Here is a 55076-nt window from a genome sequence, read left to right as displayed (position 1 = left end):
CACTCCTTGTTTGAGCGACTGCTTAAATCGCGCGATAGGCCGATTTGGGCAGTCGTTCAAGGATCGAGCTGGTGTGCGGGGGTGGGGAGTGAGGGCCGTTACAGGCTGGCGATGAAGCGTTCGGCTGCCTGGGCGTCCATGCCGGTTTCGCCGCGGACCAGGAAGGTCGCTTGTTCTGTACGGCCGGCCTGGAGGAGTTCGCGTACGCGGGTGGCCAGGTCGGGTTGCATGGGTGGCCTGGTGGGCGGGTGGCCGGGCAGGTCGCGTCCGGCGACCATGGCGTCGACGATGTTCTTGGCGGTTCTGAGGTCAAGGCCGGTGTGGTCGCGCAGGATCTTGATGGCGTGGATGGGCTGGCGTTGGGCGATGAGCTGGCGTAGGTGGTGTTCGAGTTCGGATGGCAGCTGGATGGGTTGGCTGGGTGGTGCGGGTTTGCGCCGGGTGGCGAGGTAAACGGTGATGGTGATCACTGCGGCGAGGGCGATGAGCGCGAACGCGATGGCGATGATCTCGGTGAGGCCGAGGCCGATGCTTGCGCTCTCTGCTGCGACAGCCATGCGTGGGATGTTACAGCTCGCGTTGTGGATCTATCTGCGCATTCTTGGGCATCTCCAGTTGCTTGATAATGGACATTATGTCAAGTAGACCGGCCGGAGAGGGGCAAGGCTTTACCCCCCGACCACTGAGAGACCCTGCGGGACCCGATGACTTTGACGGCCCGGCCGAGCTAGCGGTCGCGAGATGGCCGCGACCGGCGTCGAGCTGGTGTGGGTGAGAACGGAAGTTGCCCCCCAAGGCGCCGGTGAGGTGACCAGGGAACGCATCGTGGTGGCCCGATCGAGATCGCCGACACCTCGAGGCGCTCGGTCGGGCTGCGTTGCGGTCGCGCCGGATCCCGGGTCTTGCCTGGCGCCGGGTCGGCGGGATGTGGCGCGGCGGTCGTCGGCGCTCTTGTACGGCGGGCGCCACGGCATCCGGCGCCGCCGAGTCGTCTCCGAAGGGATGCGCACCAGGTCGGGTGTGGACATGCGACACGAGTACCGCAACGTGCGAGGCAGGCAACGCGGCAGGGAGCTCCCGGATCGGCAGCTCTCCCCCGCTGACGGCATGATCGTCTCCCGGCTATCCGCATGACCGCGGCGTGCCCACGCTGGTCGGCGCCGTGGTACGGAGACGCGCGGATGTCGTAGCTGGTCGCAGGCATGATCGCTGGGCTGGGGCTCCAGGTGGGTGTCAATGAGGGCCGGAAGCGGGTATGGCAGGGCGGGCTACTCCCCCGGGCTCTGTGTGGCTCGCCGTACCGGGAGTTTAGTGGTTGAGGTTGGTGAGGAGGTCGGAGGTGGTGGCGCGCTGGCCGATGCGGGGGAAGACGCGTTCGACGGTGTGATGGTGGGCGTCGAGGTCGAGGTCGGTCATGGCGTCGGTGGCGAGGGTGACGTGGTAGCCGTGTTCGTGGGCGGCGCGGGCGGTGGATTCGACGCCGGCGCTGGTGGCGACGCCGGCCAGGACGATCTGGGTGATGCCGCGTTCGTGTAGTCGCTGGTGGAGGGCGGTGTCGTGGAAGGCGCCCCAGGTTCGTTTGGTGATGACGAGGTCGTCGGGGTGGCCTGTGAGGTCGTCGACGATGGTGTCCCAGCCGTCGGGCATGGCGGTGGTTCTGGGTGGGGTTTCTGTGCGGCCGGGGGCGGCGCCGTTGACGCGGACGAGGACGACGGGGGCGTTGCGGGCGCGGAAGGCGTCGGCCAGGGCTTCCTTCAGTCCAGGCTGTGCAACTCAGATTGTTCAGTTTGGACTGTCTGTTTGAGGTGTTTTCCCAGGTACGGCGGGCCGGCGCCACCCCGGGCGCGGCGGGCTGCGGGGGCCCGTGTACCGTGCTAGGGCCGGATCGTGGTGCGGGGGGCACGGCGTTTGACGGGTGTTTTGACGCCCTGTTGATTCCGTGACCGCGGCGCGATGTGGGGATTTAGGGTGGGATTCTGCTGTACCACCGCGAGAGGAGCGGGACGTGGGGAACCAGTCGGTGTTATGTCCGGTGTGCCAGGGGGTCCTGCCGGGCTCCGGGCGTGACGCGTACACGCCCTTGCGGGGGCGGCTGATCGTGACGAACGGCTACTGCAGGTGCGCGGCACCGGTGGAGCGCGTGCAGCAGGTGCAGCAGGTGGCCACTCCCCCTGTTTCGGCGCCTCAGCCTGTTCAGCAGGCGTCGCAGTTGCCGGTGCGGGTGCCCTCCAGCCGCTAGTTGTGGCGGGTCAAGTCTGGTCGGTGTGCCAGTAGTCGCGGGTTTCCAGGGCTTGGCCGTCGATGTCGAAGCGGACGAAGACGCAGCCGGCCAGGGTGCCGGTGGCGGTGGTGACGCGGAATTCGATGGCGGCGCGGTCGCCGTCGACGAGCGGTGTGGCGAAGGTGACCGTGGGGGCGGTCTCGTCGTCGAAGGACCAGCGGATGTAGTCGGCGATGGCCTGTTTGCCGCGGTGGGGTGGCCGGAAGGGCATGGAGGTGTGGACGGCGTCGTCGGCGTAGAGGGTGAGGATGGCGTCGACGTCGTGGTGGGTCCAGCCGTGTTGCCAGGTGTCGGCGAAGCGGCGGGCGGCTGAGCGCGGGTCCATGACCGCCATTTAATCGGTTGCCAGAGTGTCGGTGGCGTTGGTTATGGTCTGACGTCGTGTCTGGTGAGCAACCTCTTATCTATGCGCGCGGGTTGGTGAAGCGTTTCGGCGACTTCACCGCGGTCGACGGGATCGACCTGGAGGTGGCTCCAGGCGAGGCGTTCGGCTTTCTGGGGCCCAACGGGGCGGGCAAGTCCTCCACGATGCGGATGGTGGCGTGTGTGTCGCTGCCGTCGGCGGGTGAGCTGCGGATCCTGGGGTTGGATCCGGTCAAGGACGGGCCGCGGATCCGGGCGCGGCTGGGGGTGTGCCCGCAGCTGGACAATCTGGATCCCGATCTGACGGTGCGGGAGAACCTCACCACGTATGCGCGGTATTTCGGGATCTCCCGGGCGGATGCGCGGGACAAGGCGCAGGAGATGCTGGAGTTCGCGCAGCTGAGCGACAAGGCCTCCAGCAAGGTCGAGCCGCTGTCGGGCGGGATGAAGCGGCGGCTGACGATCGCGCGGGCGATGATCAACGACCCTGATCTGGTGCTGCTGGACGAGCCGACGACGGGGCTGGATCCGCAGGCGCGTCACCTGTTGTGGGAGCGGTTGTTCCGGCTCAAGCAGCGGGGCAAGACGCTGGTGCTGACCACGCACTACATGGACGAGGCCGAGCAGCTGTGTGATCGGCTGGTGGTGATGGACGGCGGGCGGATCGTGGCCGAGGGCTCGCCGCGCGATCTGATCACCCATTACTCCTCCCCCGAGGTGGTGGAGTTGCGTTTCGGTGATGAGGCGCTGGAGGGGTTCGTCGACAAGCTGGCCGGGGCCGGCGATCGGGTGGACGTGCTGCCGGATCGGATCCTGCTGTATGCCAAGGACGGCGACGCGGCGGTGTCGGAGGTGCATCGGCGGGAGCTGGCGCCTTCGAGTGTGCTGGTGCGCCGTTCGTCGCTGGAGGATGTGTTCCTGCACCTGACCGGGCGGACGTTGGTGGACTGATGGCGCATCCGACTGTCGCGGTGCTGGAGCGGCACCTGACGCTGTACAAGCGGCTGTGGCGGGCTTCGCTGTTCTCCTCGTTCGTGCTGCCGGTGTTGTTTCTGGCCAGCATCGGGCTGGGGCTGGGCGGTTATGTGGGCACGGTGCAGGGCGTGCCGTACGTGGCCTGGATCGTGCCGGGGGTGCTGGCCTCGACGGCGTTCCAGATGGCGGTGGGTGAGTGCACCTACAGCGTGCTGGGCGAGTTCAAGTGGACGCGGGGGGCGCACGCGATGTTCGCCACGCGGGTGTCGGTGCGGGACATGATCGGCGGCTGGTTGCTGTACATCGTGTTCCGCATCGAGGTGGCGGTGGTGGTGTTCCTGGCGATCGTGGCGGCCTTCGGGGTGCTGGGTTCGCCGTGGGCGCTGGTGACGCCGCTGGTGGCGGGGTTGCTGGCGCTGGCGGTGGCGGCTCCGGTGACGGCGTTCTCGGCGACGATCGACCATGACAGCTATTTCGCGCTGCTGTTTCGGTTCGTGATGATCCCCTCGGCGTTGTTCGCGGGGGTGTTCTTCCCGGTGGAGCAGTTGCCGGCGTTGGTGCGGCCGCTGGCGTACGCCTCGCCGTTGTGGCATGGGGTGGCGTTGTGCCGGGCGGCGACGATGGGGGCGGCTCCGCCGTGGCCGTGGTGGGTGCACGTGGGGTATCTGGTGGTGTTCGCGCTGGCCGGGATGTGGTGGGCCGGGTGGGCGTTCCGTAGGCGACTTCAGGACTAGGCGATGGTGACTGCTCTGGTGGTGCGGCACGTTTCGGCGGGCCGGGTGGGTGCGGTGGTGGGCCGCAATCTGGGGGCGTTGCGTTCGGGGGCGTCCTACTGGCTGGTGCTGGTGTCGGGGTTCTTCGAGCCGCTGCTGTACCTGCTGTCGATCGGGGTGGGGGTGGGTGCTCTGGTGGGGCGCATCCCGCTGGGCGATGGGCGGGTGGTGTCGTATGCGGTGTTCGTGGCGCCGGCGATGCTGGCGGCCTCGGCGATGAACGGGGCGCTGGCCGAGACGACGTTCAACTTCTTCTTCAAGATGAAGTACGCCAAGACGTTCGAGGCGATCCTGGCCACGCCGGTGCGGCCGGTGGAGGTGGCGCTGGGTGAGCTGAGCTGGGCGATGATCCGCAGTTCGTTCTACACCGCGGCGTTCCTGGTGGTGATGGTGGTGCTGGGGCTGGCCGAGCCGCTGTGGGCGGTGGCGGCCTTTCCCGCGACGATGCTGGTGGGGTTGGCCTTCGGTGCGGCGGGGATGGCGATGTCGACGCTGCTGCGCGGCTGGCAGGATTTCGATCTGATGAACGCGGCGCAGTTTTCGCTGTTTCTGTTCTCCGGTACGTTCGCGCCGGTGCGTGACTATCCGCCGGTGCTGGAGGCGGTGGTGGTGGCCACGCCGCTGTATCACGCGGTGGAGTTGGTGCGGGGGCTGGCGTTGGGGCAGCCGTCGTGGGCGCTGGTGGGTCACGTGGTGTATCTGGCGGTGATGATGGTGGCCGGGTTGTGGTTCGCGGCGGGCCGGATTCAGCGGGTGCTGTGCGCGTAGGGGTGCACGGCGGTGACAGCGGTGATGGGTAGCGGGCCGTACAGGTGGGGGAAGCCGTCTTCGATGCGGACGTCGAGCCCGGTGGGGTCGATCTCCAGGATCAGTAGGGGGTCGTGTACGTGGGCGTAGAAGGTGGCGGCGACCTGGTCGAGCTGGGCGCGGTCGCGGCTGCAGTGGATGAAGCCGACCTGTTGCAGGGTGTGGCCGAGGGTGGAGATGCGGTATTCGCCCGTGGGCCGGGCCGCCTGCCAGTCGGCGGCCAGGGCCAGGTGCAGGATGCTCATGTGATGGCGTCCCATTCGCTGCGCAGGATGGCGTAGTCGAGTTCGGAGGCCCACTCTCCCTTGATGAACTCGTTGTCCACGAGGTGGGCTTCGCGGCGCATGCCGAGTTTTTCCAGCACGCGGGCCGAGGCGGCGTTGCGGGCGTCCAGGCGGCCGATGATGCGGTGCAGGTCCAGGCCTTCGAAGCCGAGGCGGAGCATCTCGCGGGCGGCTTCGGCGGCGTAGCCGTGGCCGTGGTGGTCGGGGTGCAGGATGTAGCCGACCTCGCCCTGGCGGTTTTGTTTGCTGGTCCAGATGAGCAGGGTGTTGCCGATGAGGTGGCCGGTGTCGCGCAGGGTGATGGCCAGGTCGATGGCGTCGAACTCGTTGAGCAGCGCGACGCGGGTGATCTTCTTGTCCAGGTGGGTGCGGACGGTGTCGAGGTCGCGGGGTTCCCAGTACAGGTAGCGGGTGACGTCGGGGCGGGATTCGTAGGCGTGCAGGGGGTGCAGATCGTCGGGGGTGAACGGGCGCAGGACGAGCCGCTCGGTGATGATCGGGAAGGTGGGTTTGAGCACGTCCGCAGTGTAGTGAGTGGCTATTGGGGGTGTGAACACATTTTCACGGCGGCCTCCAGCAGTGTCTGGGATTCGTGCAGGGGGCGTTGTTCGACGACGTGTTCCAGCCACAGGGCGCTGATGGTGGTGTAGAGCAGGCGGGTGCGTGTGTCGTCGGGGGGCAGGCCGAGGGCGTCGGCGACGGTGGCCACGCAGCCGTCGGTCCAGCGGCGGGCGATCTGCTGCAGGGCGGGGTCGCGGCCGGCGTGTACGTACAGCTCCCACAGGCCGAGCTGGCGGTTGCGGTCGGCGGCGATGTGGGTGGCCAGGTGGGTCAGGCCGTGGCGGGCGATCGCGGCGCGGGTTTCGGCCAGTTCGTCGTCGACCAGCTGGGCGAAGGCCTCGGTGAGTAGTTGGTCGCGGGAGGCGAAGTAGTAGGTGGTGGCCGCCAGTGGCAGGTCGGCGCGCTGGGCGACGGCGCGGTGGCTGACGGCGGCGAATCCGCCTTCGGTCAGCAGGTGCACGGCCGCCTGCAGCAGCGCGGCGCGGCGTCTCCTGCCTCGTTCCTGTGCTGGGCGTTCCTGTGGTGGCGTGGGCGCGTTGTCGGGAGGCGTGGGCGTCGGGTGGGTCAATGGGCACCTGCCAGGTTCAGGACGATGACGCCGCCGATGATGAGCAGGATGCCGCCGATTTTGAGCGGGGTCAGGCTCTCCCCCATGAACAGGAAGCCGATCAGGGCGATGGCGGCGGTGCCGACGCCTGACCAGACGGCGTAGGCGGTGCCCATGTCGAGCTGGAGTTTCAGTGCGCGGGCCAGCAGTACGAAGGAGGCGATGTAGCCGGCGCTGGTCACGATGGTCCAGGTGAGGTTGGTCAGGCCGTCGCTGAGCTTGAGTGCGGAGGTCGCCAGGATTTCGGTGGCGATGGCGAAGGCGAGCAGGATCCAGGCCATGGGTGGAGCACTCCAAAACTGGTACGGGCGTACCAGTCTAGCGGGATTCGCTTGAAAACGGAGTCGAATACGTGTTCCCTTTGGAGGTGTGGGTTGGGACGCGCTTCCTCTTGTCGAGACCGCCGACGATCGTCCGCTGATCGAGCGGCGGGCGATCGAGCGCGGCGGGTTCTACGAGATGCAGGCCAAGACGGTGATCGAGCGGGTGCCGCAGACCGTGGGCATCGCGCAGCGGTGGGCGATCTCCCCCTACCGCGGCTGCGCCCATGCCTGCCGCGGTTGCGGTGCCCGCGCCGGCCACCTGCGGCTGGGGCTGGACGCCGGGCGCGACTTCGACGAGCGCATCGTGGTCAAACCCAACACCGTGACCCGGCTGCGCGCCGAGCTGGCCCGCTGGGGCGGCGAGCCGGTCGCCATCGGCGTCGGCGGCGACTGCTACCAGGCCGCCGAGGAGACCTACCGGCTGATGCCGGGCGTGATCGACGCGCTGGCCGGGGCGGCCGTGCCGTTCACCGTCTACACCAAGAGCCCGCTGATCCTGCGCGATGCCGGTCTGCTGGCCGCGGCCGGCGCGCAGGTGGCGGTGTCGATCGCGTTCGTCGACGAGCGCATCCGCCGCGCCGTGGAGCCCGGCGCGCTCAACGGGCGGGCCCGGCTGGAGCTGGTCTCGGCGCTGGTGGAGGCCGGGGTGGACTGCCGGGTGCTGATGGCGCCGGTGCTGCCGCTGCTCAGCGACGCGGCCGACCAGCTGGATGCCACCGTGCGCCGCATCGCCGCGGCCGGCGCGAGCGGGGTGGAGGCGATCGTGCTGCGCCTGCCGCCCGGCACCCGTGAGTGGTATCTGGCCTGGCTGGCCGAGGCCCATCCGCAGCTGCTCGAGCGCTACGACGAGCTCTACGACGCCGGGCTGCCCTCCCCCACCTACGAGGGCCGCATCACCGGGCAGATCGCCCAGCTGTGCCGGATGTACGGCCTGCGTTACGGTCCCGCCGCGCCCTTCCGGCACGAGCCGCGCTACCCGCAGCTGGCCCTGGTCTGACCCGCCCGGGAGCCGGGGCCCACATCACGTGTGCAGGTCGATCGCCATGGGCTGGTGCGGGAGGTTGGCGTAGGTCTCCACGTCGCCGTCGCAGTGCCAGCCCAGCCGCTGAAAGTAGCCGACGTTGCGGAGCTGGATGTGGGCGACCATCACCTGGCCGCCGTGTTCGGTCGCGGTCTTGACCGCGTATCGCACCAGGGGGGCTCCGAGGCCGCGTGCGCGGTGCTCGGGCAGGACGGCCAGGCGGTCGCCCTGCCACAGCCGGCCGGCCTGGTCCAGGGGGTAGAGCCGGACGGCGCCGCCGATCGCCTGGCCCGCGTATGCGATCACGTGGATGGTCAGCGGGTCGTCGTCGCGGGCGTCGCGGTCGCAGCCGTCGAAGATGTGCTGCTCCTGGACGAAGACGCGGTGCCGTACCGCGTAGTGGGCCGCGAGCTCGTCCGGGGTGGCGGCCGGGTGGCAGTCTGTTCCGAGCGTTTGACGCATGGCCGCCTCAGGCTTTCGGACGTGAGCCGATCTGGAGCAGCACAGGTTCCATCGAGCTCAGGCCGGAGCAGGCCTGGCAGCGGGCGCAGCCTGCCTTGGTGGTGGCGGAGGTCATGCCGCGCTGGAGCATGTAGGCCAGGACCTTGGCGTAGATCGGCCTGGTGTAGGTGCTCGGCGGCGGTTTCCAGTCGGCCATGGGGGTGCCGATGACCGGGCGCAGCGGTACCAGGAAGGGGTAGACGCCGGCGTCGACGGCCCGTTTGCAGCCGTCGATCGTCATCTGGGGGTCCTCCCCCATGCCGAGGATCACGTAGGTCGAGACCTGGCCGGCGCCGAAGACGGACACCGCCCGTTGCCAGGCCGTGAAGTAGCCCTCGATGCCGGTGCGTGCTTTGGCGGGTGCGACGCGGGCCAGGACGGCGGGGTCGAAGGTCTCGATGTGGATGCCGACCGAGTCGACGCCCATGGCGCCCACCTGGTCGATCACGTCCAGATCGGCGGGGGGTTCGAACTGTGCTTCGACGGGCAGTCCGCTGGCCTGCTTGACGGCCTGACCGCAGCGCCCCACGTACAGGGCGCCGCGGTCGATGCCGCGGGTGCTGCCGGTGGTCAGGGTGGCGTCGACGGCGCCGTCGAGATCGCGGGCCGCCACCGCGACTTCGGCCAGTTGCTCGGGCGTCTTGCGCGCGACGGTACGGCCGGCCGACAGCGAAAGGCCGATCCCGCAGAAGCGGCACTGGTCGTGGTTGCCCCAGTAGGCGCAGTGCTGCACGACGGTGCTGGCCACCGAGTCCAGGTGCAGCAGGGCGATCTGCCAGTACGGCACGCCGTCGGCGGTGGTCAGGTCGTAGAAGCGCGGCCGGCGTTGGGCGGATGCGTCGGCCAGCCGTACTCCGTCGCGGTAGATGCCGTAACCGTCGTCTTCGGCGCGCAGCGCGTACGGCGAGTCCTTGGCGATCCCCTCGGTGGGCGCCGTGACGGGATGGCCCGCCACCCAGAGCATCCCGCAGTCGGTGGGTCCGGCGCCGCCCGTGCGCCGCTCCATCGGCGCCTCCAGCCGCAGACCCCGGGCCTGCAGGTCGAGGATGAGCTCGCTGATCTGGGTAGCCGTCACGACAGACACCTCCCGTGACCAGCAATTCTACCAAGATGGGATGGCTATTGACTTTCCGACGTGAGCGCCTGCCGTACCTGCGCGATCGCCTCGAGCCATGCCTGCCGCGAGGTGAACTCCTCCACGCGGACCGCGTCGCCGGTGACCTCCAGCCGGTAGGTGATGACCGGCTCGGCGACCACCGAGCGGACCATGATGGTGCCGGTCGGGATGTGCAGCTCCACCCACCGCGCCGCTCCGCCGCGCCAGGCCGCGTCGTCGGGCTCCTCCAGGACCGCCCATTCCAGGCCGGCGGCCCGGGTGCGTTCGACCGTCTGCGCGCCGAGCGAGGTGAGCAACTCGCGGAACCGGTGCGACATCGCGGCCTCGATCACCAGGCGGGTGTCGAGCCCGTCCAGCGGGATGTCCAGGTCGTCGAGCCAGCCGCTCATCTCGGCTTCCACTGCGGCCAGGGCGGCGAAGTCGCCGATGTCGGACAGGCGCCGGGCCAGCGCGCCCACCAGTTGCAGCGCCCGCTGGTAGCGCTCGGTGTCGACCATCGCCAGCGGGAAGAGCCTGTCTTCGGCAGCTCGCAACCGCCGGGCCAGCTCGGCGTACTCCGGAGGGATCGGACTGCTTGGCAACGCTTCACTCGTTCACTATCGTCAGTAAGACAAGTCGGATCCTAGACGGCATTCGGGTGATTCGCCACAACGGCGAAGGGTGATCCCGTGAACAGGATGGACAGGGGTCGGTCGGGGGGCGGCGTGAAAACGGCCGTGCGCGTGCTGCGCGACACCTACCTGGACTCCGTACGGCAGCTGCTCGGCGCCCGGGCGATGCTCAAGGCGGAGGGCGTGGAATGGGCGACGGCGGTGATGGCGACCCCGGCCAACCTCGAAGCCCTGCGGCAGGAAGGTTTCGAGGCTCCGCAGGCCTCGCCGTACGATCTGGTCCTGGCGGTGCGAGCCGACGACCCGGTGGAGGCGTTCGCGCAGGGTGAGCGGGCGATGTTCGGCGCCCACGAGGCCGGGCCGGTCGATGGGCCGGTCGAGCAGCATCCGCGCTGTCTGGAAGAGGCGCTGGCGCGTCAGCCGGGCAGCACCATCGCCGCGATCTCCGTCCCGGGCGAGTATGCCGCCCTGGAAGCGCACAAGGCGCTCAGCCACGACCTTGACGTGCTGCTGTTCAGCGACAACGTCTCCGTTGCCGACGAGATCGCGCTCAAGGAGCACGCCGTACGGCGGGGCCGCCTGCTGATGGGCCCGGGTGCGGGCACGGCGGTGCTCGCGGGTGTCGGGCTGGGATTCGCCAACGTGGTGCGCGGCGGCCCGGTGGGGGTCGTCGCGGCGGCGGGCACCGGGGCTCAGGAGGTCATGTGCCTGCTGGAGCGCTGCGGCGTCGGCGTGTCGCAGGTCATCGGCGTGGGCGGCCGCGACCTGACGCGCGCGGTCGGCGGGCGCATGGCCTGCCAGGCCGTCCGGATGCTCGACGACGACCCCGCGACCGAACTGATCCTGCTGGTGTCCAAACCGCCCGATGAGCAGGTGGCGCGGCGGGTGGTGGCGGCCGCGCACCGGACCCCTCTCGTCGCGGTACTGGTTGGGGCGGACGGCGACACGCTCGAAGGTGGCGTGGTCAGGGCGGTTGAGCTGCTGGGCAGGCCGGCGCCGTGCTTCGATCGGCGCTACGGTCCGAGCATGGAGCTGGCCGTGGCCCGGCTGGCGCCGGCGCGGACCACGGTGCGCGGGCTGTTCAGCGGCGGGACGCTCTGCTACGAGGCCCTCGTCCTGCTCAGCCGCGCCCTTGGACCCGTCTGGTCCAACACCCCGCTCGACCCGCGCTACCGCCTGCCGGCACCGCCGCGTTCCCATGTGTGCCTGGATCTGGGCGAGGAGGAGTACACCAGAGGCAGGCCGCATCCGATGATCGACCCGGAGGCGCGCCTCGAGCTGCTGCGCCAGAGCGGGCCGGACGTGGCGGTGGTGCTGGTCGACGTCGTGCTCGGCCTGGGCGCGCATCCGGACCCGGCCGGGATCCTGGCGCCGGAGCTGGCCGGCCTGGACGGCCCGCAGGTGGTGGCCTATGTCCTGGGCACCGAGCTGGATCCGCAGGGATATCAGGACCAGGTACATAAGCTGGCCGAGGCCGGATGCATCGTCACCGAGAGCGCCGCGCGCGCGGCACTCACCGCGGCGGCGATCGCCACCAGGAAGGCTGCCTGATGAGTCGCGTCGCGCTGCTGACGTACTCCACCAAACCACGCGGCGGGGTCGTCCACACCCTTGCCCTGGCCGAGGCGCTGGCGGACCAGGGGGCCGAGGTCCACGTCTTCGCCCTCGGCAGCGAGGGCTTCTTCCGCCCGCTGAAGGTGCCCTTCACCCTGTTCCCCTTCACCGTCGAGGGCGACAGCCTGGAGGAGAAGGTCTTCGCCTGCATCGGCGCCATGACCGCCGGACTGGCGAAGGTCGCCGGCGAGTTCGACATTCTGCACGCCCAGGACTGCATCTCGGCGCGGGCGGCGACGCAGGTGCACCCACGGGTGGTGCGCACGGTGCATCACGTCGACGACTTCACCACGCCGGCCCTCGTCGACTGCCAGCGCAGGTCGATCGTGGAGCCGGGTCACGTCCTGGTCGTCAGCGAGCATTGGCGGCGCGTGCTGCTGCAGGAGTACGGCGTGGCCGCCCAGGTCGTCCGCAACGGCGTCGACCCGGCCAGGATCGGGCCGGTCAGCGCCCGGCGCAGAGCCCGCTTGCGCGCCTCCGTGGGTGCCGGCGATCGGTTCCTGCTGCTGGCCGTCGGCGGTATCGAGCCGCGCAAGGGCAGCAAGACGCTGTTTCGCGCCCTGGGTCTGCTGCGGGGCGACAAACCGGTGCTGGCCATCGTCGGTGGCCACTCCTTCCGCGACCACGAGCCCTACCGTCGCCAGGCGCTGGCGTTGCTGCCCGGTCTCGGCCTGAACGCTGCCCAGGACGGGGCGCAGGACGTGGTGCAGCTGGGAACGGTCTCGGAGGAGCAGCTGGCGGCGTGGTACCGCAGCGCGGACGCCCTGGCCTACCCCTCGATCGAGGAGGGCTTCGGCCTGGCCGTGCTGGAGGCGCAGGTCGCCGACCTGCCGGTGGTGGCCAGCGATCTGCCGGTGTTCCGGGAATTCCTCACCCATGGCCGTGACGCGCTGCTTCCCGCGGTGGGCGACCCGGTGGCGCTGGCCGCGGCGCTGGAGCAGGTCATGACCGACCCGGCGCTGCGCGCCACGCTCGTGGCCGGCGGGCGCCTGGTCGTGCCCCGGTTCACCTGGGCCGCCTGCGCGGCCAGGCACGCCGAGATCTACCGGTCGATCCGGTGATCGTGCCCGGTCGGCCGTGCGGCGAGCAGCGCCGCGCGCTCGCGCACCTCACCCTCGACGGTGAGCACCTGTTCGAGCGCGCCGAACCAGCAGGCGTAGTAGCGGGCGTCCGGCTCGGCCGCGATCCGCAGGATCAGCGCCTGGCGGAAGTCCTCCCAGTCGAAGGCGCCCGCCTGGCAGGCCGCCACCGCCATGGCGAACGCCCGGCCCTCCCACGGCTCGGCGAACACCAGCTCGCCGTTGGAGCGTGGCGGCGCGACGGGGCTGTCGACGTCCAGGCGGATGGGCAGTGTCATGTCCGCACCTGGGCGACGCCCACCATCGCGTCCCGCGTGACCAGCGGCACGAGTTGCTCTTCCGACAGCCCGTCCGATTCGGCGGGCCTTTGCGGGAGCACGAAATAGCGCACCTCGGAGCTGCTGTCCCACACCCGGACCTCGACGTCGTCCGGCAAGGACAGGCCCATCTCGGCCAGCACCGTGCGCGGCTCGCGGACCATCCTGGAGCGGTAGGCCGGATCCTTGTACCAGGAGGGCGGCAGGCCGAGCAGGGGCCAGGGATAGCAGGAGCACAGCGTGCAGACGACCACGTTGTGGACGCCGGGCGTGTTCTCCAGGACCACGATGTGCTCCCCCTGCGGCCCCTTGAAGCCGAGTTCGGCGACGGCGGCGGTGCCGTCGGCGAGCAGCCGCCGCCGATAGTCCGGGTCCGTCCACGCCCTGGCCACGACGTGCGCGCCGTTGAGCGGCCCGACGTCGGTCTCGTATATCGCGATGTACTTGTCCATGACCGCGGAATCGACCAGGCCACGCTCGACCAGCAGCTGCTCGAGCGCCTCGACGCGCAGCTCGATCGGCACCCGCTCGTGCGTCATGGCGCCTCCTCCAGGTAGTCCTCGTACAGGTCGATGTTGAGCGTGAACGGCTCGGCGCCCGGGCCGAACAGCTCGGCGGAGTCGAAGCTCACCGCGTACACCCACTGGGCGTTCTCGCCCTGGAAGTGGGCGTGGGTGTCGGGCAGGACCTGCGCGGGCTGGATGATCGTGACTGTGCCCGCGTGCCCCATCACGTACCGCGGCAGGCGTGTGTGCCCGGGTGGGTCGAAGGTTTTGGCGCGTACGGCGGCGCCCACGGCGAACCGGGGTGGCCGCGACATGACCCGCAGGGAGCCCGCGGCGGTCGGGGCGTAGTCCGGCTTGTCCGGCACGGGCGGCGCCGGCTCCTCGGCCGAGCCTCCCGACAGGTTGGCGGCGCGCGCTTCCACCGTGCCCGGCGCGATGATCGAGCTGTCGTACAGCAGGTTCTCCGCGCCGTGCAGCCACCGGCCGTAGTAGCCGTCGTCCAGGTAGTCCTGGCGCTCGAGCCGGTTCATCGCGTGCCGGAAGGCGTCGAGGTTGGTGCCGGACAGCCGCATCGACAGCAGGGCCAGCGCGAAGGCCCGGGCCTGCCAGGGTTGCGCGAAGACCGGTTCATCGGCTCTGGGGACCGGCGCGGGACCCCAGCCTTTCGTGCCCCCCATGTCGTGAATCCCGCTGGCTTTGCTCATCGTCGCCTCCCCAGATGGCCTTCACCTGGCATCCGGCGGCCGCTCAGACCGTCCAGGTGTTCAGCTGGAACGCGCCTTCCTTCCACGCGGTGAGTGCCGAGTCGAGCACGTCCAGCGGGTTGAACGGGGTCACGCCGGGGATCAGGTCGTCCTCGCGGAAGCCGTACAGCGCGCCCATGGCGAACCGGCAGGCGTAGATGCTCGCGCCCTCTTTCAGGAGGGTCTTGATCTGGTTGTTGATCGCCAGGTGCCCGGGGAACGCCTCCTGGCCGACGCCCGGGTATCCGCGCGTGCCCGATGCGAGCAGCACGCCGGGGCCGTACAGGATGATGTTCACGTCGAAGCCCTTGCGTACCAGGCGGGTCGAGGTGAGCAGGTTGACCAGGGCCACCGAGCCCTCGTACGGGACGGTGTGGATGAAGATGAAGGCCTTCTGGCCCGGTTCGGCTTGGATGTCCGGGAACACCTTCTCTTCTGGGTTGTAGAGGGTCTCGCCCTCAGCTGGCAGGGTGGTGGAGACAGTCTTCGGCATGTCAGCTCCTCGGACTAGACAGCCGGGCCGACCGGCGTCGTCTGCTTGGACCAGTGCTTGCGGTGGCTACCGGGCATCGCCGCCATCAACCGCCGGCGCAGCGGCCAGGGCGTGAGCCGGTAGATCGGGACGAAGATCCGGCGCCAGAAGAAGGAGCCGCGCATCGGCGGCGGTGTCCTGCCCTGGGCGCGCGCCACCCGCGCCTGTGCGTCCCTGAGCAGGTAGTGCTGGGCGTTGTCTCTCACCCATTGGGTGATCATGTCGCTACTCCGGCTTGCGCGGCGGTGACGATGGGCTCGTTGAGCGCGCCGATCGGCGGTGAGTAGACGTTCTCCATCGCCGCCAGGTCGTGGAGCGTGATGCCCTTCTTGACCGCCAGCGCCAGGAAGTCGGCCCGTTCCTTGATCCCTTCTCCGCCGACCAGTTGCGCCCCGATCAGGCGTAGCGTGCCGGGTTCTGCCAGGAGCTTGACCGTGACGGGCCTGACGCCCGGGTAGTAGCGCGCTCGGGAGATGCCGGTCGCCTTGCCGATCACATGCGGGATGCCCAGCGCGGTGGCCGCCACCTCGCCCAGCGCGGCCCCGCCGATCATCCACGTGCCCGCGACCATCCCCCACGGGACGTAGACCGGCTGGTATGCGCGGTTTCCGCCTGCGGCGTTGGTGCCGGCCACCTTGCCCTGGGCGTAGGCGTGGCTGCCGGTGAGGCCCTGCAGCGGCAGCCCGCCGAGGCCGTGCGGGATCTCGCAGACGTCGCCGGCCGCCCAGACGTGCGGCGCCGAGGTGGCCATGTGGTCGTCGACGACCAGTCCTCCGGTCGATCCTGTCGTGAGGCCGGCGGCGACGGCCAGCGCGGTGTTGGCCACCTTGTGGGTGGCCACCACGACCAGTTCCGCGGGCAGTTCGCCGTCGGAGGTGGCCACGGCGCGCACGTGCCCGTCGCGGTCGCCGATGAAGCCCTGCAGCTTGGTGTCCCAGTGCATGCTCACGCCCAGCTCGGCCCACGACTGCTGTACCGGTTCGACGGTGTCGGGATCGCACAGTTCGCCCAGCGCCCACGGGTGCGGATCGACGACGTGCGTGTCGATGCCGCGATGAGCCAGGGCGGTCACCATCTCCAGGCCGAGGGGCGAGGCCTCGATGACGACCGCGTGCCGTACGCTGTCGAGGGTTTTGTCCCACTCCATGGCTCTGCGGATGTTCTTGACGTAGTAGAGGCCGGCGAGCTCCTGGCCGGGTACGCCGGGGGGCTTGTAATCGAAGCCGGTGGCGATGACCAGGGCGTCGTAGCCGACCTCGCCTTCGCCCTCCACCCGGACGGTCCGTGCCGCCGGGTCGAAGGCGGCAACCGTGGTTTCGTACCTGATGTCGATCCGGGCGTCGGCGTAAGCCTGTTTGTCGGCCAGGAACAGCGCCTGGAAGTCCGGGATCTCCTTGCCGTGCACGTACGGGATGCCGCACGGGCTGTATCCCACGTCCTCGAACTGGGTGTAGACGATCACGTCCGCCGAAGGGTCGGCGGCCCTGGCCGCACCCCCGGCACCGATGCCGGCGGCGCCCCCGCCGATGATGACCACCCTCCGTGCCATGGACTCAGCTCCCGCCCGTGCGGCACAATATCCATACATTATAGAGGACTTCACGTTGACTATCCTGCGTGACGCTTCGTGACGTCGATGAGTAGGGGATCGCATGACCGAGGCGGACGTACAGGGTCATCAGGTCGACGAGATCGTCAGCCAGATCGGCCCGAAGCTGCGCGGTCTTCGCAGAGCGCAGCGGCACTCGTTGCAGCAACTGGCTGCCATCAGCGACGTGTCCGCCGCCGCCATCCACAAGATCGAACGCAATGGGATGGTCCCGACGATCACCACCCTGCTCAAGCTCGGGGCGGCGCTCGGCGTCCCGGTGCGGTACTTCGTCGAAGAGGACGAGCAGCCGCCCGAGCCGGTGCACTTCACGCCGCGTGATCGGCGCCCGACCGTCTACACCCCGCACGAGGGCCTGGCCCTGGCCGGGATCACCGGTTCCTACCGGCAGTTCCAGACGGCGGCGGCCGTGGCGACGGTCATGCCGGGCGCCTCCAGCGGTGACAAGCTCATGCAGCATCCCGGCGAGGAACTGGTCCACGTCACCGAGGGCGTGCTGACCTTCCGGGTGGGTGATCAGACCTACCCGCTGGCGCAGGGCGACTCCCTGCATTTCGCCGGTGACGTGCCGCACCATTGGGCCAACGAGACCGACCGGCCGGCCACAGCGGTCTGGATCGCGCTGCGCAACGGCTAGCCCCGGGTGTGGCGGACCGTGATCCGCGGCGGCGTCCGCAGCGTGTTGGTGACGTAGCAGACGCGCTGCGCGGCCTCGATGAGCTGTTCCGCCTGCCCGTCGGACAGCGGGGAGGCGATCTCGATCGCGATGTCGCTGAAGCGCGGCCCTTCATAGGTGCCGGTGACACTCACCCGCACCGAGGCCGGTTCCTGGCCACGTTTGCGTGCGCTGTGTACCAGCGCGAGCGCGAAGCAGGATGCGATGGCGGCCAGCAGGTAGTCCGTGGGCTGGGCGCCGGTGTCGGTGCCGCCCACGCTCTCCGGCTCGTCGACCCGCAGCCGGAAGCGGCCCTCGGTCACGACCTCGACCTGGTATCCGCCACGCCATTCCGCATCGACCGTACGCGTTGTCATCGGACCTCCGCCAGGGCCAGCAGCGCGGCCTGGAACACCCGCAGGGGTGCGGTGGCCACGCCCGCGCCGATCTGGCCGGTTCCGTCGCGGGCGTGCAGGATGCCGGTGTTCACCCGCGGCGTGACCTCGGTCTCGACGGCCTTGCGCACGTCCACGCCGAGGGGCGTGCCGCGGAAATCCATCGTGGGCAGCTTGAACCTGGTGCTCTCGGCTGCGCAGATCCGGCGCATCTCGCCGGTGACGCGGGCGGCGTCGGCCATGGATCCGCCCAGGAACGCGGCCACCGCGGGCGATCCCGCGGTCGCCGAGCCGCCGAGCCCGACCAGCTCCAGGACGGCGCTGTCGCCGATGTCGGGTGCGGCGTCCTGCGGACCGTAGCCGGCGTAGAACAGCGCCGCCTCCACCGCGGGGCTGTCGGCGACGAACCATCGCCGCTCGCCTGCCAGCTTCACGCCGTAGGTGGTGCCGTTGCGCGCCATGGTCGTGACGATGCTGGAGCCCGGGACGCGCTCGGCCGACAGCGTGAGCGCCTTCGCGCCGGCCATCGCCACGGTGAGGAAGAACAGGTGGTTGGCCGACAGGTAGGCGCACAAGGGCACCGCGTCATCCACCGCCGCGATCTCGGGCAGCATCGAACGCAGCAGCAGGTTGGTCGAGGCCTGCACGCGCATGTGCACGTCGTCGCCCATCTGCACGCCCTGGGCGGCGATCGCGAACACGTCGATCGGCCCCATCCGTTCCACGATCGTGTTGAGCTTCGGACCGGCCACCTCGCGCAGGAAGACCAGCCGCTCGATGGCCGCGGCCGACTCCCGGCCCAGCCAGGCCACATCACCCGGCCCCTGACCCAGCGGCGCGAAGGCGCGCGTCCCGCCGAGGGGATTGTCCACCACCCAGACCGGCATGCCGGGCCCCAGCGCCGTCGCCAGCGGCACCACGGTGTCGTGCTCGTTGGCCGCGGCCAGGGCGACCTTGCCGCCGGCCAGCATCCTGTCCGCCCCGGCCAGGTCGTCCGCCCAGCCCTCGGCCACGACCGCGGCCCGCATCGACCGCCGCAGCGGATCGCACACCGCGGCCCATGCGATCGGCGGCCCGGCATGCAGGATCATGCGCTCACCGATCCCGGGGATCACGTCCTTGGCCGGGCGGACGCCGACCACGTAGGAGACCTCCCGGTCGAGCCTGCGCACCACCTCGGCGTTGGCAGCCTCCAGATCGGCCGAATAGAGGTCGGTCAGCGCTCGCACCAGCACCGGATCGCCGCGTGCCGGCGGCCTGGCCTCGACGTGCACCACTGCCGCGCCCTGCGCCGCGACCGCGTCGGCGAACGCCTGGAGCCCCAGATTGATCACGCGTGGCACTTCGATCATGGCCACTCCTCAGCGCCCGGCCAGGCTGCGGGCGCGGGCGCGGATCGCCTCTTCCGCCGCGTGGACGGCCGCGCGGCGGGTTGCCGCATCCGCGCTCAGCTCGGCGGCCTGCTCACGGACGCGTTCGATCATGGGGGTCATGGCTGACGGCGCGGCTCCGCCCAGGCCGGTGCGCGAGCCGACCAGAGCCTCCGGCGTGAGCGTCGCCTGCAGCTGCGCGTCGTCGAGCTGCCAGCGGTTTCCGGTGACCTCGCCGGCGGCGTGCGCGATCGCCTGCGCGTCCAGTGCGGCGCTGTGCCGTACGGCGTGCTGGACGACCCGGTGCGCGGTGCGGTAGTCGGTGTCGAAGCGTCGCATGAGCAGCTCCGCCAGGTCGGCGGCCTGGGTGAAGCCCGTGTCCAGGGCCTGGCGCATGCGTGCCGCGTCGGCCTCCAGCGTGCGGATCACCCCGCTCGTCAGGCGTGTGGCCCGGTGGGTGAGGTCCAGGGCTCGTGGCAGCTCGCCGTACAGGTAGACGAGGTTGTCGCTGCGCGCCGACGGTGTCTTGATGACGGCGGTCAGGCCGGTCAGGCGGCCCAGCATGATGCCCGCGGATCCGCGGATGACCGTCAGGGCGTACGGGTTGCGCTTGTGCGGCATCGCGATGCTGGGGCGGCCGTAGGCCTCGGCCAGGCCGACGAAGCCGAACTCGGCGCTGGCGAAGATCTCCAGGTCTTCGGCGAGCTTGTCCTGGGTGAGCAGCAGGCTCGTGGCCGCGGCCAGGACGTGCATGAACGGGTCGGTCTGCCACATGGCATCGCGGGTGTGCGTGATCGCGCGGTCGAATCCGAGTGCCCGGGCCGTCGCCTCCCGATCGTCGAGGATCGGCGAGCCGTTGGCCGCCCCTGCCCCGGCAAGGCCGGCGTTGACGTGGCCGTATTCGGCGATCAGGCGTACCGCGTCGCGCAGGACGGGATCGGCGAAGGACAGCAGATAGTGCCCGAAGGTGGTCGGCTGGGCCTGCTGCAGGTAGGTGTAGTCGGGCATGAGCGTGCCCAGATGCCGCTCCGCCTGGCCGGCGAGGGTCGAGGCCAGGGTGGAGGCGGCTTCGACCAGGTCCAGGATCTGGGTGCGCACCCGGATGCGGAAGGCGGTGCGCACCGCCTCGCGGCGGGTGCGTCCTGCCCGCAGCCACCCCGCGTCCTCACCGATCCGCGCCAGCAGGTGCAGTTCGCGTGACGCGTACGGCTCGCCGTGGCGGGGGTCGTAGCCGACGGCGTCGGCGGGCATGGCGGCCAGGTCGAGCAGCGCGCCCAGCAGCGGGCCGCGTACCCGGTCGGGGAGGATACCCCGGTCGGAGAGCTCGACACCGTGCGCCAGGTCGGCCAGGCCCAGCGCATGGTGAAGCCACGGCGCGTCGGCCATCTCCCAGCTGTGGCCCGCCGCCACCAGTTCCTCCGCGGGCCCGCCGGTCATGTCGCCGCCTCGGCCAGCAGGTCAAGCGCGCCGGGAAGGCCGCCGGTGTGCCACAGCACGATGGGGGCCTGCTCCCGTCGCGCCCGCAGCCCCGCGACCGCGGCCAGCGCCTTGGTGCCGTACTTGGCGTCGAACAGGACGCCGTCGGCACGCAACGCGGCCAGCATGATCTGCACGTCCCGATCGCCGGCCGGTTCGGTGGCGTCGATCAGCTCCCAGTCGGTGACCGCTTCGTGGCCCATACGCGCGACCAGGCCGAGGATCTCGCTTCGGATCTGCGGCAGCGGCCGGCTGACCGACACGCCGTAGACGCGCCACCTGGCCGCGATGACGGCCCGCCCGGCCAGCAAACCGGCGATCGAGGCCCCTGACCCCACCGGCAGCACGACGACCGCCTCGTCGAAGGCCAGTTGCGCGGCCAGCTCCCGCGCGGCGTGCGCGAAGCCGAGCGCGCCGACGGGCGTGGCACCGCCGCGGGGGACCGCATAGGGAGTGCGCCCGTGATCACGCAGGTACGCGGCGCGCTCGTCGATCAGCTTGTCGAGCTCGGCCCTGTCGACGCCGGTGTAGAGCACCTTGGCTTCCGAACAGCTCACCATCTGCAAGGTGGCGGGCGCCTGTTGCCCGGCCGCGCCGGAAACCAGAACCTCGCATTCCATGCCGCACACCGAGGCCGCCAGCGCCGCCCCCGCGATGAAGTTGGAGCCCGGAGAACCTCCCGTGACCAGCACGTCCGCCCCGCGCGCCAGGGCATCGCCCAGCAGGTACTCCAGGGCCCGCGCCTTCGCCCCGGCCAGCCCGAACCCGGTGAGATCATCGCGTTTGAGGTACATGCCGGCGAACTGCTGCAGCGGCGTGGGCAGCAGGGCCAGGGGGCGGCGCGGAGGGCTCATCGCGGGGCCTCCGGAGTGCCGCGGGCGACCACCGCGTCGACCATGGCCGCCGCGGTGGCCAGTGCGGTGGCCAGTTCCGGGTGCGCGGTCCAGCGTGCCAGGTCGGCAGGGTCGGCCACGCCTCGGGAGGCGAGCGCGGTCACCAGGTCGGCGTCCGCGCGCAGCGCCTCGTGCAGCAGGTCCTGTGCACGGTGCTTGCCCAGGTGCCGCGACAGCTCCGCCAGGACGCGTTCCGACGCCCAGCCGCTTCTGTGGAGGTTTTCCGCCATGCGGCCGGTGTCGACGACCAGGCCGTCGACGAGGTCGGCGGCCAGGGCCGCGGCCGTGCCCGCCGCGAGCGCGACATCGGGCAGGGCCGCCCATTCGGCCTTCCAGGCGCGCCCGTCCCGTTCGTGCCCGCTGACCATGCCTTCGACCAGGACGCCGGATGCCGCCCGCGCCAGCCGGGCCAGGGTGTCCAGGTGCTCGCTGATCTCGGGATTGCGCTTGTGCGGCATGGTGATGCTGCCCACGGTGGCCTGCGCCGTACGCTCGCGTAGCTCTGCGATCTCCGGTCGTTGCAGCTCGTAGACCTCGTTGCCGATACGGGCGAGCGTGGCGGCGGCCATGCTCAGAGTCGTGCCGAATTCGGCCACGCGGTCGCGCGCCGAGGTCCATGACATGAGCGGATCGTGCAGCCCGAGCCGGGCGCAGAACAGTTTCCGCAGCTGCAGGCCATGCGGCTCGAAGAAGCCCAGCGCGCCGACCGCGCCGGCGAGCTGGCCCACCGACCAGCGCCGGCCGCCCTCACCAAGGCGGACGATATGGCGTCCGACCTCGTCGGCCCAGGTCGCGACCTTGAAGCCGAAGGTGATCGGGGCGCCCGGCTGGCCGTGGGTGCGTCCCGCCATGACCGTGTCGCGGTGCCGGGCGGCCAGCCGCAGCAATGACCCGTGCGTCCTGACCAGGTCGTCCGCGACGAGCCGGCCGGTGTCTCGCATCACCAGCCCGAACCAGGTGTCGGTCAGATCCTGGACGGTGGCGCCGTAGTAGACGTACTCCCGTGCGGGCTCGGGCAGCAGCCGTTGCAGCCCGCGGATGAGCCCCAGCGTGGAATGCGAGGTTCGCCGGGTCTCAGCGGCCACGAACTCCAGGTCGAGGCGCTCTGCCCGGGCATGCTCGGCGATCTGCCCGGCCGCCTTTTCCGGGATCAGCCCGAGCTCTGCCTGCGCCGCGGCCAGCGCGGCCAGGATGTCCAGCCAGGTCTGCAGCCGCCCGTCGAAGACTGCCCTGAGCTGCGGCGTCGTCCACAGATGGGCGTACTCGGCCGATTCGGTCAGACGGGTCGCCATGATGGCTCCCATCTGCGCGCCACAACCTCCAGCGCCTGACGTACCTGGCCCAGTGTGGCGCCCCAGGGCACGACGACCGCCCCGTCGGCATGCTCGATGCGGTCCTCGAGCATGCAGCACTTGGTGAGCGTCGCAACGCCGGGATCGCGGGTGCGCAACCTCGGGCAGATCTCCACCGTCGCCGGACGCTCGCCGTAGAACCAGTCGTGAATCTCACGCGACCTGGCACAGCCGAGCAGCGTCCACTGCTGAAACGGCGGTCGCTGGTCCAGGTAGAGGGTGGGAACCCCGGCGACACTCACGCCTGAACCGCCGCACGGCAGCAGGTAGCGGGAGGCCGGCGCCTGCGAGGCGAGCTGCTGGAAGGTGACCGTGTCGGCCACCGGCACGATCGGCGGCAGGTCCTCTGCCACGTCCAGCACGCGCCGCACCTGGTCGACCAGCTTGGGCGGCTGCGGCGGCACGATCTCCTGTACGGCCAGCAGCAGCGGGTCGGGATCGACGATGAAGCTGACATGCCCGTACCTGCCCTCGACCACCACGGCCCGCACCCCCGGAGCCAGCGACAGCGCGATCCTGGCCAGCGTGGAGGGCACCGCCGTGTCGGCCTCCGGCGCCACGACGTACGCGCACTCCCCCGGCGGCGCGATGACCTCGACCGAGGCGATCGGCGAGAACAGCGGCTCGTCCGACTCCTTCTCCACCCGCAGCAGTGCCGTACCGCCCTGGTCGTCGCGGACCACGAGGAACCGGGTGCGCCGGTAGGCCTCCCGCCCCACGAACAACCGCCGCAGATCGCCGGGCCTGCCGACGTGTGCCACGGACACGCCGCGGTAGGCGCTCGGGACCAGGTTCGAGGTCATGGAGGCTCGTTGAGCGACAGCGCGGCGGTGTCGGCTCTCAGTCCCAGCCGGAGGGTGGCCAGCGGGAGCACGTCGTCGGGCGCGATGTTGGCGAGGTTGACCGCGGGGCCGAACCGGTTGATCAGCCAGGCCTGCTGAGCCGTGCGGGGAGCCTCGAACATCACCCGCCCGGCACCGGCCGCGCTGACAGCGGCTTCGATGATGTCCTGCCGGGGAAGGCCCGACCCGTCGTAGATGCCGACCGTCCCGCTCTCGCGGCCTTCCGTGACGATCCAGGTGGCACCGGCGGCCAGGTCTTCAGCGATCTCGTCCTGCCACTGGGCCGCCGACAGCGCGGCTGCCGGGTTCTTGACCCCGGTCTCGGCGTACACGGTGAAAGCGTGGCCGGCTTTCTTGATGAGCTCCCGCTTGTCGTCCAGGGCCATCTCCACGACCCCCCGGGACACCTCGACGGCGTCGAATCCGGTGCGCTCCGCCCAGGCAAGGCATTCGTCTGCTCTGCCCTGTGACCAGGCGATTTCGAGCAACGTGCCACCCAGGCAGCTGCTGACCTGATGGGCGCGCAGCAGGCGAAGCTTGCGGTGCAGGCCGCGATCGAGGTAGGCGATGCCCCAGCCGAACTTCCAGACGTCGATGTGCTCACCGGTCAGCTCGAGGGCGCCGGCGACGGCGTCGGGAGTCAGGCCCTTGTCAAGGACGTGGGTGCGGCCCCACCCGCGCGGCTTGCCGGGCATGGTGGGCAGTGAGAGGAAACCAGGCCCCACGTCTTCTATGTTACGATGTGTGTTTACTTTGCGACAAGAGGTGGCCTTATGGCCGAACTCGACGACGTCATCGCAGCAGTGACGAACAGCCCGGCGATCACAGCGAAACGCTCGATCGGGCTGGTGTCGGAGGTGCTCGGCCCCTCCGGATGGGTCGAAGGGCCCGGCGATGACGGCGCCGCCCTGGACGTGCACGGCAGCACGGTCATCGCCTGCGGTGAGGCACTGTGGCCCCCGTTCGTGCGCGCCGACCCCTTCGGTGCGGGCGTGGCAGCCGTGCTGACCAACGTCAACGACGTGGCCGCGATGGGCGGCCTGCCCCTGGGAATCGTGGACACGGTCGTCGCCGACGAGCCCACCGCGCGCACCGCCCTGGAGGGCATGCGTTACGCCTCGCAGCTGTATGACGTGCCGATCATCGGCGGCCACCTCACGATCTGCGACGCCACTCCGTCGATCTCCGCTTTCGCCGTCGGGTCCGCGGATGCCCTGCTGTCCACCACGCACGTGCGCCCCGGACAGGACCTGGTCGTGGCCGCCTGCACCGAAGGCTCCATGCGTGCGGACTTCCCGTTCTTCCCCTCCTTCGACGAGCGCGGCCAGGATCTCGCCGACGACATCCGCCTGCTGGCCGAGATCGCCGGAAAGGACCTGGCGGTGGCGGCCAAGGACATCAGCATGGCCGGCCTGGTCGGCTCCCTGGCCATGCTCCTGGAATGGGGCACGTTCGGCGCGGACATCGCCCTGGGCGATCTCCCCGCGCCCCGGGACGTGCCGCTGGCGCGGTGGTGCACGTGTTTCCCGTGTTACGGCTTTCTGCTGACCTGCGAGCCCGGCCAGACCGGCTCATGTGTGCACGCCTTCACCTCCCGTGGCCTGTCGGCGGCCAGGGTCGGCAGCATCGACGCAACCGGCGTGATCACCCTGAGCGCCGACGGCCTGGCGCTGCCGGCCTTCGACCTGACGGCCAAGCAGGTGACCGGCCTGAGCCGCCGGGAAGACTAGGCCGGGCCGGCGGCGGTGTGGGTGCGGGGGCGCCTGGTGTCCACGTTGCCGGTCAAGGCGTTGAGCAGGCCGGGTAGCTCTGCCACGGTTTCGTCGGGCAGGCCGGTCACGGTCTCCTCCGCCAGCGCGCACCACAGCTGCTTGATCTGCTCGGCCAGAGCCTTGCCACTGTCGGTGAGTTCGACGATGGTGGCGCGCTTGTCGGTGGGGGCGGGTGTGCGGCGGATGTGGCCGGTGGCTTCGAGCTTGCGGGTCATGAGCGTGACGCTGGGCGGCTCGCAGCCGAGCGCCTCGCTGAGCTGGGCCTGGATCCTCGGGCCGGTCCGGGCCAGCTCGAGCAGCAGCGCCTCCTGCCCGGGATGCAGGCCCAGCGGGGCCAGCAGCGCCGCGGCCCTGGCCCGATGACGCAGGCTCAGCAGGCGGATGGCCTGGTTGAGGGCGTCGGCTTGCTCGAAGTCCACGGGCTCTCCTTGACAGATTAGTTATGTGCATAACATTATGCGCGTAACTAATTCTACATGACATCGAGGGAACCGCCATGACCGTGAAGGTCGCTGTCATCTACTACAGCGCGACAGGCACCGTGCACGCACTCGCGCAGGCGATCGCCGAGGGCGCCGCCTCGACCGGAAGCCAGGTGCGGCTGCGCCGGGTCGCCGAATTGGCACCCGACAGCGCGATCGATGAGAACCCGCAGTGGCGGCGGCACGCCGACGCCACCACGTCGATCGACCAGGCTTCGGTGGAGGACCTGGCGTGGGCCGACGCGTTCGCGTTCGGAACGCCGACCCGGTTCGGCGCGCCGGCCGCGCAGCTCAAGCAGTTCATCGACCAGGCCGGCGGGCTGTGGCGGGAAGGCGGGCTGGCCGACAAGCCGGTGACGGCCTTCACCTCGGCGTACAACCGGCACGGCGGCAGCGAGGCCACGATCTTGTCGCTGGGCAATGTCTTCTACCACTGGGGGTCGCTGATCGTCCCGCCCGGATTCACCGATCCGGTCGTGTACGCCGCCGGCGGCAACCCCTACGGCACGTCGTTCGCGACCGGCCCGTCCAACGGAGACGGTCCCGATGCCGCGGCGCTGGAAGCGGCCAGGTACCAGGGACGGCGGCTGGCCGAGATCACGATCCGGCTGCTGGAGGGCAGCCGCGTCACCGATCCCGCCGCGACGACCTTCCAGACAGCGTGAACAGCGCCCTCCCCCAGCGGGCCGGCACCAGCACCGCGACTCGGCGGGCCGGCTCCACCTGGATGATCATGGCGCTGGTGTGTACCAGCCAGTTCATGGTGATCCTGGACGCCTCCATCGTCAACGTCGCCCTCCCCTCGATCCGCCAGGAACTCGGCTTCACGCCCACCGGCCTGCCCTGGGTGGTGAACGGCTACCTGCTCACCTTCGCCGGCTTCATGCTGCTGGGTGGCCGCGCCGCCGACCTGTTCGGCCATCGCCGGATGCTGGCCGCCGGGCTGTTGTTGTTCTCCGCCTCGAGCCTGGCCGGCGGCCTGGCGACCACTCCTGAGATCCTGGTGGCGGCCCGCCTCGCGCAGGGCATGGGAGCCGCCATGCTGGCCCCGGCGACGCTGGCCGTCATCAACACCAGCTTCACCGAGGCCAACGCCCGTGCCCGGGCCTTCGGCGCATGGTCTGCCGCGGGCGGAGTGGGCGGCATGGCCGGCGCGGTCGTGGGCGGCGCCTTCACCACCGGCCTGTCGTGGCGGTGGGTCTTCCTCATCAACGTGCCGATCGGCGCGGTGCTGATCGTCGTGGCCATGACGTCGCTGGCCGCCACGCGAACCGGCCGGCGGGAATCGCTCGACCTCACCGGCGCGATCACCGGGACGGCCGGGCTGGCCGCGCTGATCTACGGGGTCATGCAGAGCGCCGATCACGACTGGACCTCCGTACTGGTCGCCGGGCCGGTCGTGGTGGGCCTGCTCCTGCTCGTCGTCTTCACCGTGGTGGAGGCGCGGTTCGCCGCCCAGCCGATGATGCCCCTGCGGCTGTTCGGACTCCGGGGGGTGGCCGTCGGCAACGGCATGCTGCTGCTGTTCGGCGGGATCGGCATCGCGATGTGGTACTTCACGTCGCTGTTGCTGCAGAACGTCCTCGGATACAGCGCGCTGCAAGCCGGGCTCGGGCAGACACCCGCGGCGGTGACGTTCGTGGTGATCGCGCGATCGGCCGCCGCCCTGCTGCCGCGAACCGGGGTGCGCCCTCTGGTGCTGGCCGGCTGCGCCTGTTTCGTGGCCGGTTTCGGCTGGCTCGCCCAGGCCCACGCCGACAGCGGCTACGTCACCAGCGTGCTCGGGCCCACGCTGCTCATCGCGGTGGGCATCGGGCTGACCTTCCCCACCCTCATGGCCGCGGCGACCGCCGGCGCTCCCGAGGGCGACGCGGGGACCGTCGGCGGCCTGGCCAACACCGCCAGCCAGGTAGGCGGGTCGCTGGGCCTGGCGGTGCTCGCGCCGGCCGCCGGCGCCAGAGCCGCGATGGAGGCCGGCGGGACTTCCCCGGCCGCCCTCGCCGCCGGCTACGACCTGGTCTTCCTCATGGCGGCCGGGCTCGCCCTGGCCATCGCGGCGCTCACCTTGCTCCTGCCCCGGCACCGGCCTCCTGGGGTGGGGCGTGCATGAGGGACACCCGGTGCGAGGTGCCGGGAATATGCCCCTAAGGTAGAGATCATGAAGATTCGGGCGGGCGGGCCGGCGGACGTGGCGGCGGTGCTGGGCATGTTCGACAGCGCGGTGGCGTGGCTGGTCTCGCAGGGCCGGACCGGGCAGTGGGGCAGCGAGCCGTTCACCGGCAACGCCAAGCGCACCGCCCAGGTCGAGGAGTGGGCCGGCAGCGGCGGGATGCGGATCGCCGAGCTCGACGGCCGGCCCGCCGGCTGCGTGACCGTGGGAGCGCCGCTGGCCTACGTCGAGCCCGCGCCCGAGCCGGAGCTGTACGTGCAGGGCCTGGTCACCGACCAGCGTTTCGCCGGGCACGGGGTGGGCCGGGCGCTGCTGGACTGGGCCGCCGAAGAGGCGCGCCGACGCGGCGTCGCCCTGCTAAGGGTCGACTGCTACGCCGGCGACGACGGCAAGCTCGTCGGCTACTACGAAAGCTGCGGCTTCGTCCGCGAAGCCACCTTCACCGTCGGCCAGTGGCCGGGGCAGCTCCTGCAGCGCCGGATCGCCTGATCAGGACTTCTTGTACAGGGCGCTGCCCTTCTTCCACTGCTTGAAGGGCAGCTGCCAGAAGCCCCAGCCGTTGTTCCATTCCAGCTCGCGAGTGGTGCCGGTGATGATGACGACGTCGGCGCGCTGGAAGTGGTCGTAGAACCACTTGGCCTGGTCGGGGCGTGCGTTGATGCAGCCGTGGGAGACGTTGGAGCGGCCCTGGGCCCAGACGTTGTCCTTGGCGTGGACGTACTCGCCGGAGCTGGAGATGCGCACGGCGTGGTCGATCATGACGTCGTAGTAGCCGGGGTCGCCCTTCTTGCGGCCGGGCGAGATCATCCGGACCGGATTGCCGCGCTCCATCGTCAGGTGGACGCCGTTGGTGGTGGTGTACTCGCGGGTGGTGGCCATACCGGCGCTGATGCGCATGGTCTGGATCTTCTTGCCGTCCTTGTACACGTACATCATGTGCTTCTTGACGTCCACCTTGCTGATCATCTGGGCGCCGATCTTCAGCGTGGCGGTGCTGTTGCTGACCCCGTACAGGCCCTTGCCGGCCTTGACGCCGTTGAGGTTGGCGTTGAAGCGGACCTTCTGGTGGGCCGGCCAGTACTTGGCGGTGCGGTAGATGACGACGGTGTCGCTGATCCAGCGCCAGGCGCCGGTGGCCGGCTTCTCCGCCTTGATCTGCAGGGCGCGCTCGACGGCGGCCTTCTGGTCGACGGGCTGGTTGAAGGTGACGATGATCGGCGCCCCCACGCCGACCGTCTCACCCTTGGCGGCCGGGGTGACGTCGGCCACGGCCAGCTCCCGCTCGGGCTTGAGCGTCTTGAACTTGCTGGTGGTGGTGGTGACGCCGGACTTGGCCGAGACGGTGTAGGAGCTGGCCACGCGCAGCGTGCCGGTGGAGACCCACCTGGTCTTGTCGGCGTTGAAGCGGCCCTGCACGGTCTTGCCGCCGCTTTCGGCGCTGACCTCGTCCAGCGTGCCACCGGAGGCCGTCACGACGATCTTCTTGGCCGGATCCACCTTGGCAGTGCCCTCGGCGGGCGTGATGGTGATCGCCGGCGCCTGCGGGCTGGCCGAGGCGGTCGCATCGTCGGGTGCGCCGGGCGTTCGGGTGGCGGCGTTGCCGCTCGTGCACGATGCCGTCAGTGCCGCCGCGGCGAGCAGCGCGATACCGGCGGCAGGTTTCCGCCAAGCGGGCGCAACGTTCAACTCAGATCTCTCCCCCATAACAGCAAAGCGCACCTAGAGCACCTTAATGCTCCTACATGGAAGACGCGGAATCATTTAGGAGAGTTCGGTCACATTTCGATCACTTGGCGCAGTCAAGCGCAGGTCAAGGTGTCCTATTCTGGGCCGATGGCCGTGCTCACGCCCCAGGCGTCCGTCCCCCACACCGCCGCGGGTGCGAGGCTGGCCTGGCTGGACGCGCTGCGCGGGATCGCGGCGCTGGCGGTGGTCTACGAGCACGCCCTGGGGCCGCTGCTGCCGGAGGCGCGCCAGGCCGGCGGGCCCTACTTCGCGCCCGGCTGGTACGGGGTGCTGGTGTTCTTCCTGGTCAGCGGCTACGTGGTGCCCGCCTCACTGGAGCGGCGCGGCGATCTGCGCGGCTTCTGGATCTCGCGCGGGTTCCGGCTGTATCCGCTGTGGGCGGCGTGCATGGTGGGCGTGCTGGCGCTTTCGGCCGCCGGGGTGCTCCAGGTGCCCTCGGCCGGGCCCGTCACCTCGGCGCTGGCCCACCTGACGATGCTGCAGGACCTGCTGGGCGTGCCGCGGGTGCTGAACGTGCTGTGGACGCTGTCCTACGAGATGGCCTTCTACCTGCTGCTGACGGCGCTGTTCAGGCTCGGCTGGCACCGGCGCAGCCTGAGCGCCGCGCTCGCCTTCACCGCCGTCGCCGTCGCCGGGGCGGGGCTGCTGCCGACCTCGCTGTTCGCCGGCAACGTGCCCCTGACGTTGGCGGTGGCGCTGGCGTTGGTGGCGGCCGGGCTGGCCGGGGTCCTGTACGGCGGGCCGCACGCGCGCCGGGTGGCGGCGGCGGCGCTGGCGGTGACCGTGGTGGTGCTGCTGGCCTGCAACGGCCACTTCCCCGCCTGGCAGAGCCTGATCATCCTGGCCACCATGTTCTCCGGCACCGTGCTGTACCGGGCCGAACGCGGCGAGCTGACCTGGTTTTCGGCGGCGTGGGTGGTGCTGGTGCCGTTCGCCGCCTGGGCGCTGGACGCCTCGGGCCCCACCCGGGTCGCCACGCTGGCGGCCTGGGCCACCTTCGCCGCCGGGATGCTGCTTCGGCACCGCCGCGTGCCGGGTGTGCTGGCCTGGCTGGGGCTGGTGTCGTACTCGGTGTACCTGCTGCATCCGCTGCTGCTGCACAGCGTGGACGCGCTGCTGCCCGACACCGGGGTGGCGCTCGGGTGGCGGCTGGCGATCCTGGCCGCCGCGCTGGCGGCGCTGCTCGGGCTGTCGGCGCTGACCTGGCGCTGGGTGGAGCTACCCGGCCAGCGCCTGGGCGCCCGCCTGCGCAAACGCCTGCCCCCCGGACGCGACTGACGGGGGACTGCGCGCCGTACCGGAAGGAAGTCGCGGCTGACGGCGCGCGCCGTACCCGAGGCAGTCAGCGGGTGGGCGGGGTGAGGCGGTGGGTCAGGCCCGTGTGGCGGCGGCCGGCGCCCTTGGTGCGGATGGCCTGCGCGAGCGCGCGGCGCGAGCCGACGATGACCACCAGCTTCTTGGCCCGGGTGATGGCGGTGTAGAGCAGGTTGCGCTGCAGCATCATCCACGCGCTCGTGGCCAGCGGCACGACCACACACGGGTATTCGCTGCCCTGGGAGCGGTGGATGGACACCGCGTAGGCGTGGGCCAGCTCGTCCAGCTCGTCGAAGGCGTAGTCGACGCTTTCGTCCTCGTCGGTCAGCACGGTCAGCTTGTGCTCGTCGGGCTGCAGCGCGGTGACGATGCCGACGGTGCCGTTGAACACGCCCGCGGCGCCCTTGTCGTAGTTGTTGCGCAGCTGGGTGACCTTGTCGCCGACGCGGAAGACCCGCCCGCCGTAGCGGCGCTCGGGCATGCCCTCGCGGGCGGGGGTGAGAGCCTCCTGCAGCGCCAGGTTGAGGGCGCCGGCGCCGGCCGCGCCGCGGTGCATGGGGGCCAGCACCTGGATGTCGCGGCGCGGGTCGAGGCGGAACTTGCGCGGGATGCGCCGGGCCACCACGTCCACGGTCAGCTCGGCGATCTCCTCCGGCTCTTCTGCGGGGAACAGGAAGAAGTCGCTCATGCCCTGCAGGATCGGGTGGTGGCCGGTGTTGACGCGGTGGGCGTTGACCACGACGCCTGACTCCTGGGCCTGGCGGAAGATCTGCGTCAGCCGTACCCGGGGGATGTCCTCGGCGGCCAGCAGGTCCTTGAGCACCTCGCCGGCGCCGACCGAGGGCAGCTGGTCGACGTCGCCCACGAACAGCAGGTGCGCGCCGGGCGCCACGGCCTTGACCAGCTTGTTGGCCAGCAGCAGGTCCAGCATCGAGGCCTCGTCGACCACGACCAGGTCGGCGTCCAGGGGGTTGTCGCGGTCGAAGGTGGCCTCGCCGCCCGGCCGCAGCTGCAGCAGGCGGTGCACGGTGGTGGCCTCGTGGCCGGTCAGCTCGGCCAGCCGTTTGGCGGCGCGGCCGGTGGGGGCGGCCAGGATGACGCGGGCGCGCTTGGCGCGGGCCAGCAGCACGATGGAGCGCACCGTGAAGCTCTTGCCGCAGCCGGGTCCGCCGGTCAGCACCGCCACCTTCTGCGTCAGCGCCAGCCGTACCGCCTGGCGCTGCTCGGCGGCCAGCTCGGCGCCGGTCTTGCCGTGCAGCCACTCCTCGGCGCGGGTCCAGTCGACGTCGGCGAAGGCGTTCAGGCGGTCACCCTTGGCGTGCAGCAGCGACAGCAGGCCGGAGGCCAGCGACAGCTCGGCGCGTTGGAAGGGCACCAGATAGACGGCAGGGACGGTGCCCTCGGCGGCGGGGACGTCCTCGCGCACGACCTCCTCGTCCCTGACCGACTCCTCCAGGCAGGTGGTGACCAGCTCGGGCGGCACGTCGAGGATCTTGACGGCGTCGGCGACCAGGTTGGGCGCGGGCAGGTAGCAGTGGCCGTCGTCGGCGGCCTGCGACAGCGTGTAGCGCAGGCCCGCCTTGACCCGCTGCGGGCTGTCGTGCGGGATGCCGACGGCCTGGGCGATGGTGTCGGCGGTCTTGAAGCCGATCCCCCACACCTCGTCGGCCAGCCGGTACGGCTCGCCGCGCACCACGTCGATCGAGCGCTCGCCGTACTGCTTGAAGATGCGCACGGCGATGGAGGTGGACACGCCCACGCCCTGCAGGAAGATCATCACCTCTTTGATGATCTTCTGTTCCTCCCACGCGGCGCCGATCATCTTGGTCCGCTTGGGGCCCAGGCCCGGCACCTCGACCAGGCGTTCGGGGCTCTTCTCGATCACCTCGAGGGTGTCGGTGCCGAAGTGGGCGACGATGCGCTCGGCCATCTTCGGGCCGATCCCCTTGATCAGGCCCGAGCCGAGGTAGCGCTGGATGCCCTGGATCGTGGCCGGCAGCACGGTGGTGTAGGACCACACCTCGAACTGGCGGCCGTAGCGCGGGTGGGAGCCCCACCGGCCCGTCAGCCGCAGCGACTCCCCCACCTGCGCCCCCAGCAGCGGGCCGACCACGGTCAGCAGGTCGCTGCCGGAGCGGTCGGTGGCCACCCGGGCGATGGTGTAGCCGGTCTCCTCGTTGGCGTAGGTGATCCGCTCGAGGACCGCCTCGAGCACGCTGCCCGGGGGGCGGTCGTCAGCCATGGCCAGCATTATGCCCGGGCCGGGCGACAGGCTCAGTCGATGTGGATCAGGTCCGGTCCGATGAGCTCGCCCTGGTGGGGTTGGGGGTGGGCCTGGTCGTGGTAGTAGTGGCCGGCGTACCAGACCACCACGTTGGCGCCGTTGATCGGTTCGCCGTTCAGGAAGCGGTTGAGGGCGGCGCGGTCGCGCGGCCCGGGGTTGCCGTCCTCCAGCTCGGCCGGGTGGTGGCGCAGGAACCACAGGTCCGACACGCCGTAGGCGTCGGCGGTGGAGTCGAACTCGCCGGGGTGGATCTGGTAGCCGTGGCCGGTGGCCTTGTCGCGCACCTGCCAGTACTTGGCCGGCGGGCGGCGCCGGCGCGAGGTCTCGCGCACGATGGTCACCGGCTCCGGGATGATCGAGCCCGTCTCGTCGATCTCCTCCACCACGTCGGCGGCCGCGCCGTCGATGTCGAAGTCGAAGCGCCAGTAGGCGTGGTGGCGGTGCACCTTGCACGTCATCGGGTTGGCCGTGGCGGCGAAGCCGAAGCGCGGCTTGATGGTGCCGTCGTCGGCCAGCCGCCAGTCGCTGGCGTAGCGGTACCAGCCGGCCGCGATCTCGCTGACGATGCGCAGCTCCTGCCCGTCATGGTGGAAGGCCACCCCCTGGAAGTTGCCCGCGTCGCTGTCGGGCCGCTCCAGGATCGTGCGCGGCGACTCCGCGCACAGCCGCCACCCCCACCCGACCGGATCCTGGCCGGTGGCCGAGAAGCGGGTTTCGAAACTGGCGTCGTCGCGGAAGGTGGTGCCCTCCTCGTACTCCACGTTCAGGATCGGCACGTGCGCCTGCCGCAGCACCAGCCGGCCGCGGTAGCGCACCTCGCGCAGCTCCACCCCGGAGCCGACGCCCGGGTTCTGCGGCGCCGAGGCTCGCGGGCGCACCACCAGCAGGTTCCACAGCTCCGTATCCCCGCGCAGCACGCGCACCCGCACCTGGTCCGGGCCGCCCCGGTCGGCCAGCGACTCCACGCCCTCCGGCACGCTGTGCTCGCAGTCGTGATGTGCCCGCACGTCGATCCCGCGCGGCGTCCAGTCCACGGTACGGCCGGCCACATCGACCGCCACGATCCGGTGCCGCACCCCCGTCGGGTCGGAGGGGGTGTAGATGCCCAGCGTGGGGCGGCGCACGGTGGTGCCGTCGGGGTTCTCCAGGTCGGCCAGCGGCGGCATCGGCCGGTAGACCACCACGCCCTCGCCCTCGGGGAAGGCCGGATCGGCCCGCAGGATCTGCGCGGCCTCGGCGAGCTCTCGCCTGCCGGGCTGGGGACGGTCGGCGCTGTGACGCACCTCGGCCTGCTCCGGTTGGTCCAGGCTGCCGCGCAGCTCGACGGCCCGGTTGGCCGCCGGGTCGAACACCGTGGCTCGGAAGGCGGCACCCGGCCCGGGATCGTGGCCGAGCGCGGCGGCGAAGGGGACGTGCAGGTGCCGCGGGTCGGTGACCTCCAGAGCCGCCAGCGCCTCCGGATGCCCGGCCAGCGCCTGCCGCAGGCGCTCGGCGCTCAGACCTGCGCGCGGCACGGCTTCGATGATGATGCGGACGCCCTCGCCCATGGTGGTACTCCCCGTGACCGTGAATGGGCCCCCTTCTGTGCTTGTCTTACAGGGACACCGACATGTCGGGTAGGCCCAGATATTCAGCGGGGTGGGGCGGCGTCGAAGGCGTCCAGGATGACCCGGGTGGCGTCCAGATCCCGCGTGGTCGCGCCCAGGCTCGACACCGCGATCGGGCCCGGCCAGGTGTGGCCGCCGCCCCTGATCGTGTACAGGGTCAGGGCGGCGCCGGGTGCGCAGTTCCGCCAGCTGCTCCGCCGTACATCCGAAGAAAGTGAGATATTTCGGGACTTTGTGCAGCCGAGGACGGTCGCCCAGCCGTCCACCACCCGCGCGACCGGCGGCAGCACGATCATGTCGGCCAGGCCGCGCAACCGGCCCGAGGCGTCCCGGAAGGGATGGCCGCCGCGATAGGGCACAATGCGGTCCGCATCACCATGGAAGGCCACGATCACGGTCGGCTTGGCCTCCTTGCACGGCTCGACGATGTTGATCCCGGCCACCGGCGCCACCCCGGCCAGCCGCCCGGCCAGCCCGCACACCAGCGCCGCCGCCATCCCCGCGCCGTACGACATCCCGGCGGCGAACTCCCTGCCCCTGTCCGCGCACAGCCCGCCCTCCAAGTGATCCAGCAGCGCGGCCAGGAAAGCGGTGTCGTCGGGGCCGTAGGTGTGCGGCAGCGTCCAGCCCAGCCTGCCCTCGGCCGCCTGCGGCGTGGCCACGATGTAGCCGCGCGCCGCGCCCACCTCGGGCAGCCGGCTGTAGGCGGCCTGCCGCGCGGCCGTCGAGCCCAGCCCGTGCAGGTCGAGCAGCACCGGGTGCGGGCCGCGGCCCTTGGGGACCCGCAGCAGGTAGACGCGCTCCAGCCCGCCGAAGCGCATCGTGTGCCTGCCGGACTCCAGCTTGGCACCCTTGCATCCGTCGGCGCTGTGACGGGCCTCCTGCTGGGCCTCCTGCTGGGGCTGCTGGCGCGGCTCGGGCTGGACGGCGGTGCACCCCGCCCCCAGCAGTACGGCGAGCAGCCCGCCGATCGCGCGTGGAAGTCTCATACCTGCCCGCTGATGTCGCCCTCTCGCCCGAACCCCCGCCCCTGAAGGTAGCTCTCCACCCACCCGCCCGTCACCGGGTCGATGTGTGGCCGGGGTGGGAAGCCGGCGCCGATACGCTGGTCAGCATGATCGAGGTGGGTGAGACGACGGCGCGGGCGCTGCTGCGCAGGCTGGCCGTCGAGCAGGCCGAGTCCAGGATCCCGTCGCTGTGCGCGGCCATCGTCCGCGACGGCGGGCTGGCCTGGTTCGGCGCGCGCGGCCGGGTAGGCGGTGCCGCGCCGACGCAGGACACGCAGTACCGGCTGGGCTCCATCACCAAGTCCATGGTGGCCGTGGTCATCATGCGGTTGCGCGACGAGGGCCGCCTCGACCTGCTCGACCCGCTCGGCAAGCACCTGCCCGGCACCCCCTTCGGCGAGGTCACCATCGCCCAGCTGCTGTCGCACACCGGCGGCCTGACCGCCGAACCTCCTACCGCCTGGTGGGAACGCACCCCCGGCCTGCCCGCCGACCAACTGCTGGACCGCCTCGGCGACCAGGAGCGCAAGCACCGGCCCGGCCGTATGTTCCACTACACCAACCTCGGCTTCGGCCTGCTCGGCGAGGTGATCGGGCGCCTGCGCGGCCACGGCTGGCTGCAGGCCGTACAGCAGGAGATCCTGCAGCCGCTCGGCATGGACGGCACGACCGACCGCCCGCGCGCGCCGCACGCCACCGGCTACGCCGTGCACCCCTTCGCCGACGTGCTGCTGCCCGAGCCCGAACACGACGCCCAGGCCATGGCGCCCGCCGGGCAGCTGTGGTCCACGCCGCGCGACCTGGCCAGATGGGCGGCCTTCGTGGCCGGCGACACCGGCGGCGTGCTGTCAGCCGACACCCTGTCCGAGATGCGCGAACCCGCCACCGTCGAAGACGGCGACGCCTGGACCTCCGGCTACGGGCTGGGCCTGCAACTGGCCCGCGCCGGCGGGCGCCGCCTGGCCGGGCACACCGGGTCCATGCCCGGCTTCCTGTCCACCGTGTGGGCCGACCCGGCCGACAAGCTCGGCGTGCTGTTCATGGCCAACACCACCTCCGGCATCAGCCGCACCCTGGCGGTGGAGCTGCTGTCCATCATGGCCGAGCACGAGCCCCGCCTGCCCGAGGAGTGGCAGCCCGCCCCCGCCGACCCCGACCTGCTCGCCCTCACCGGGCTGTGGCACTGGGGTCCGGCCGCCTACACGCTCAGCCTGCTGCCCGACCGGGGCCTCGCGCTCGCGCCGCTCAACGGCCGCGGCCGGGCCTCCCGCTTCGTCCCGCAGGACGACGGCACCTGGCTCGGCCTGGACGGCTACTACGCGGGCGAGACGCTGCGCGTAGCCGCCGACCACCTCGACCTCAACACCTTCATCTTCACCCGCACCCCCTACCAGCCCGACGCCCCTATCCCCGGCGGCACCCAACCCTGGGCCTGATCCCGCAGGGTTATCGTCCCGGTACGGCCGAGGTAATCGGATCCGGTGAGGTCGCGCGAGCGGCTTGTCGTCTTGTTCAGTTTGCCTGGGTGGTGTGGGTTGCGGTGAAGGCCAGGAGGGTTGCGGCTGTCCGCGGCGGGTCCTCGAGCATGGGTGAATGTCCGACATCGGACAGCAACTCGACCCTCGCGCCCGGAACGGCGCGGTAGTCGGCGGCGGAGGAGGAGGATCGCCATCTCCGGTCTTCCTTGCCGAAGATGACCAGCAGCGGCTTGCCGAGGGCCGTCAGCCGATCGGGAAGCGCGCGCTTCGTCAGGTAGTCGTCGGCTGCCAGCGATGTCGAGGTGAGCGCGTGGTAGGTCATGCCGCGCACATCGTCGACGAGCTGTTGCGGGATCTTGTAGCCGCGGCTGCTGAACGCGGTGCCCATACCCTGGCGAACAATGTCGTCGGTCCGAACCCGCCACAGCAGTTGCCCGACGACGGGGACGAACAACAGTTGACCGACGAACCCGTCTGAGATGAAGGCGTCCATTCGGGGCCCGGAGTCGATGAGCGCGAGCGCGGTCACCAGGTCGCGTCGTTGCTCGGCCAGAGCGGTGGCGACCGAGCCGCCGGTGGAATGGCCGACCACGATGGCGTGCTTCACGCCGAGCCGGTCCAGTGCCGCGCCGACCCGGCGTCCCTGCTCCGGGATCGCATAGCCCCCGCCGGCCGGTTTGGCGGACCGGCCGTGCCCGAGCAGGTCGACCCGGATGACGCGATAGGACCGCGCCAGCATCGGAATCAGCGGGTCCCACCAGCGGGTCGACCCGCCGAGCCCGTGGATCAGTACGAGTGCCGGGGCATCGCTGGGGCCGTCCTGGCTCACGTGGATGCTCCCGCCCTCAAGAGGCAGGATCGAATCTCCCGTGGCCTCGGCGTCCTGCCGTGACACCACCATCGTGTTCGCCAAGAGCAGCCCGACGATCGCGACGATGATGGCCGAGGCGATGATGTAGCGCTTGCGGCGGCGTCCCGCGCGTCTCACGTCCGGCTCCCCGTCAGGAGACCGCGGATCGGCGACGTCCAACCCCGAAGGAATAGTCATGAGCCCACTGTCGCCGTCCGTACGCGCCGGTGGCTTGGACAAATGTTCCCGCCAGCCGGCCCGCCTAGCATGTGAGAATGCGGCACGCCAGCCGTGGCGGCGGGCAAGCATCCCCGACTCGCCGGAAGCGCCGGTCATAGGCCCCCGGCCGAAGTATGGCGGGCGGCCGGTCGCGGCGGCATGCCGTAACGAGATAGAGCGACGCACGTCCTGAGAGGAAGGTCGGGGTGGCAGCGGGCGGCCGGTCGCGGCGGCATGCCGTAACGGGATTGAGCGTCCTGGGCTAGATAGAGCGACGCACGTCCTGGGAGGAAGGTCGGGGTGGCAGCATGGGGGCTGTGCGTGTGGGGATTCTGGGGCCGCTGCAGGTGGAGGGGGCCGAGATCGGCGGGGCGCGGCTGCGCTGGCTGCTGGTGCGGCTGGCTCTGGCCGCGGGCCGGCCGGTGACGGTGGAGGAGCTGGCCGAGGCGCTGTGGCCCGAGGCCAGGCCCGCCGACCCGGCCAACGCCGTGCAGTCGCTGGTGTCGCGGCTGCGCCGCGCCCTACCCGAGCCTGCCGCGCTGGCCTCGGTGCCCGGCGGCTACCGGTTGCAGGCCGACACCGACGAGCGCGAGTTCCACGACTTGGTACGGCAGGCCGCCCAAGCCACCCCCGCCACCGCCGCCGACCTGCTGGACCAGGCTCTGGCCCTGTGGCGCGGACCGGCGCTCGGCGAGGTGTCCACGGCCCCCTTCGCGCAGGGACACGTCGTGCGCCTGGAGGAAAGCCACCTCACCGCACTCGAGCAGCGCGCCGAAGCCCACCTGAAGCTCGCCACCCAGCCAGGCACCGACACCCACCCGACACAAGCCGCCCCGCCAACAAACGACCGCCACCCAGCACAAGCCGCCCCGCCAACAGCCGACGGCAACATGGCACAAGCCGCACGGCCGGCTCCGGGCGCGCGGAAAGGTGTCGAGGAGCTGGTGGCCGAGCTGGGCGAGCTGGCCGCCCGCCACCCGCTGCGCGAACACGTGCACGCCCTGCGCATCGAGGCGCTGCGCGCCGCAGGACGGCACGCCGAGGCGCTGGCCGCCTACGAGGAGATCCGCGCCCGGCTGGCCGAGGAGCTGGGCGCCGATCCCGGCCCGCGCCTGCGTGAGCTGCACGCCCTGCTGCTGGCCCGCCCCGAGCCGATCCGGCCAGTGCGCACGAACCTGCGGCTGCCGCTGACCAGCTTCGTCGGCCGCGCCGCCGAGGTGGAGCGCCTGCGCAGGTTACTGCGAGAACAGCGGCTGGTGACGCTGGTCGGGCCGGGCGGCGCCGGCAAGACCCGGCTGGCCACCACGGTCGCGGCCACGCTGGATCAGTCGGTGTGGCTGGCCGAGCTGGCGCCGGTCACCGATCCCGACGACGTCGCCCAAGCCGTGCTCGGCGTGCTGGGCCAGCGTCCCGTGCCGGCCGCGATCGGGCCGCGCGACACCGTGGGCAGGCTGGTGGAGGCGCTGGCCGGGCCGCCGGTGCTGCTCGTGCTCGACAACTGCGAGCACCTGCTGGAGGCGGTCGCGCACCTGGCAGAGGAGCTGCTCGGCCGCTGCCCCGGGCTGCGGGTGCTGGCCACCAGCCGCGAGCCGCTGGCCATCGGCGGCGAGAGTTTGTGCCCGGTACCGCCGCTGCCGGTCGAGCCGGCGGTGCGGCTGTTCACCGACCGGGTGGCAGCCGTGCGGCCCGGCTTCGGCCTCGACGACGGCAACGCCGAGACCGTACGCGAGATCTGCCGCCGCCTGGACGGGCTGCCGCTGGCCATCGAACTGGCCGCGGCCCGGCTGCGCGCCCTCACGCTGCGCCAACTGGCCGACCGGCTCGACGACCGCTTCCTGCTGCTGAGCGGCGGCAGCCGTACCGCGCTGCCAAGGCACCAGACGCTGCGCGCGGTCGTGGCCTGGAGCTGGGACCTGCTGGAGGCCGACGAGCGGCGGCTGATCGAGCAGCTGTCGGTCTTCTCCGGCGGCTTCGACCTGCCGGCGGCCGAGCACCTGGGCGGCACGCTCGACCTGCTGGCAGCGCTGGTGGACAAGTCGCTGCTGCAGCCGGCCGGCGAGGGCCGCTACCGGATGCTGGAGACCATCCGCGAGTACGGGCTGGAACGCCTGGCCGAATCCGGGCGGATCGCCGCGGCCCGCGCCGGTCACGCCGCCTACTTCGTGGCCCTGGCCGAGCGCCGCGAGCCGCAGCTGCGCGGTCACGGGCAGCTGGAGGCCATCGAGCAGCTGCTGGCCGAGCACGACAACCTGCTGGCCGCGCTGCACTTCGCCGTCGACTCACGCGACGCCGACACAGCGGTACGGCTGGCCGCGGCGTTGGGGGTGTTCTGGACGATCCGCGGCAGCCTGCACGACTCGGCCTCCTGGCTGCGCAGGGCGCTGGAGGTGCCGGGCCCGGCGCCGCGGGTGGCCAGGGTGGTCGCCTCGGCCGTCTACCTGATCAACGGGGCGCTGGGCGACGTCGGCGTCAGCACCGAGGCCGTGGTGCGCGAGCTGAGCGGGATGTTCAACGGCGGCGAGCCGGAGCTGGGTCACCCGATCCTGGCGCTGCTGGAGCCGGCGGTGGCGTTGTTCTCCGACGACTACGAGCTGGGCATGGCCGCGGTGGAGCGGCGGCTTTCTCATCCGGATCCGTGGGCGCGCGGCATGCTGCTGCTGATCAGGGCCGCGATCCGGGAGAACGACGGCGACATGGCGGCCTCGCGTGCGGACCTGGTGGCCGCCACCGAGATGCTCGAGCCCACCGGGGAGCGGTGGGCTCTGTCGCTGGCGATGACCGCGCTGGCCGAGGCGCACACCGTCTTCGGCGACTACGACCTGGCCATTCCCGCCATGCAGGAGGCCATGCGGCTGATGCTGGAGCTCAATCCCGACGACGATCCGGCTCACCAGCGCGTCTCGCAGGCCACCATCCGCATCCGGCAGGGCCAGCTGGAGCGGGCCAGGGCGGAGCTGGACAAGATCACCAGCGGCGGGCCGGAGACGCCGGGGCACGAGGCTTCCTTCGCCCGCTCCGTACTGGGCGACCTGGCGCGCGCCGAGGGTGATCTGGAGCGGGCGCGCAAGGAGTACGAGGCGGCCGAGGCGCTGCTGGTGGGGGCGCGCACGGTCGCGCCGCAGTTCCGCGCGCTGGTGCTGGCCGGTATCGCCCATCTGGCGGTGGCCTGCGGCGAGCTGGACGAGGCAGCGGCCTCGCTCGAGCGCGCGGTGGAGCTGACGTTGCTGGTCAAGGACATGCCGGTGCTGGCCAGGGTCGGCGTGGCGGTGGCAGAGCTGCGCGCCTGCCAGGGCCGGCCGGTGGCGGCGGCCGAGACGTTGGGCGCCGCCGAACAGTTGCGCGGCGCCCCCGACGCGGGCGACCAGGACGTGGCCCGCATCGCCGCGCTCCTGCGTGACCGGCTCGGCCAGGAGTACGACACCGCCTACGCCCGTGGCCGCGCCCTGCGCCGCGCCGACGCCCTGGCCCTGGTCTGCGACCACCTGGCAGCGGGTCAGGTGCGGCGCCGGTAGGCGCGTACCGCCAGGGGCGCGAACACCGCCAGGAGCACCAGCCCCGAGGCCAGGGTCCAGACCACCGAGGAGCCCACCGGGCCGCCGAGCATCAGCGCGCGGGAGGCGTTCATGGCGTGGTTGACCGGGTTGATGTCGGTCCAGGCCTGCAGCCAGCCCGGCAGCGTGCTCTTCGGGGTGATCATGCTGGTGCCGAACGTCAGCGGGAACAGCACGATGAACGCCGTGCCCTGCACCCCGCCCGGCTCGCGCATCAGCACCCCGAGCAGTACGAAGGTCCAGCTGACGCAGAAGGAGAAGAACACCGTCAGCAGGCAGGCCGCCAGCGCCGACAACGGGTCGGTGCCGATGCGGAAGCCCAGCGCGTAGCCGAAGCCGAGCAGCACCACGATGGCCACCAGGTAGCGGATGAGGTCGCCGAGGACCGAGCCGATCAGCGGCGCCGAGCGGGCGATGGGCAGGCTGCGGAAGCGGTCGAAGACGCCCTTCTTGATGTCGGTGTTGAGGTTGACGCCGGTGGCCATGCCGCCGAACATCACCGTCTGCACCATGATCGCCGGGAGCAGGAACTGCAGGTAGTCGTGGGTGTTGCCGGATACGGCGCCGCCCAGCAGGAACACGTAGATGACCACGAACATGATCGGCTGCAGGGTGACGTCGAGCAGCTGCTCGGGGGAGCGCAGTGTCTTGACGACGCTGCGCTGGGCCAGCGCCAGGCTGTGGCGGACCAGCCCGAACGGCCTGCGCTCGATCCGGGCCGGGGCCGCGGTGGAGCGGGACAACGTGGTGGTCACGCGGCCTCCTCGGTGTGGTGGCCCGTCAGGGTGAAGAACACCTCGTCCAGGCTGGGCAGGCGCAGCGACAGCTCGGTCACGGCGATCCCGGCGCCCGCCAGCCGGGCGACGATCTCGGTGAAGGCGGCGTCGCCGTCGACGGGGACGGTCACCACGTCGCGGCCGGGAGATTCGGTCTCGCGGCCCGCGACGGCGGCGATGAGGGCGGCCGCCTCGGCCAGGCGAGCCGGGTCGGCGGGCCGTACCAGCACGGTCTGGCCGCCCACGACGCGCTTGAGGTCGGCGGGGGTGCCGTGCGCGATGACCTTGCCGTGGTCGATGACGGAGATGTCGTCGGCCAGCGCGTCGGCCTCCTCCAGGTACTGCGTGGTCAGCAGCACGGTGACGCCGTCGGCCACCAGTTTGCGCACGATGGCCCACACGTCCTCGCGCTTGGCCGGGTCCAGCCCGGTGGTCGGCTCGTCCAGGAAGATGACCTCAGGTCGGCCGACCAGGGAGGCGGCCAGGTCAAGGCGGCGGCGCATGCCGCCGGAATAGGTGGAGACCCGGCGGTCCCCGGCCTCGGCCAGGCCGAAGTCGGCCAGCAGCTGGGCGGCGCGCACCTGGGCGTCGCTGGAGCGCAGGTCAAGCAGCTTGCCGATCAGCACCAGGTTCTCGCGGCCGGTCAGGTCCTCATCGACCGAGGCGTACTGGCCCGTCAGGCCGATGCGGCTGCGCACCTTGGCGGGCTGGCGCGCCACGTCCAGGCCGGCCACGCTGGCGCGGCCGGCGTCGGCGCGCAGCAGCGTGGCCAGGATGCGTACGGCGGTGGTCTTGCCCGCGCCGTTGGGTCCCAGCACACCCAGCACCGTGCCCTGGCGCGCGGCCAGGTCGATGCCGTCCAGTGCGGTGGTCTTGCCGAAGCGTTTGACCAGGCCTTCGGCTTCGAATGCGTTCATGCGATACATCGTGAGCGGCGCCGCTGACATATCGCGCACAGAACGCTGTCAGATGGTGAAGTCCCGATCCAGGGGGAAGATCGGCCGCGTGAGGTTGCGGTACGGCAGGCGCTGCAGGTCCTGGTCGACGCCGCCGGGCGTGAGCGCCAGCATCCAATCGGCGGCGGCCTCGAACAGCTCCGGCTCCAGGTAGCCGATCTTGACGGTGACCACGCCGACCTCGGCGACGTCCACGCCCAGCAGGCGGTAGGACTCCAGCAGCCGGTACTGCATGCGGCGCGAGGTGATGAACACGCTCAGCCCGCCGACGCGGACGGAGGCCACCCGGCCGCCGTTGGGGTCGTCGGCCAGCGCCTCCAGCGTGCCCTCCAGCAGCAGCGGCCCGGGCTCGCGGGTGTCGATGCGGCCGCCGGCGCGCACGCTGACCGGCGAGCCGACCGGCAGGTGGCCGATGCGCGCCACCGCCTCGGGGTCGAACAGCGAGGCGAACACCGCGCGCACCGACCCGTCGCGGATCTCGGGCCTGGCCAGCATCCGCTCCAGCGCGTAGGTGACGTCGTCGGCGCCGCCCGCGCCCGGGTTGTCGCCGGAGTCGCTGATGAAGTACGGCCGGCCCGCGCCCTCCTTCAGCGCCGCGTCCAGGCAGTCGTCCATCGAGCCCGTCGGCGCCACGAACGCGAAGTCCTCGCGCGCCTGCCAGAACGCCTGCCCCAGCTCGCGTGCGGCCTGGTCGGTGGCGGCGGCGTCGGTGCCGGTCGCCACGACCGCGCCCATGCAGCGCGGCTCGTCGGCCCAGGCGAAGCCGATCCAGATCGCCACGTCGATCACGCCCGGCCTGGCCTCGATCGCCGGGATGCGGGCGTACAGGCTCTTGGCCGGTTCGATGCGGGTGCTGGTCATCTCGCCGGGCAGCAGGATCGGCACGTGCACCAGCGCCTTGTGCGGCCGGTCGCCACCGGTTTCAGCACGGCGCAGCGCCTCGATGAGGTTGCGGGCGGCGCGCTCGCGCGTCTCCCACACGTCCACGTGCGGCGCAGTGCGGTAGCAGGTCAGCAGGTCGCAGCCGTCGAACAGGGTCTGGGAGACGTTGCCGTGCAGGTCCATCGCGGTCGACACCAGCGGCTCGGATCCGATCACCTGGCGGATGGCGGTGATCAGGTCACCCTCGGCGTCCTGGCGGCCCACCACGCTCATCGCGCCGTGGATGTCCAGCAGCATCCCGTCGAAGGAGCCCTGTGCCAGGCCGTCGACGATCTCGGCCTTCCAGGCGTCGTAGGCGGCCGGCTCGACCGCGCCGCCGGGCAGCGCGCGGGCGTGCACCAGCGGCACCCACTCCACCTCGGCCGCCCAGGCGTCGGTCAGCCAGCCGTACCTGTCGAGCAGGGCCTGGCCGCGGGTGACGTCGAAGTCGGCGGTGCCGGAAAGGTGCGGCGAGAAGGTGCTGGACTCGATGTGGATGCCGCCGATGGCGACGCGGAGGGGGCGGGGCACGATGGCAGAGCTCCTTCAGGCGGTGTATTCGCGCACCAGATGGCCGAGCCCGATCAGGGCCGCATCCGGGCCGGCCAGGCTGGCCTCGATGGACAGGGACTGGGTCAGCGAGGGCAGGCAGCGTTCGTAGAGCATGCCCTTGGCTGCCGCCACGTAGACGTCCAGGCTCGACAGGGAGCCGCCGATGACGACGCTGTCGGGGTTGAGGAAGTTGACCAGGCCCGACAGGGCCACGCCGAGCAGCCGGCCGGCCTGGCGTACCAGGGTGACCACGGCGGGGTCGGCGTTCTCGGTGGCGGCGATGACGTCGCGGGTGCTGGCCACGGAAAGGCCGCGCTCGGCCAGCTCGCGCACCAGCGCGGCGCCGCTGGCGACGGTCTCCAGGCAGCCGCGGCTGCCGCAGGAACACTCGCGTTCGCCGCTGTCGGCCACCCGCACGTGGGTGACGTCGCCGCTCAGGCCGCGGCCGCCGCGGTAGACCTGGCCACCGGAGACCAGGCAGCCGCCGATGCCGGTGCCGGCCTTGACGTAGATCATGTCGCCTGGCTCGCGGCGGACGGCGTCCTCGCCGATCGCGGCGGCCTTGGCGTCGTTGTCGACGACCACGCTGACCTGGAAGCGGTCGCGCAGGTCGTTTTGCGCGTCGTAGCCGCTCCAGCCGGGCATGCGGGCCGGGCCGATGAGCCGGCCGTGCGGGAAGTCCACCGGGCCCGGCAGCGCCATGCCGACGGCCAGCAGGCTCTGGCCGGGCGCCTTGGCGGCCCTGATGCGGTCGAAGGCCTCGCTCACTTCATGGAAGATCTTCGCGGGGCCAGCTCCTATATCGATGGCGGTCTCCTCGGCCGCAAGCAGGCGCCCGCTGGGCGAGCACAGGCCGACCCGGGCGTGTCTGGCGCCGAGCTCGGCCACGGCGTACACGCCGCCCGAGTCGCGCAGGCGCAGGATCTTGGGCCGGCGCCCGCCGGTGGACTGGCCGACGCCCTCCTCCAAGATCGCGCCGTCCTCCAGCAGCCGGCGCACCACGGTGGACACCGTCGAGGGGGCGACCTGCAGGATCTCCACCAAATCCGCGCGGGAGGTGGCCTTGCCGCTCGCCAGAAGGCTGAGCGCCTGCTCGCGCAGGTTGGCAGGATCCGACATGCCTCTCCTCCTGATGAGCCACTGAATGTGCCCATCATCGAGCACGACGACGATCATCGAAAGATGTCTAGGACGCGGACTCTACCCCGAAATAAGTCCGGTGAACAAAGTGCATTTTTCGGATTGACTTCCTGCAAACCAGTCAATACATTCTCCCGCTGAGCGACCCCAGAAGGGCACGCGCACGTTCGACGAGGAGAACCATGGGGACGAGAATCCGCATCGTGAGCGGCCTGGCCGCCCTCGGGCTCGGCTTGACCGCCTGTAGTGGTGGCGGCGCCGGTAGCAGTTCGCAACAGGGCAGCGCCCAAGGCAAGGACACCGTCACGGTGGCCTTCCGCACGCCCAACTGGATCCTGCCGATCTCGGCCCCCGGCTTCACCCAGGGCGAGAACGAGATCTTCTCCACCGCCCTGTACCGCAAGCTGTACGCCTACAAGCTCGACGGGGCCAGCCAGGACAACATCGACACCGAGCGGTCGCTGGCCCAGCCGCCGGCCGTCAGCGACGGCGGCAAGACGCTGACCATCACGCTCAAGGACAACACCTGGTCCGACGGCAAGCCCATCACCACCAAGGACATCAAGTTCTGGTGGGACCTGGTCACCACCAACAAGGACAAGTGGGCCTCCTACAAGCCCGGCGGTTTCCCCGACAACATCGCCAGCTTCCAGGTCAAGGACGACAAGACCTTCTCCCTGACCACCAAGAAGGCCTACAACACCGCCTGGTTCGTCGACAACCAGCTCAACCGCATCGTCCCGATCCCCCAGCACGCCTGGGACAAGGGCGACGCCAAGCAGACCTTCACCCAGCTGACCGACGCCGCCAAGGACCCCAAGTCCTACGCCACCAACCCGCTGTGGAAGACCAACAGCGGCCCGTGGAAGCTGGCCAGCTACGTCCCCAGCGGCGAGGTCGTCCTGGCCAAGCAGGACACCTACTCCGGCAGCGACAAGCCCAAGCTCAACAAGATCGTGCTGCGGCCGTTCACCGGCGACGACGCCGAGTTCAACGTCCTGCGCGCCGGCCAGATCGACTACGGCTACATCCCGCCGGCCAACCTGTCGCAGAAGTCCTACCTGGAGTCCAAGAGCTACAAGATCTCCCCCTGGTACGGGTGGTCGATCACCTACCTGCAGCTCAACTTCAACAACCCCAAGACCGGCGCGCTGTTCAAGCAGCCCTACCTGCGCCAGTCGCTGCAGATGCTCATCGACCAGCCGACCATCAGCAAGGTCATCTGGTCCGACATGGCCGCCCCCACCTGCGGACCGGTCCCGGCCAAGCCCGGCGCCCCCGCCGGCCAGGGCTGCGCCTACGCCTTCGACCCCGCCAAGGCCAAGCAGCTGCTCGAGGCCAACGGCTGGAAGGTCACGCCCGACGGCCAGACCACCTGCCAGGACGCCGCCAAGTGCGGTGACGGCATCGCCGCCGGCACCCCGCTGAGCTTCACCGTCACCAGCCAGTCCGGCTTCACCGCCACCTCCAAGATGTTCGCCGAGATCAAGTCCCAGATGTCCAAGCTCGGCATCCAGCTGGCCATCAAGGAGGTGCCCGACTCCGTCGCGGTCACCCCGGCCTGCAAGCCGTCGGACGCCAAGTGCTCGTGGGACATGTCGTTCTTCGGCTCCCAGGGCAGCTGGTACTACCCGGCCTTCGCCTCCGGCGAGCGGCTGTTCCAGACCGACGCCCCGGTCAACCTCGGCAGCTACTCCAACCCCGAGGCCGACCAGCTCATCGACAAGGCTCAGTTCTCCGCCGACGCCGGCGCGCTGACCGCCTACAACGACTTCCTGGCCAAGGATCTGCCGGTGCTGTGGATGCCCAACCCCGTCTACCAGGTCTCGGCCTACAAGTCCGACCTGCAGGGCGTCGACCCACAGGACCCGATGAACCTGATGTACTTCCAAGACTGGTCCTGGAAGAGCTGACCCGATGGCCCGCTACCTCCTGATGCGCCTGGGCCAGGCCCTGGTCATCGTGATCCTGGTGACGCTGATCACGTTCGTGATCCTGCACTTCCTGCCAGGCGGCGCGGCGCGGGCCATCTTGGGCAAGGAAGCGACGCTGGAACAGATCGCCGCCTTCAACCACGAGATGGGATACGACCGGCCGCTGTGGGAGCAGTACGCGCTGTACCTGCAGCGGCTGGTCCGCGGCGATCTGGGCTACTCCTTCCAGCTCAACCAGTCGGTGGCCGAGGCCATCGGCCAGCGCCTGCCCAAGACCATGCTGCTGTCGCTGGCCTCGACCCTGCTGGCGATCGTGGTCGCCATCCCGCTGGGTGTGGTGCAGGCCGTGCGCCGCAACAAGTGGCCCGACTACACCATCAACGCCGCCTCCCTGCTCGCCTACGCCACACCGATCTTCTTCATGGGCCTCATGATGATCATCCTGTTCTCGCAGGTGTGGCCGGTCCTGCCGCCCGAGGCTCCGCAAGGGTTCACCATGGCCGAGGTGCTGGCCGACCCGGCGGGGCTGGTGCTGCCCACCGTCACGCTGGCCATCCTCACCGTCGCGGTCTACTCCCGGTACGTGCGCTCGTCCATGGTCGACAACCTGAACGAGAACTACGTGCGCACCGCCCGCAGCAAGGGCCTGTCGGAGAGCCGGGTGATCGTCGGGCACACGCTGCGCAACGGCCTGTTCCCTGTCATCACCCTGCTCGGCATGTATCTGCCCGCGCTGTTCTCCGGCGCCCTGGTGGTCGAGCGGCTGTTCAACTACCCGGGCATGGGGCTGCTGTTCTGGCAGTCGGCGCTCAAACGCGACTACCCGATCCTGCTCGGCGTCACGCTGCTGATCTCGGTGGCCACCGTGCTCGGCGCGCTGGTGGCCGACGTGCTCTACGCCGCGGTCGACCCGCGCGTGCGACTCAAGGCAGGCCGCTCATGACCGTTGTTGCAAACCCCCAGGAGGACGAGGCGCCGGTCCGCTCGATGTGGCGGCAGGGCCTGGAAGTCTTCTCGGAGAACAGGCTGGCCCTGGTCGGCGTGGCGATCTTCGTCCTGCTGTCGGCCTTCTGCTTCCTCGGGCCGATCTTCTACCACACCGACCAGGTCCACACCGACCTGGCCAAGGTCTTCCTGTCCCCCGGTACGGCCGGCCACCCGCTGGGCGCCGACGGCGTCGGCTACGACCAGCTGGGCCGCCTGATGCTGGGCGGGCAGACCTCCATCGTGGTCGGCCTGGCGGCAGGCCTGCTGGCCACCGTGGTCGGCACCGTGTGGGGCGCGATCGCCGGATTCGCCGGCGGCTGGCTGGACGCGGTCATGATGCGCGTGGTCGACGCCATGATGTCGATCCCGGCGCTGTTCCTGTTCATGCTCATGGCCTCGATCGTCACCCCGACCGTGCCGATGCTGATCGTCATCATCGGCGCCTTCGCCTGGCTCGGGCCCGCCCGCCTGGTCCGCGGCGAGGCTCTCACGCTGCGCACCCGCGAGTACGTCATGGCCATGCGCGGCATGGGCGGCACCGGCGGCCGCGCCGTACGCAGGCACATCATCCCCAACGCGATCGGCACCGTGATCGTCAACGCCACCTTCCAGATCGCCGACGCGATCCTGTACGTGGCCTACCTGTCCTTCCTCGGCCTGGGCGTGCCGCCGCCCGCGGCCAACTGGGGCGGCATGCTCTCCGACGGGCTGTCCGACACCTTCAGCGGCCACTGGTGGCTGCTGTATCCGCCGGGAATCGCCATCATCCTCATCGTGCTCGCCTTCAACTTCATCGGCGACGGGCTGAGGGACGTCTTCGAGGTCCGCCTCAGGAGGAGATAGCCGTGAGCTTGTTGAGGCTTGTCGACCTCAGTACCGACATCGCGCTGCGGCGCGGCACCGTGCACGCCCTCGACCAGGTCAACCTGGAGGTACGGCAGGGCGAGACGCTCGGCATCGTGGGCGAGTCGGGCAGCGGCAAGACCATGACCGTACTGTCGATCATGGGGCTGCTGCCGCCCGGCGGCCAGGTCGCCGGCGGGCAGATCCTCTTCGACGGGCGGGACCTGCAGTCCCTGCCCGCCGAGGAGCTGCGCCGGGTGCGGGGCGTGGAGATGGGCATGGTCTTCCAGGACCCGCTCACCTCGCTCAACCCCACCATGCGCATCGGCGCTCAGGTCGCCGAACCCCTGCGCGTCCACCAGGGCCTGAGCAAGGCCGAGGCGCGCGAGCGGGCCATCGAGATCCTGCGCCGGGTCGGCATGCCCCGCCCCGACAAGATCGTCGACGACTATCCGCATCAGCTGTCGGGCGGCATGCGCCAGCGCGTGGTCATCGCCATGGCGCTCATCCGCTCCCCGCGCCTGCTCATCGCCGACGAGCCCACCACGGCGCTGGACGTCACCACCCAGCGCCAGATCCTCGAGCTCATCGACGACCTGCGCGAAGAGTTCAAGATGGCGGTCATCCTGGTCACCCACGACCTCGGAGTGATCGCCAACCGCGCCGACCGGGTCGCCGTCATGTACGCCGGGCGGGTGGTGGAGACCGCCACCACGGCCGAGCTGTTCCGCTCGCCGCGCCACCGCTACACCCAGGCGCTGATGAACTCGCTGCCGGAGTCGGCGGCCGACGGGCGGCTCTACAGCATCCCCGGCCTGCCGCCGGACCTGTCACGGCCGCTGACCGGGTGCCGCTTCGCGCCGCGCTGCCGCTTCGCCACCGACGAGTGCCGCACCACCGACGTCCGCCTCATCGCCGACCCGCACTCCGCGGACGCGGGCCGTACGGCCGGCGAGACCGCCGACCTGCACCAGTTCGCCTGCCTGCACCCCGTCACCGAGGCTCTCACGATCGTGGGCTCGGCCGCCACGCCCCATGAGGCGCCGGAGAGCGCGGACACGATCCTGTCGGTGCGGGAGCTGGTCAAGGAGTACGAGGCCAGCGGCGACGGCTTCGGCAGGAGCCCCGGCAGGGTCTCGGCCGTGGCCGAGGTGTCCTTCGAGGTCAAGGCCGGCGAGACGCTCGGCATCGTGGGCGAGTCCGGCTGCGGCAAGTCCACCGTCGGCCGCCTCGTGGCCGGGCTCGAAACGCCCACCGGCGGACAGATCATCGTCGACGGCACCGACATCGCCACCCTGGACCGGCGCGCCCGCCACCGCATGCACCGGCAGGTGCAGCTGATGTTCCAGGACAGCTACGCGGCCATGAACCCGCGCATGCGCATCGACGCCATCCTGTCAGAGCCGCTGGAGATCCAGCAGGTCGGCGACTCCGCGGCCCGCCGTAACCGCATCAACCAGCTGCTCGACCAGGTCGGGCTGTCGCGGCGGGCGCTGGAGCGCTACCCGCACGAGTTCTCCGGCGGGCAGCTGCAGCGCATCGGACTGGCCAGGTCGCTGGCGCTGGAACCGCGGCTGATCGTGGCCGACGAGCCGGTCAGCGCACTGGACGTCTCCATCCAGGCGCAGGTGCTCAATCTCATGCGCGACCTGCAGCGCGAGCTCGGCCTGTCGTACGTGTTCATCAGCCACGACCTGTCTGTGGTCGACTACATGGCCGACCGGATCGGCGTGATGTACCTGGGCAAGCTGGTCGAGGTCGGGCCGGCCCGCGAGGTGGTCCGTGCCGCGCGCCACCCCTACACCCAGGCGCTCATCGACGCCGTCCCCTCCCCCGACCCGTCCCGCACGCCCAGCCCGGCCACGGCCATCCGCGGCGAGCTCCCGAGCGCGATCAACCCGCCCACCGGGTGCCGATTCCGCACCCGCTGCCCCGTGGCGCGGGACATCTGCGCCACCGAGCCCCCGCTGCGGGGCGGCCTCCACCAGGTCGCCTGCCACTTCCCGCTGCGCGAGGAAGCGGCCGCCTGACCCGCCGCCACGTGCCGGGGCCCACCCGGCACGTGGCGGGCCTCGTGACCGGTCAGAGGGTCTGGCCGATCATGAGGGTGAGGTCGATGAGGCGGTTGGCGTACCCCCACTCGTTGTCGTACCAGCCGACGACCTTGACCTGCGACCCGAGCACCCGCGTGAGCTGGGCGTCGAAGACGCAGGATGCGGGATCGGTGACGATGTCCTGGCTGACGATCGGCGCCTCGGTGTACGACAGCAGCCCCTGGTACGGCCCGGCCGCCGCCTCGGCGTAGGCCCGGTTGACCTCCTCCACCGTGGTGGGACGCAGCGTGGTCACCGTGAGATCGGTGACCGAGCCCGTCGGGACCGGCACCCGCAGCGCGAAGGCGTCGAGCCGGCCGCGCAGCTCCGGCAGCACCAGCCCGATCGCCTTGGCCGCGCCGCTGGAGGTCGGCGCGATGTTGAGTCCTGGTTGACGCCCAGCACGATCGTGACGTCCTCGCCGCTGGCCGGGGCGGCGATGACGACCTTCTTGGCGCCGCCGTCGACGTGCGCGCGGGCCCTGTCCGCCTGGGTGAACACCCCGGTGGACTCGATGACCACGTCCACGCCCAGCTCACCCCACGGCAGGCCGGCCGGATCGCGCCCGGCCAGCACCCGCACCGTCGCATGTCCGACGCGGATCGCGCCCGGCTCGGCGGCGACCTGTCCCGGGAAGCGGCCCAGGATCGAGTCGTAGGCCAGCAGGTGGGCCATGGTCGCCACCTCGCCGAGATCGTTGACCGCGACGATCTCCAGGTCCGCTCCGCGTGCCGCGGCCGCCCGGAAGAAGTTCCGCCCGATCCGTCCGAAACCATTGATACCAACACGAACAGTCATCCCAGCGCCGTCCTGGTCCACATCACCGAGGCCGGCAGGCGCAACCCGTAACCTCAGTCGTCGGTCTGCCCGGGGATAAGGTCGGGTCATGGATTACGTGCGGCTGGGAACGTCAGGGCTGAAGGTTTCGCGGATCTGTCTGGGGATGATGAGCTACGGGGACCCGGCGCAGCGCGCGTGGTTCCTGGACGAGGATGGCGGGCGGCCGATCGTGCGGGCCGCGGTCGAGGCGGGGGTGAACTACTTCGACACCGCGGACATGTATTCGAAAGGGGTCAGCGAGGAGATCACCGGGCGGCTGCTGACGGAGCTGTTCCCGCGCCGCGAGGACTACGTGCTCGCCACGAAGGTGTACTTCCCGATGGGGGACGGCCCCAACGACGCCGGGCTGTCGCGCAAGCACATCTTCGACTCGATCGATGCCTCGCTGAGGCGGCTCGGGACCGACTACGTGGACCTTTACCAGATCCACCGGTGGGACTACCAGACGCCGATCGAGGAGACGATGGAGGCGCTGCACGACGTGGTGAAGTCCGGCAAGGCGCGGTACATCGGAGCCTCGAGCATGTACGCCTGGCAGTTCGCCAAGGCGCAGCACGTCGCTCCGACGCGTTTCGTGTCCATGCAGAACCACTACAACCTGGTCTACCGGGAGGAGGAGCGGGAAATGATCCCGCTCTGCCTCGACCAGGGGGTGGGCCTGGTGCCGTGGAGCCCGCTCGCCCGGGGGATGCTGGCCGGGACCTGGGAACGCGGCGGCGTCCGATCCACGACCCGGGCCAACACCGACGCCTACGCCGAGGCTCTCTACTCCGACGACGACTTCGATGTCGTGGACGCCGTACGGGCGGTGGCGGGCGAGCACGACGTATCTCCGGCACAGATCGCGCTGGCGTGGCTGCTGGGCAAGCCCGGCGTCACCGCGCCGATCGTGGGGGCCACCAAGCTTTCGCACCTGGAGGACGCGGTCGCCGCGGTGGGGATCACGCTGGACGAGAAGGAGATCGAGCGCCTCGAGGCGCCCTATCGGCCGCACCCGGTCAGCGGCCACGAATAGCGTGCCCGTCAGGGGTTGTTCAGGTAGGCGAGGACGGCCAGGACGCGGCGGTTGTTGTTGTCGTCGTCGGTGATGCCGAGCTTGCCGAACAGGGAGGTCGTGTACTTGCTGATGGCGCTTTCACTGAGGAAGAGCCGCTGGCCGATGGCCTGATTGGACAATCCTTCCGCCATGAGGGCGAGCACGGAGTGTTCGCGTTCGGTGAGCCGTCCGAGTCGCCGGTTCGAGGACCCGCTGGACAGCAGCTTGGCGATGACGGCCGGGTCCATGGCGGTCCCGCCCTCGGCGACGCGTTCCAGGGCGTCGATGAACTGGTCGGCGTCGAACACACTGTCCTTGAGGAAGTAGCCGATGCCACCGGCGCCGTCGGCCAGGAGCTCGCGGGCGTACAGCTGTTCGACGTGCTGCGAAAGGATCAGGATCGGCAGCCCCGGCAGCTCGGCGCGGGCGGCGAGGGCCGCCCGCAGTCCCTCGTCCGACTGGGTCGGCGGCATGCGGACGTCGACGACGGAAGCGTCCGGCCGCCACTTCAGCAGCGCGTCGAGCGTCTCGGGTCCGGTGGTCGCAGTCGCCACCACCTGGTGCCCGTACGCCTCGATGAGGCGGACCATCCCGTCGCGCAGGAGGTAGAGGTCTTCGGCTACAACGATTCGCATGGCACCACAATCCTCACACGTGTTGGACCCCCTGCCGGACTGGTGACCGCAAGGGTGCCGTCGAAGACCGCGAGGCGGCGGCGCAGCCCGTCGAGTCCACCGCCCGCTCGTACGGTGGCCCCGCCTCGCCCGTTGTCCTCGACGTCGACCACGATCCCGGTTTCGTCCCAGGCGATGGAGATCCGCGCCCGGGTCGCATAGGCGTGCTTGGCCGCGTTGGTCACCAGTTCGGCGACTCCGAAGTACACGGCGGACTCGATCGGCGGGTCCAGGCGC

The 55076-nt window shown here is 70.8% G+C and carries 54 protein-coding genes and 1 pseudogene (1 of these 55 running past the window's edge); 19 read left to right on the top strand and 36 right to left on the bottom strand.

Going from position 1 to position 55076, the window contains the following annotated elements:
• Window positions 1–98: 98 nt before the first annotated feature.
• The 3 genes from ACIBHX_RS13875 to ACIBHX_RS13865 all read right to left on the bottom strand — a co-directional run bounded on the left by ACIBHX_RS13875 (window position 99) and on the right by ACIBHX_RS13865 (window position 2606).
• Window positions 99–557, bottom strand: coding sequence for a 50S ribosomal protein L7/L12 (locus ACIBHX_RS13875; protein ID WP_397067354.1), 459 nt, complete (start codon window positions 555–557; stop codon window positions 99–101).
• 751 nt (window positions 558–1308) lie between these two features.
• The gene (locus ACIBHX_RS13870; RefSeq protein ID WP_397067818.1) at window positions 1309–1746 is read right to left on the bottom strand and encodes an isochorismatase family protein; all 438 of its coding nucleotides are present in this window, start codon (window positions 1744–1746) and stop codon (window positions 1309–1311) included.
• A gap of 503 nt (window positions 1747–2249) precedes the next feature.
• Window positions 2250–2606: a nuclear transport factor 2 family protein gene (locus ACIBHX_RS13865; protein ID WP_397067352.1), complete on the bottom strand. Its 357-nt coding sequence runs from the start codon at window positions 2604–2606 to the stop codon at window positions 2250–2252.
• A gap of 95 nt (window positions 2607–2701) precedes the next feature.
• Here ACIBHX_RS13865 and ACIBHX_RS13860 point away from each other — a divergent pair, with 95 nt between their 5' ends.
• Genes ACIBHX_RS13860 through ACIBHX_RS13850 form a run of 3 tightly spaced genes read left to right on the top strand, consistent with a single transcriptional unit; the run spans window position 2702 to window position 5160 of the window.
• Window positions 2702–3595, top strand: a complete 894-nt coding sequence (locus ACIBHX_RS13860; RefSeq protein WP_397067817.1) for an ABC transporter ATP-binding protein — start codon at window positions 2702–2704, stop codon at window positions 3593–3595.
• Window positions 3595–4353, top strand: coding sequence for an ABC transporter permease (locus ACIBHX_RS13855; RefSeq protein ID WP_397067350.1), 759 nt, complete (start codon window positions 3595–3597; stop codon window positions 4351–4353). Before ACIBHX_RS13860 ends, ACIBHX_RS13855 begins: the two co-directional genes overlap by 1 nt.
• A gap of 3 nt (window positions 4354–4356) precedes the next feature.
• On the top strand, window positions 4357–5160 hold the full coding sequence (locus ACIBHX_RS13850; protein WP_397067348.1) for an ABC transporter permease: 804 nt from the start codon (window positions 4357–4359) through the stop codon (window positions 5158–5160).
• Here ACIBHX_RS13850 and ACIBHX_RS13845 read toward each other — a convergent pair.
• From ACIBHX_RS13845 to ACIBHX_RS13830, 4 genes are read right to left on the bottom strand one after another with little or no spacing between them, the layout of a single operon-like run.
• Entirely contained in the window at window positions 5139–5444 is a 306-nt protein-coding gene (locus ACIBHX_RS13845; protein ID WP_397067346.1) for a DUF952 domain-containing protein, read from the bottom strand. The genes ACIBHX_RS13850 and ACIBHX_RS13845 overlap by 22 nt on opposite strands.
• On the bottom strand, window positions 5441–6001 hold the full coding sequence (locus ACIBHX_RS13840; protein WP_397067344.1) for a GNAT family N-acetyltransferase: 561 nt from the start codon (window positions 5999–6001) through the stop codon (window positions 5441–5443). Before ACIBHX_RS13840 ends, ACIBHX_RS13845 begins: the two co-directional genes overlap by 4 nt.
• A 20-nt stretch (window positions 6002–6021) precedes the next feature.
• Entirely contained in the window at window positions 6022–6612 is a 591-nt protein-coding gene (locus ACIBHX_RS13835; RefSeq protein ID WP_397067342.1) for a TetR/AcrR family transcriptional regulator, read from the bottom strand.
• Window positions 6609–6932 (bottom strand): DMT family transporter, encoded by a 324-nt coding sequence (locus ACIBHX_RS13830; protein WP_397067341.1) that lies wholly within the window; start codon window positions 6930–6932, stop codon window positions 6609–6611. The genes ACIBHX_RS13835 and ACIBHX_RS13830 overlap by 4 nt, the downstream gene beginning before the upstream one ends.
• 88 nt (window positions 6933–7020) lie before the next feature.
• On the opposite strand from ACIBHX_RS13830, the gene ACIBHX_RS13825 reads away from it, so the two are divergent.
• Window positions 7021–7971 (top strand): radical SAM protein, encoded by a 951-nt coding sequence (locus ACIBHX_RS13825; RefSeq protein ID WP_397067339.1) that lies wholly within the window; start codon window positions 7021–7023, stop codon window positions 7969–7971.
• Window positions 7972–7995: 24 nt separating this feature from the next.
• On the opposite strand, the gene ACIBHX_RS13820 is transcribed toward ACIBHX_RS13825, so the two are convergent.
• Genes ACIBHX_RS13820 through ACIBHX_RS13810 form a run of 3 tightly spaced genes read right to left on the bottom strand, consistent with a single transcriptional unit; the run spans window position 7996 to window position 10194 of the window.
• The gene (locus ACIBHX_RS13820; protein ID WP_397067337.1) at window positions 7996–8457 is read right to left on the bottom strand and encodes an MSMEG_0567/Sll0786 family nitrogen starvation N-acetyltransferase; all 462 of its coding nucleotides are present in this window, start codon (window positions 8455–8457) and stop codon (window positions 7996–7998) included.
• 7 nt (window positions 8458–8464) lie between these two features.
• The gene (locus ACIBHX_RS13815) at window positions 8465–9571 is read right to left on the bottom strand and encodes an MSMEG_0568 family radical SAM protein (RefSeq protein WP_397067335.1); all 1107 of its coding nucleotides are present in this window, start codon (window positions 9569–9571) and stop codon (window positions 8465–8467) included.
• A 44-nt stretch (window positions 9572–9615) separates the two neighbouring features.
• Window positions 9616–10194 carry a hypothetical protein gene (locus ACIBHX_RS13810; RefSeq protein ID WP_397067333.1) on the bottom strand — a complete coding sequence of 193 codons (579 nt, stop codon included), beginning with the start codon at window positions 10192–10194 and terminating at the stop codon, window positions 9616–9618.
• A 123-nt stretch (window positions 10195–10317) separates the two neighbouring features.
• On the opposite strand from ACIBHX_RS13810, the gene ACIBHX_RS13805 reads away from it, so the two are divergent.
• Complete coding sequence (locus ACIBHX_RS13805) at window positions 10318–11775, top strand: FdrA family protein (RefSeq protein WP_397067331.1); 1458 nt, start codon at window positions 10318–10320, stop codon at window positions 11773–11775.
• Window positions 11775–12899 carry an MSMEG_0565 family glycosyltransferase gene (locus tag ACIBHX_RS13800; RefSeq protein ID WP_397067329.1) on the top strand — a complete coding sequence of 375 codons (1125 nt, stop codon included), beginning with the start codon at window positions 11775–11777 and terminating at the stop codon, window positions 12897–12899. Before ACIBHX_RS13805 ends, ACIBHX_RS13800 begins: the two co-directional genes overlap by 1 nt.
• Here ACIBHX_RS13800 and ACIBHX_RS13795 read toward each other — a convergent pair.
• From ACIBHX_RS13795 to ACIBHX_RS13770, 6 genes are read right to left on the bottom strand one after another with little or no spacing between them, the layout of a single operon-like run.
• Window positions 12881–13195: a nitrile hydratase accessory protein gene (locus ACIBHX_RS13795; RefSeq protein WP_397067327.1), complete on the bottom strand. Its 315-nt coding sequence runs from the start codon at window positions 13193–13195 to the stop codon at window positions 12881–12883. The genes ACIBHX_RS13800 and ACIBHX_RS13795 overlap by 19 nt on opposite strands.
• Window positions 13192–13773, bottom strand: a complete 582-nt coding sequence (gene nthA, locus ACIBHX_RS13790; protein ID WP_397067325.1) for a nitrile hydratase subunit alpha — start codon at window positions 13771–13773, stop codon at window positions 13192–13194. Before nthA ends, ACIBHX_RS13795 begins: the two co-directional genes overlap by 4 nt.
• On the bottom strand, window positions 13770–14444 hold the full coding sequence (gene nthB, locus ACIBHX_RS13785) for a nitrile hydratase subunit beta (RefSeq protein ID WP_397067323.1): 675 nt from the start codon (window positions 14442–14444) through the stop codon (window positions 13770–13772). The genes nthA and nthB overlap by 4 nt, the downstream gene beginning before the upstream one ends.
• A 43-nt stretch (window positions 14445–14487) precedes the next feature.
• Window positions 14488–14976: an MSMEG_0572/Sll0783 family nitrogen starvation response protein gene (locus tag ACIBHX_RS13780; RefSeq protein ID WP_397067321.1), complete on the bottom strand. Its 489-nt coding sequence runs from the start codon at window positions 14974–14976 to the stop codon at window positions 14488–14490.
• A gap of 14 nt (window positions 14977–14990) precedes the next feature.
• On the bottom strand, window positions 14991–15236 hold the full coding sequence (locus ACIBHX_RS13775; protein ID WP_397067319.1) for a hypothetical protein: 246 nt from the start codon (window positions 15234–15236) through the stop codon (window positions 14991–14993).
• On the bottom strand, window positions 15233–16564 hold the full coding sequence (locus ACIBHX_RS13770) for an FAD-dependent oxidoreductase (RefSeq protein WP_397067317.1): 1332 nt from the start codon (window positions 16562–16564) through the stop codon (window positions 15233–15235). Before ACIBHX_RS13770 ends, ACIBHX_RS13775 begins: the two co-directional genes overlap by 4 nt.
• A 103-nt stretch (window positions 16565–16667) precedes the next feature.
• Between ACIBHX_RS13770 and ACIBHX_RS13765 the strand changes: the two genes are divergently transcribed.
• Window positions 16668–17261 (top strand): helix-turn-helix domain-containing protein, encoded by a 594-nt coding sequence (locus tag ACIBHX_RS13765; RefSeq protein WP_397067315.1) that lies wholly within the window; start codon window positions 16668–16670, stop codon window positions 17259–17261.
• On the opposite strand, the gene ACIBHX_RS13760 is transcribed toward ACIBHX_RS13765, so the two are convergent.
• Genes ACIBHX_RS13760 through ACIBHX_RS13730 form a run of 7 tightly spaced genes read right to left on the bottom strand, consistent with a single transcriptional unit; the run spans window position 17258 to window position 24332 of the window.
• Window positions 17258–17656, bottom strand: coding sequence for an OsmC family protein (locus tag ACIBHX_RS13760; protein ID WP_397067313.1), 399 nt, complete (start codon window positions 17654–17656; stop codon window positions 17258–17260). The two genes, ACIBHX_RS13765 and ACIBHX_RS13760, sit on opposite strands and share 4 nt — an antisense overlap.
• The gene (locus tag ACIBHX_RS13755) at window positions 17653–19026 is read right to left on the bottom strand and encodes a DUF1116 domain-containing protein (protein ID WP_397067311.1); all 1374 of its coding nucleotides are present in this window, start codon (window positions 19024–19026) and stop codon (window positions 17653–17655) included. Before ACIBHX_RS13755 ends, ACIBHX_RS13760 begins: the two co-directional genes overlap by 4 nt.
• Before the next feature lie 9 nt (window positions 19027–19035).
• Entirely contained in the window at window positions 19036–20481 is a 1446-nt protein-coding gene (locus ACIBHX_RS13750; RefSeq protein WP_397067309.1) for a lyase family protein, read from the bottom strand.
• Window positions 20478–21374, bottom strand: coding sequence for a 1-aminocyclopropane-1-carboxylate deaminase/D-cysteine desulfhydrase (locus tag ACIBHX_RS13745; RefSeq protein WP_397067307.1), 897 nt, complete (start codon window positions 21372–21374; stop codon window positions 20478–20480). The genes ACIBHX_RS13750 and ACIBHX_RS13745 overlap by 4 nt, the downstream gene beginning before the upstream one ends.
• Window positions 21371–22705: a lyase family protein gene (locus ACIBHX_RS13740; RefSeq protein WP_397067305.1), complete on the bottom strand. Its 1335-nt coding sequence runs from the start codon at window positions 22703–22705 to the stop codon at window positions 21371–21373. Before ACIBHX_RS13740 ends, ACIBHX_RS13745 begins: the two co-directional genes overlap by 4 nt.
• On the bottom strand, window positions 22690–23568 hold the full coding sequence (locus ACIBHX_RS13735; RefSeq protein WP_397067303.1) for a hypothetical protein: 879 nt from the start codon (window positions 23566–23568) through the stop codon (window positions 22690–22692). The genes ACIBHX_RS13740 and ACIBHX_RS13735 overlap by 16 nt, the downstream gene beginning before the upstream one ends.
• On the bottom strand, window positions 23565–24332 hold the full coding sequence (locus tag ACIBHX_RS13730; RefSeq protein WP_397067301.1) for a phosphosulfolactate synthase: 768 nt from the start codon (window positions 24330–24332) through the stop codon (window positions 23565–23567). The genes ACIBHX_RS13735 and ACIBHX_RS13730 overlap by 4 nt, the downstream gene beginning before the upstream one ends.
• A gap of 48 nt (window positions 24333–24380) precedes the next feature.
• Between ACIBHX_RS13730 and ACIBHX_RS13725 the strand changes: the two genes are divergently transcribed.
• Entirely contained in the window at window positions 24381–25337 is a 957-nt protein-coding gene (locus ACIBHX_RS13725) for an AIR synthase related protein (protein ID WP_397067299.1), read from the top strand.
• Here the strand turns inward: ACIBHX_RS13725 and ACIBHX_RS13720 are convergent.
• Window positions 25334–25798 (bottom strand): MarR family winged helix-turn-helix transcriptional regulator, encoded by a 465-nt coding sequence (locus tag ACIBHX_RS13720; RefSeq protein ID WP_397067297.1) that lies wholly within the window; start codon window positions 25796–25798, stop codon window positions 25334–25336. The two genes, ACIBHX_RS13725 and ACIBHX_RS13720, sit on opposite strands and share 4 nt — an antisense overlap.
• 77 nt (window positions 25799–25875) lie before the next feature.
• On the opposite strand from ACIBHX_RS13720, the gene wrbA reads away from it, so the two are divergent.
• From wrbA to ACIBHX_RS13705, 3 genes are read left to right on the top strand one after another with little or no spacing between them, the layout of a single operon-like run.
• A complete protein-coding gene (gene wrbA, locus ACIBHX_RS13715) occupies window positions 25876–26526 on the top strand; it encodes an NAD(P)H:quinone oxidoreductase (protein ID WP_397067295.1) in 651 nt (216 codons plus the stop codon).
• Window positions 26523–27971 carry an MFS transporter gene (locus ACIBHX_RS13710; protein ID WP_397067293.1) on the top strand — a complete coding sequence of 483 codons (1449 nt, stop codon included), beginning with the start codon at window positions 26523–26525 and terminating at the stop codon, window positions 27969–27971. Before wrbA ends, ACIBHX_RS13710 begins: the two co-directional genes overlap by 4 nt.
• A gap of 48 nt (window positions 27972–28019) precedes the next feature.
• Window positions 28020–28520 carry a GNAT family N-acetyltransferase gene (locus tag ACIBHX_RS13705; RefSeq protein WP_397067291.1) on the top strand — a complete coding sequence of 167 codons (501 nt, stop codon included), beginning with the start codon at window positions 28020–28022 and terminating at the stop codon, window positions 28518–28520.
• Here ACIBHX_RS13705 and ACIBHX_RS13700 read toward each other — a convergent pair whose 3' ends face one another.
• Window positions 28521–29717, bottom strand: a complete 1197-nt coding sequence (locus tag ACIBHX_RS13700) for an Ig-like domain-containing protein (RefSeq protein ID WP_397067289.1) — start codon at window positions 29715–29717, stop codon at window positions 28521–28523.
• 147 nt (window positions 29718–29864) lie between these two features.
• Here ACIBHX_RS13700 and ACIBHX_RS13695 point away from each other — a divergent pair, with 147 nt between their 5' ends.
• Window positions 29865–31055 carry an acyltransferase family protein gene (locus tag ACIBHX_RS13695; protein ID WP_397067287.1) on the top strand — a complete coding sequence of 397 codons (1191 nt, stop codon included), beginning with the start codon at window positions 29865–29867 and terminating at the stop codon, window positions 31053–31055.
• A gap of 64 nt (window positions 31056–31119) precedes the next feature.
• On the opposite strand, the gene ACIBHX_RS13690 is transcribed toward ACIBHX_RS13695, so the two are convergent.
• The 3 genes from ACIBHX_RS13690 to ACIBHX_RS13680 all read right to left on the bottom strand — a co-directional run bounded on the left by ACIBHX_RS13690 (window position 31120) and on the right by ACIBHX_RS13680 (window position 35971).
• Complete coding sequence (locus tag ACIBHX_RS13690) at window positions 31120–33333, bottom strand: ATP-dependent RecD-like DNA helicase (RefSeq protein ID WP_397067285.1); 2214 nt, start codon at window positions 33331–33333, stop codon at window positions 31120–31122.
• Window positions 33334–33365: 32 nt separating this feature from the next.
• Complete coding sequence (locus tag ACIBHX_RS13685) at window positions 33366–34922, bottom strand: hypothetical protein (RefSeq protein WP_397067283.1); 1557 nt, start codon at window positions 34920–34922, stop codon at window positions 33366–33368.
• 83 nt (window positions 34923–35005) lie between these two features.
• Window positions 35006–35971 (bottom strand): alpha/beta hydrolase family esterase, encoded by a 966-nt coding sequence (locus ACIBHX_RS13680; RefSeq protein WP_397067281.1) that lies wholly within the window; start codon window positions 35969–35971, stop codon window positions 35006–35008.
• Between the two features lie 125 nt (window positions 35972–36096).
• On the opposite strand from ACIBHX_RS13680, the gene ACIBHX_RS13675 reads away from it, so the two are divergent.
• The gene (locus ACIBHX_RS13675; protein ID WP_397067280.1) at window positions 36097–37425 is read left to right on the top strand and encodes a serine hydrolase domain-containing protein; all 1329 of its coding nucleotides are present in this window, start codon (window positions 36097–36099) and stop codon (window positions 37423–37425) included.
• A gap of 76 nt (window positions 37426–37501) precedes the next feature.
• On the opposite strand, the gene ACIBHX_RS13670 is transcribed toward ACIBHX_RS13675, so the two are convergent.
• A complete protein-coding gene (locus tag ACIBHX_RS13670) occupies window positions 37502–38497 on the bottom strand; it encodes an alpha/beta fold hydrolase (protein WP_397067278.1) in 996 nt (331 codons plus the stop codon).
• A 356-nt stretch (window positions 38498–38853) separates the two neighbouring features.
• Here ACIBHX_RS13670 and ACIBHX_RS13665 point away from each other — a divergent pair, with 356 nt between their 5' ends.
• Window positions 38854–42048 (top strand): AfsR/SARP family transcriptional regulator, encoded by a 3195-nt coding sequence (locus ACIBHX_RS13665; protein ID WP_397067276.1) that lies wholly within the window; start codon window positions 38854–38856, stop codon window positions 42046–42048.
• Here ACIBHX_RS13665 and ACIBHX_RS13660 read toward each other — a convergent pair.
• From ACIBHX_RS13660 to ACIBHX_RS13645, 4 genes are read right to left on the bottom strand one after another with little or no spacing between them, the layout of a single operon-like run.
• Window positions 42030–42842 carry an ABC transporter permease gene (locus tag ACIBHX_RS13660; protein WP_397067274.1) on the bottom strand — a complete coding sequence of 271 codons (813 nt, stop codon included), beginning with the start codon at window positions 42840–42842 and terminating at the stop codon, window positions 42030–42032. The two genes, ACIBHX_RS13665 and ACIBHX_RS13660, sit on opposite strands and share 19 nt — an antisense overlap.
• A complete protein-coding gene (locus ACIBHX_RS13655) occupies window positions 42839–43780 on the bottom strand; it encodes an ATP-binding cassette domain-containing protein (RefSeq protein WP_397067272.1) in 942 nt (313 codons plus the stop codon). The genes ACIBHX_RS13660 and ACIBHX_RS13655 overlap by 4 nt, the downstream gene beginning before the upstream one ends.
• Window positions 43781–43828: 48 nt before the next feature.
• Entirely contained in the window at window positions 43829–45271 is a 1443-nt protein-coding gene (locus ACIBHX_RS13650) for a M81 family metallopeptidase (RefSeq protein ID WP_397067270.1), read from the bottom strand.
• 15 nt (window positions 45272–45286) lie between these two features.
• A complete protein-coding gene (locus ACIBHX_RS13645) occupies window positions 45287–46411 on the bottom strand; it encodes an ROK family protein (protein ID WP_397067269.1) in 1125 nt (374 codons plus the stop codon).
• Window positions 46412–46614: 203 nt separating this feature from the next.
• Between ACIBHX_RS13645 and ACIBHX_RS13640 the strand changes: the two genes are divergently transcribed.
• From ACIBHX_RS13640 to ACIBHX_RS13625, 4 genes are read left to right on the top strand one after another with little or no spacing between them, the layout of a single operon-like run.
• Window positions 46615–48345, top strand: a complete 1731-nt coding sequence (locus ACIBHX_RS13640; RefSeq protein WP_397067267.1) for a peptide ABC transporter substrate-binding protein — start codon at window positions 46615–46617, stop codon at window positions 48343–48345.
• Between the two features lie 4 nt (window positions 48346–48349).
• The gene (locus ACIBHX_RS13635) at window positions 48350–49309 is read left to right on the top strand and encodes an ABC transporter permease (RefSeq protein ID WP_397067265.1); all 960 of its coding nucleotides are present in this window, start codon (window positions 48350–48352) and stop codon (window positions 49307–49309) included.
• A complete protein-coding gene (locus ACIBHX_RS13630) occupies window positions 49306–50196 on the top strand; it encodes an ABC transporter permease (protein WP_397067263.1) in 891 nt (296 codons plus the stop codon). Before ACIBHX_RS13635 ends, ACIBHX_RS13630 begins: the two co-directional genes overlap by 4 nt.
• Before the next feature lie 2 nt (window positions 50197–50198).
• Complete coding sequence (locus ACIBHX_RS13625) at window positions 50199–52226, top strand: dipeptide ABC transporter ATP-binding protein (protein ID WP_397067261.1); 2028 nt, start codon at window positions 50199–50201, stop codon at window positions 52224–52226.
• Window positions 52227–52278: 52 nt separating this feature from the next.
• Here ACIBHX_RS13625 and ACIBHX_RS13620 read toward each other — a convergent pair.
• Window positions 52279–53087: pseudogene (locus ACIBHX_RS13620) on the bottom strand (type I glyceraldehyde-3-phosphate dehydrogenase).
• 88 nt (window positions 53088–53175) lie between these two features.
• Here ACIBHX_RS13620 and ACIBHX_RS13615 point away from each other — a divergent pair.
• Entirely contained in the window at window positions 53176–54144 is a 969-nt protein-coding gene (locus tag ACIBHX_RS13615) for an aldo/keto reductase (protein WP_397067259.1), read from the top strand.
• A gap of 8 nt (window positions 54145–54152) precedes the next feature.
• Here ACIBHX_RS13615 and ACIBHX_RS13610 read toward each other — a convergent pair whose 3' ends face one another.
• Together ACIBHX_RS13610 and ACIBHX_RS13605 are read right to left on the bottom strand one after the other, a co-directional pair.
• Window positions 54153–54800: a LuxR C-terminal-related transcriptional regulator gene (locus ACIBHX_RS13610; RefSeq protein ID WP_397067257.1), complete on the bottom strand. Its 648-nt coding sequence runs from the start codon at window positions 54798–54800 to the stop codon at window positions 54153–54155.
• Window positions 54785–55076: the final stretch of a sensor histidine kinase gene (locus ACIBHX_RS13605; RefSeq protein WP_397067256.1), read on the bottom strand. The gene runs 968 nt beyond the window's last position; only the last 292 of its 1260 coding nucleotides appear in the window; the start codon falls outside the window, past its right edge; it ends in the stop codon at window positions 54785–54787. The genes ACIBHX_RS13610 and ACIBHX_RS13605 overlap by 16 nt, the downstream gene beginning before the upstream one ends.

Source organism: Nonomuraea sp. NPDC050536, from assembly GCF_044457685.1.
Classification (GTDB): domain Bacteria; phylum Actinomycetota; class Actinomycetes; order Streptosporangiales; family Streptosporangiaceae; genus Nonomuraea.
This window is presented reverse-complemented; position numbering and strand designations above follow the sequence as displayed.

Coding starts and splice junctions, on each gene's coding strand:
- ACIBHX_RS13875 (WP_397067354.1), bottom strand. CDS start 557: ATGGCTGTCGCAGCAGAGAGCGCAAGCATCGGCCTCGGCCTCACCGAG.
- ACIBHX_RS13865 (WP_397067352.1), bottom strand. CDS start 2,606: ATGGACCCGCGCTCAGCCGCCCGCCGCTTCGCCGACACCTGGCAACAC.
- ACIBHX_RS13855 (WP_397067350.1), top strand. CDS start 3,595: ATGGCGCATCCGACTGTCGCGGTGCTGGAGCGGCACCTGACGCTGTAC.
- ACIBHX_RS13850 (WP_397067348.1), top strand. CDS start 4,357: ATGGTGACTGCTCTGGTGGTGCGGCACGTTTCGGCGGGCCGGGTGGGT.
- ACIBHX_RS13845 (WP_397067346.1), bottom strand. CDS start 5,444: ATGAGCATCCTGCACCTGGCCCTGGCCGCCGACTGGCAGGCGGCCCGG.
- ACIBHX_RS13830 (WP_397067341.1), bottom strand. CDS start 6,932: ATGGCCTGGATCCTGCTCGCCTTCGCCATCGCCACCGAAATCCTGGCG.
- ACIBHX_RS13820 (WP_397067337.1), bottom strand. CDS start 8,457: ATGCGTCAAACGCTCGGAACAGACTGCCACCCGGCCGCCACCCCGGAC.
- ACIBHX_RS13800 (WP_397067329.1), top strand. CDS start 11,775: ATGAGTCGCGTCGCGCTGCTGACGTACTCCACCAAACCACGCGGCGGG.
- ACIBHX_RS13795 (WP_397067327.1), bottom strand. CDS start 13,195: ATGACACTGCCCATCCGCCTGGACGTCGACAGCCCCGTCGCGCCGCCA.
- nthA (WP_397067325.1), bottom strand. CDS start 13,773: ATGACGCACGAGCGGGTGCCGATCGAGCTGCGCGTCGAGGCGCTCGAG.
- nthB (WP_397067323.1), bottom strand. CDS start 14,444: ATGAGCAAAGCCAGCGGGATTCACGACATGGGGGGCACGAAAGGCTGG.
- ACIBHX_RS13780 (WP_397067321.1), bottom strand. CDS start 14,976: ATGCCGAAGACTGTCTCCACCACCCTGCCAGCTGAGGGCGAGACCCTC.
- ACIBHX_RS13775 (WP_397067319.1), bottom strand. CDS start 15,236: ATGATCACCCAATGGGTGAGAGACAACGCCCAGCACTACCTGCTCAGG.
- ACIBHX_RS13770 (WP_397067317.1), bottom strand. CDS start 16,564: ATGGCACGGAGGGTGGTCATCATCGGCGGGGGCGCCGCCGGCATCGGT.
- ACIBHX_RS13765 (WP_397067315.1), top strand. CDS start 16,668: ATGACCGAGGCGGACGTACAGGGTCATCAGGTCGACGAGATCGTCAGC.
- ACIBHX_RS13760 (WP_397067313.1), bottom strand. CDS start 17,656: ATGACAACGCGTACGGTCGATGCGGAATGGCGTGGCGGATACCAGGTC.
- ACIBHX_RS13755 (WP_397067311.1), bottom strand. CDS start 19,026: ATGATCGAAGTGCCACGCGTGATCAATCTGGGGCTCCAGGCGTTCGCC.
- ACIBHX_RS13750 (WP_397067309.1), bottom strand. CDS start 20,481: ATGACCGGCGGGCCCGCGGAGGAACTGGTGGCGGCGGGCCACAGCTGG.
- ACIBHX_RS13745 (WP_397067307.1), bottom strand. CDS start 21,374: ATGAGCCCTCCGCGCCGCCCCCTGGCCCTGCTGCCCACGCCGCTGCAG.
- ACIBHX_RS13740 (WP_397067305.1), bottom strand. CDS start 22,705: ATGGCGACCCGTCTGACCGAATCGGCCGAGTACGCCCATCTGTGGACG.
- ACIBHX_RS13735 (WP_397067303.1), bottom strand. CDS start 23,568: ATGACCTCGAACCTGGTCCCGAGCGCCTACCGCGGCGTGTCCGTGGCA.
- ACIBHX_RS13725 (WP_397067299.1), top strand. CDS start 24,381: ATGGCCGAACTCGACGACGTCATCGCAGCAGTGACGAACAGCCCGGCG.
- wrbA (WP_397067295.1), top strand. CDS start 25,876: ATGACCGTGAAGGTCGCTGTCATCTACTACAGCGCGACAGGCACCGTG.
- ACIBHX_RS13705 (WP_397067291.1), top strand. CDS start 28,020: ATGAAGATTCGGGCGGGCGGGCCGGCGGACGTGGCGGCGGTGCTGGGC.
- ACIBHX_RS13695 (WP_397067287.1), top strand. CDS start 29,865: ATGGCCGTGCTCACGCCCCAGGCGTCCGTCCCCCACACCGCCGCGGGT.
- ACIBHX_RS13690 (WP_397067285.1), bottom strand. CDS start 33,333: ATGGCTGACGACCGCCCCCCGGGCAGCGTGCTCGAGGCGGTCCTCGAG.
- ACIBHX_RS13685 (WP_397067283.1), bottom strand. CDS start 34,922: ATGGGCGAGGGCGTCCGCATCATCATCGAAGCCGTGCCGCGCGCAGGT.
- ACIBHX_RS13680 (WP_397067281.1), bottom strand. CDS start 35,971: ATGAGACTTCCACGCGCGATCGGCGGGCTGCTCGCCGTACTGCTGGGG.
- ACIBHX_RS13675 (WP_397067280.1), top strand. CDS start 36,097: ATGATCGAGGTGGGTGAGACGACGGCGCGGGCGCTGCTGCGCAGGCTG.
- ACIBHX_RS13655 (WP_397067272.1), bottom strand. CDS start 43,780: ATGAACGCATTCGAAGCCGAAGGCCTGGTCAAACGCTTCGGCAAGACC.
- ACIBHX_RS13645 (WP_397067269.1), bottom strand. CDS start 46,411: ATGTCGGATCCTGCCAACCTGCGCGAGCAGGCGCTCAGCCTTCTGGCG.
- ACIBHX_RS13640 (WP_397067267.1), top strand. CDS start 46,615: ATGGGGACGAGAATCCGCATCGTGAGCGGCCTGGCCGCCCTCGGGCTC.
- ACIBHX_RS13635 (WP_397067265.1), top strand. CDS start 48,350: ATGGCCCGCTACCTCCTGATGCGCCTGGGCCAGGCCCTGGTCATCGTG.
- ACIBHX_RS13630 (WP_397067263.1), top strand. CDS start 49,306: ATGACCGTTGTTGCAAACCCCCAGGAGGACGAGGCGCCGGTCCGCTCG.
- ACIBHX_RS13615 (WP_397067259.1), top strand. CDS start 53,176: ATGGATTACGTGCGGCTGGGAACGTCAGGGCTGAAGGTTTCGCGGATC.
- ACIBHX_RS13610 (WP_397067257.1), bottom strand. CDS start 54,800: ATGCGAATCGTTGTAGCCGAAGACCTCTACCTCCTGCGCGACGGGATG.